This is a genomic window from Flavobacterium sp. MMS24-S5, from assembly GCF_050320125.1.
Lineage (GTDB): Bacteria > Bacteroidota > Bacteroidia > Flavobacteriales > Flavobacteriaceae > Flavobacterium > Flavobacterium tyrosinilyticum.
This window is the reverse complement of sequence record NZ_CP190016.1, coordinates 2,482,411-2,540,081: the sequence shown is the minus strand read 5'-3', so window position 1 is coordinate 2,540,081 and position 57,671 is coordinate 2,482,411. Positions and strand designations below refer to the sequence as shown.

Genomic DNA, 57,671 nt, shown 5'->3' with positions numbered 1-57,671 from the left:
GAACAAATGGATTATGCTCTTGAAAGAGGAGTTAATTTCTTTGATACTGCCGAAATGTACTCGGTTCCTGCGAGTGAAGCGACTTACGGAAGCACAGAAAAAATTATTGGAACTTGGTTTAAAAAATCAGGAAATAGAGACAAAGTGGTTTTAGCATCTAAAATTGCAGGTGCCGAATCCGAATTTTGGATATATGCGTGAGAAATTGGATTTTTCTCCGGCAAGTATTAAGTATGCAGTTGAAAACAGTTTGAAAAGACTCCAAACTGATTATATCGATTTGTACCAAATGCACTGGCCAGAAAGAAAAACGAATAATTTCGGACAGCGCGCTTTTCACGGACATGATGATGTTTGGGAAGATAACTTTAGAGAAATCTTAGAAACTTTCGATGGATTAATCAAAGAAGGTAAAATTAAACATATTGGAGTTTCTAATGAAAATGCTTGGGGAATGATGCGCCTTTTGGAAGAAAGCAAATACAATAATCTGCCAAGAATCAAAACAGTTCAGAATCCGTATTCTTTATTGAACCGTTTGTTTGAAGTGAATTCTGCAGAAGTTTCAAAATATGAAAATGTTGGCTTATTAGGATATTCACCTTTAGCATTTGGAGTTTTGACTGGAAAATTCTTAACTGGAGAAAGTCACCCGAAAGCGAGAATTAATCTTTTTCCGCAGTACAAACGCTACAATAGTGACCAATGTACTGAAGCGACTAAATTGTATCTGGAAATCGCTAAAAAACATGGTTTAACGTTAACGCAATTGGCAATGGGATTTGTATTGCAACAGCCGTTTTTGACAAGCGCTATTATCGGAGCGACAACTATGGAACAATTAAAAGAAAACATTGATACTATTGATGTAGTTCTTTCTAAACAAATCTTAGCAGAAATTGATGCAGTTCAGGCTATAATTCCAGATCCTGCGCCTTAAAGTATATTTAACCGCGAAGGCGATTTTTTGCCACGAAGGCGCTAAGGCACGAAGTTTTTTAATCTCGCAAAGACGCGGAGTCGCAAAGTTATTTTTTTAAGCTCAATAGCGTCCAGCTTTAGCTGGATGAGAAGATAAATGCAAATCAAAGGGCTTTAGCCAAACTTTACTAGTTTTGTTAAAGCCCTTTTTCTATTTCGATTTTTTCCCCCTAGCTTAAGCCTAGGGGCTATTGAAAAACTTTTGCGACTCTGCGTCTTTGCGAGATTAAAAACAAAAAAACCTAGTGTCTTACCGCCTTCGTGGCAGAAAAAAAACTATAAATCAAATTCATCATCAACAGCCAAAGAATCAGTTTTCACTGCTGTAGAGTCTGGAACTTTAATTCTTATTAAAGAACGCGCATTTCCTGAAATGTAAACAGGCAATAATCCGATTGTGTCTTCCGGAACTAAAAGCCCTCTTCTAAACATTAAGTTCTTAAGGAATTTTTGGTTTTTAATAGCGTAATCTTTCAAGTTACCTTCATCGTTAAACTGATACATGAATTTTCTTGGTTTCGGAATAATAGTTGCCAAATACAAACATTCGTCAACATTTAAAGCCGAAGGACTTTTTTGAAAATAGAAATGACTCGCTTCTCCAATTCCGTACACATTTGGTCCCCATTCAATAATATTGAAATACACTTCTAGCATTCTTTCTTTGCTTACAATTCGGTTGTTTTCTAAAATGTAAACTAGAAGAATTTCTTCCAGCTTTCGCGAAAGCGTCTTTTCACGAGTTAAAAAGACATTCTTAATTAACTGCATGCTGATTGTGCTGGCACCGCGAGAGAATTTCTTAGTTCGAATGTTTTTAAGAATCGATTGTTTAAACGCCTCGTTTATGAATCCGCGATGCGAGAAGAAAGAAGGATCTTCTGTCGTTAGAACAGATTTTCTTAGATAAGGAGAAATTTGGTCCAAAGGCGTATAATTCGGATTTGCATTTCCGACCAAAATAGGTCTTTGCAACACATTCTGAATAATGGCACGATACACAAACTCGCCGTTTAGTTTATTTAAATCGGCTTCGCCATATTTAGTGATTCGTAAATCTTCTTTGTTAAGCTTACTATCAAAAACAAGCGTATTGGGTTTGTTTTTATTGAATTTGAAATCTAATTTGTAATCGAAATTTCCAGTGGCCTGCATTCCTTGGAAATGCGTGAATAAACCGTCAGGAAGCGAAACGATAAAATCTTGCGCTTTCATTTTCGGAATATCCATTTTCAAAGTATAAATCGTGTCTTTTTCAGTATCGTATGAAATGTAAGGACGAACTTTGATTTTATTCAACTGCATGCTCGAAGTGCTGTCGATAGAAATAAAACTATCTCCTAACAAAAATCGGTAATCAAAACGCGCATTTTTTATAACGACATCTTTGCTCGCAATTTTCGGATGATTGATTTTAAGATTTGCAATAGAAGTGTAACCGTCTATATGGAGTTCGCTGCCGCTTTTGTCTATGTTTTGAACATTTAGACGTATAGAATCAAAACTTGCTTTTAAGTTATAACGCTGATCTAAATACGGAACGCGAATAGCGCCAGTATCTAAGTTGAAAAATCGAATATCGGCCTTTTTATTTCTCGGATCAGCAAACCCTTTAATGTTCCAACGCTGATCAAAATCTTTTGCTTGAACATGAAGATTGGTTTCGAGCTGTTTGTTGTTTAAAACAAGTTTATCTACAGCAATATTGGTTTGTTTTCCGTTGTCGTCGATTTTGAAATTAAAATTTTTCAGATCCATATCAGTCGGAACCAAATTCAATACTTTCGAAATGATTCTGTAAGCAAAAGCAGCGTATTTACGTTTTTCATTAGAATCGGTTTCTTCGCGATCTCTTTTTAGAAAAGCATCAAAATTTCGTTTTTTGCCCTTTTTGACTAATTGAATATATCCATTGTCTACTTTTAGAGTTCCAACTTGAACATCTCCAATTAATAAATTACTTAAACTGATGCTGGTTTCGACATTTTTAATTTTGACAAGCGTATCAGCATTTATTGGAGCTAAAACAACATCTGTCAATTTTATAGTCGATAAACCATCAAATGAAGCTGATTGTACAGAAAAGTTGCTTTGGTACTGAACAGCCATTTTGTGGGTGACTTTTGCAATGGCTTGTTTTAAAAGGGAATCACGAAAATAGTAAAGTCCGATGCAAAGTACTATGACTACTATTCCAAGTATTTTTAATGCTTTGTATATTTTTTGTTTTGGAAAATTCATAGGAGGAGTGGTATTTGAAATCAGCCAAAAAGAATGCTAGCAACATCTTCAATTTTAGCAACCAATTCGATTTTTATTCCAGTATTTTTTAAAGCAATTTTATTGTATTTAGAAACAAATATGGTGTCGAAACCTAATTTTTCAGCTTCCTGAATGCGTTGGTCTACACGATTAACAGGACGAATTTCGCCAGAAAGTCCAACTTCGCCAGCAAAACAAAATCCTTTTCCAACCGGAATATCTTCGTTTGAAGATAAAATGGCAGCCACAACAGCCAAGTCAATTGCGGGATCATCTACAGAAATTCCGCCAGTAACATTCAGAAAAACGTCTTTTGCGCCTAAGCGAAATCCAGCTCTTTTTTCTAAAACAGCCAAAATCATGTTTAGCCTTTTTGCGTTGTAACCTGTTGTACTTCTTTGTGGTGTTCCATAAACAGCTGTACTCACTAAAGATTGTATTTCGATCATCAATGGACGCATGCCTTCTAAAGTTGTCGCAATTGCAGTTCCCGATAATTCTTCGTCTTTATGAGAAATCAGAATTTCAGAAGGATTGCTAACTTCTCGTAATCCGCTTCCCAACATTTCATAAATTCCAAGTTCTGATGTAGAGCCAAAACGGTTTTTAAGCGAACGCAAAATTCGATAAATATGATTTCTGTCGCCTTCAAATTGGAGCACAGTATCGACCATATGCTCTAGAATTTTTGGTCCAGCGATATTTCCGTCTTTTGTAATGTGCCCAATCAAGATTACGGGGATATTACTTTCTTTAGCAAATTTGATTAGTTCAGCAGTGGTTTCGCGAATTTGAGAAATACTTCCCGCAGTCGATTCGATATAATCGGTATGCAAAGTCTGAATCGAGTCGATTATGACTACTTCAGGTTGAATGGTTTCAATTTGTTTAAATATATTCTGCGTTTTGGTTTCAGTAAGAATATAACAGTTGTCGCTGTTTGGCGTAATTCTCTCTGCGCGCATTTTAATTTGTTTCTGGCTTTCTTCTCCAGAAACGTATAAAGTTTTGTATGGTAATTTTAAAGAAACTTGAAGCAAAAGTGTACTTTTTCCGATGCCGGGTTCACCGCCCAAAAGTGTCAGAGATCCAGGGACAAGTCCGCCACCTAAAACACGATTCAATTCGCTATCAGTAGTGTCCATTCGAACTTCCTGTGTAGAATCAATTTCGTTAATTTTTAAAGGTTTTGGTGCTTTGCTTGTCGGAGTAGGTTCACTTTTCCAAGCGACCTTGTCTTGTTTTTGAATGATTTCTTCGGCAATCGTATTCCATTCTTTGCACGCGTTGCATTGCCCTTGCCATTTAGCATATTGGGTTCCGCAGTTTTGGCAGAAAAAGGAAGTTTTAACTTTTGACATTATTTACTTTTTTTAGCAAGTGTATTCATTTCGTCAATTTTCTCATACATCAAGTCTTTGTTCAAATCACCAATTGGCTCCATTTGTGAAGCGTTTTGGTATTTTTTCGAAGCATGTTTAGGGTCGCCCATTTTTTCGTACATCAAACCTAATTCATATTCTCCCAACATGGCTTTAGGGTAATTTACATTTCCTATTTCAGCCATTTTCCCTAGTTCACTGTAAGCATTTCTTTTTAAAATAAGATTTTCTATTACTTTAAAATCGCTCATTCTAACAGGAATTTGAACTCCTAAAGCTTCAGACATTGTAGCATATTTTTTTTCTAAATATTCTGCATAACCTTCTTGAAGAACCGCAATTTTGTCGTTGTATTCGGCAGAATTTATAGGACGGTATACTTCAAAAATCTGATATAATGCACTTGGTATAGAATGTAATACTTCTGTATAATGCGTTGCGCCTTTAAATACATCATATTTATAATTCACTAACGGATTATTGGCGATTTTAATATTGCTGTTTAATTTTTCTATTGGCTCTTTAATTTTTTTAATATCACCTTCTCCTGCAGAAAGATAATAGAAGACAGGGCTTTTTATTTTAGCAAATTTCTCTGCAATACGCACTTCCATTTTTGGGGCTAGCTCTGGACTTAAACAGATGTAGGCATTAAAAAGCGGGATTTCTTTGTACAAATAAAAATTGGCAAAACTTGCTGTTACATCATGACCTGCAATAAGTCTGAAAGGCGAAGTGCGATATTTTTTTTCGATATAAGGAATTAATTCTGCTCCAATAAATTCAAAAAATTTTGCTCCTTTTTCAAAAGGAAGACCTTCGTTTTGATCAATTGTTGTGTCTTCATAACGTTCTTCATCTTTGTTTTGATGAATTCCGATAATGATCATTTCTGGAATATCATCCCAATAAGTTCCATAACTTATGGCTCCAGAAAAAGGATCAAATAAGTAATCTCCATCCAATAAATAAAGAACAGGATATTTTTTGTCTTTGTTGGCTTCGTAAGAAGCAGGAAGTCCAATTGTAATTCTACGCTCTTCTCCGAGTTTTTCCGATTTAATGTTATCGAACGTTTTTTGGGCAAACGACGAAAACGAAATTAATAAAAACAGTAGGTAAACTTTTTTCATGATTTGTGGCATTTCAGTAAATTAAAAAGTATTGAAAATAGTGTAGCAATATACTATTTTATTTGCTTCTTTGTTAATGAGGTTAAAATTTGAAGCACAGTATTTTAGCGTCAAAATCATTTTGGATTAAGACAAAAGAAAGTTTTTTTGTGCAAAATTGACTTTTGACAAAGTAGGGGAATTCGGTAAGAAAAAGAAAATCTTAGGTTAAAGAATTGTCGTTTTCATTCGGGAAAATAATCCATGGTTTGAAGGTTTTTGCTTCTTCAAAATCCAAAGTAGCATAAGAAATGATAATGATGATATCATCTTTTTGCACTTTTCTAGCTGCAGGACCATTTAAAGTAATTTCTCCTGAATTTTTTTCACCTTTAATAGCGTAAGTCTCAAAACGCTCGCCATTATTAATGTTAACAATAGATACTTTTTCGCCTTCAATAATGTTTGAAGCCTCTAGTAGAGTTTCATCAATAGTAATGCTGCCAATGTAATTTAAATCGGCTCCAGTTACTTTAACTCGATGAATTTTTGATTTTATAACTTGAATTTGCATGCTGCAAAGTTAGATTAATTTAATGAAATGGTGTCAATCAGTCTTATAGAATTAACAAATACCGCTATAAATGCACGATATTTTTTATCATTCTCTTTCTTATCGATAGACAAAAGTGTAGATTCGTCAGCAATAACAAAATACTCCAGTTCGAACTCTTTGTTGTCTTTGAAGGAATTTTCTACAAATTCGATTGTTTCTTGCGGAGAGTGATTTTGGAAAATCTCTTTTGCCTCGGTTAAAACTTTGTAGATAATAGAAGCATCTTTTCTTTCTTGCGGAGTTAGACGTTCGTTTCTTGAACTCATTGCAAGCTCATTTTCTTCTCTAAAAATAGGACAACCGACAATGTTTACTGGTAAGTCAGTTTTTTCAACTAATTTTTTTACAATTTGAAGCTGCTGAAAATCTTTTTCTCCAAAATACGCATTTGTTGGAGTGACGATTTCAAAAAGACGTTTTACAATTGTTCCAACACCATTAAAATGTCCAGGTCTGAATTTTCCTTCCATCTGGTTTTCTAATCCGTCAAAATCAAAAGTCTGCGAAACGGTATTTCCTTCATAAATATCTTCGACTGAAGGTGCGTATAAAATAATTTTATCGCTTAATGTACGCATTTTCTTAACATCTTCTTCTAGTGTCCTAGGATATTTTGCTAAATCTTCGGCGTTGTTAAATTGAGTTGGGTTGACAAAAATACTTACTACTGTATCGTTGTTTTCTTTTAACGAACGTTGCATTAAAGCCAAATGTCCTTGGTGTAAAGCGCCCATTGTGGGTACAAATCCGATAGTAGAATTTGCGGTTTTGATAGTTTTAAGATAAGCTATCAACGCTGCTTTACTGTAGAAAATATGCATTGAGGTATTATTAAAATTTATGCAAACATAATATATTAGTTATAAACTGCATAAATTTTTGTAATTTTGCGACGTTTTTATTACCAAAATTAAGTAAAATACTATTATGAAAGATAAGAGGATATTATATGTATCATCTGAAGTCGTGCCTTACTTGGCTGAAAATGAGGTTTCTTTAATGTCTTATGACGTTCCGAAAATGATTAATGACCAAGGCGGTCAGATAAGAATTTTCATGCCAAGATATGGAAATATCAATGAGAGAAGACACCAATTGCATGAAGTGATTAGACTTTCAGGGATGAATTTGGTAGTGAATGACTTAGATATGCCGTTGATTATTAAAGTAGCTTCCATTCCGAAAGAAAGAATCCAGGTTTATTTTATTGATAACGACGAATATTTCAAACGTAAAGCCACTTTTACAGATGAAGAGGGCGCTTTATATCCAGATAATGACGAAAGAGCAATTTTCTTTGCAAAAGGCGTTGTGGAGACTGTGAAAAAATTAAACTGGGTTCCAGATATTATACACGTTCACGGTTGGCTTGCGGCAATGCTACCCATTTATATGAAGCATTATTATAAACACGAAGCACTATTTTCTGAAACGAAAATTATTACTTCTGTTTATGGGCAGTCATTTGATGAGAACCTAGATTTAGAAATGATAAATAAAGTTAAGTTTGATGGTGTTCCTCATGAAGCAGTGTCAGATTTGGAAGTGCCAAATTATGAGAATGTTTTAAAAGCTAGTATTTTACATTCTGATGGTGTGATCATTGCATCAGAGAATGTTTCTCCAAGTTTAACAAAATTTATAGAATCTTCAGGAAAACCTTTTTTACCTTTCGCCACGAAAGATGCATTTGCTGACGCTTATACAAATTTCTATAGAACATTTGGACTTTAAATTTTAATTTTATTTTTTGACATGTATAAAACTTCTTTTATTAAGAAAGCTCTTTTGGCTGTAATGGCTGTTTTTCTATATTCTTGTGACAAAGATTTTAATGCGATTGGTGATGGTTTGATTGGAGATGATCATTTTGGACTTGAAGCTGAAAAATACGATGTTGTAGCATTTAATCAAGAAGTTACCCCTATCCAGTCCAATACCATGACACCAAATGCCCTTGGTATTTTAGACAATCCGCTTTTTGCAAGCACTACGGCAAATTTTGTAACTCAGGTAGGACTTTCTAGTTATCCTATAAAAGTTGGGGATTCTCCAGTAATTCAAAGTGTTGTGCTTGAAATTCCATATTTCAGTCATGCAACAGCTACAGATAATGAAGGAAATACCACTTATGTATTAGATTCTATTTATGGAGACAAAAATGGAAAAATTAAATTAAGTGTTTATGAGTCTGGAATCCAGATGAGAAGCAGTTATTTAAGTGGAGGTACCCAGTTGCCACAGTTTTATTATACAGATCAAAACACTGATTTTTTCAACAATAAATTGGGAAATCGCTTAAATGATGAAAAAGCGACAGATGGAACTTTTAAAGATGATCAATTCTTTTTTGATGCGAATGAAATCAGAATCGAAACAACTGATGATAAAGGAGCAAAGACAACTACAAGAAAAGCACCTCAAATGACACTGCAGCTTAACAAGCAGTTTTTTCAAGATAGGATATTAAATGCAGATGCTTCAAAGCTTGCTGCAGAAGATGTTTTTCAAGAATATTTTAGAGGTTTGTACTTTAATGTTGAGAAATCGGGATCTAATCCAAGTAGTTTGGCACTGATGGATTTTTCTAAAGGTGTTATTACAATTAAATATAAAGCAAAAACTAGCTCAACTACAGATGATCCAGAAGCTACCGAAGACAAGGAGATTCTTTTAAACTTGAAAGGTACTTCTACAACCACGGCTAATTTTCTACAAGATACTAGAAATGCAGATTACCAAAGTGCTATAACAACAAACGTAAATAAAACAGATGGAGATGAAAGGCTTTATTTAAAAGGTGGAGTAGGCTCTTTGGCGGTGATAAAACTTTTTAATCCAACAGATGTTTTAAGTTATGATTCTAATGGTGCGGTAGTAAATGGAGCGAATGGAGTTTCTGACCAATTGGATGAAATTAGAAGTAATGTCACTATTAAGAATTGGAAAGTAAACGAAGCTAATTTAGTATTCTATATTGATGCTGATAAGATGGCTGGTGCACAAGAGCCAAATAGAGTGTATTTGTACAATTTGACAGATAATACCATTTTGGCAGATTACTCTACAGATGCTGTATCTGCTTATGGTGGAGTAATTAGTAAAGGTACTGATAAAAGAGGGAAAAGCTATAAAATTAGAATCACGAGCCATATTCGTAATTTAGTAAAAGATGCTACAGTTAAAAATGTTGATTTAGGCTTGGTTGTTTCTCTAAGCCCAACTACAGTTGCGTTTAATGCGCTTAAGGAGAAAAATGCTATTACTCCGGTAGTACCAAGAACATCATTATTAAATCCTCTTGGGACAATCATATATGGAGGAAAAGTCTCTACTTCTACTCCAGAAGATAAAAGATTGAAACTTGAGGTGTACTATACGAAACCAAATTAATAAATATATATGTGTGGAATTGTTGGATATATCGGTCATCGAGATGCCTATCCTATTGTAATAAAGGGATTAAAGCGTCTAGAGTACAGAGGATATGATAGTGCCGGCGTTATGTTGTATGACAACGAGTCGGGCATTAAAGTTTGCAAAACAAAAGGTAAAGTTTCTGATCTTGAAGCTAAAGCCGATGAAGGTTTTACTATAAACGGTAATATTGGAATTGGACACACGCGTTGGGCAACTCACGGGGTTCCAAATGATGTGAATTCGCACCCTCATCTTTCTAATTCTGGAGATTTAGCAATTATTCATAACGGAATTATCGAGAATTATGCGCCTTTAAAAGAGGAACTTATCAAAAGAGGTTATACTTTTAAGTCAGATACAGATACTGAAGTTTTAGTTAATTTGATAGAAGAAGTTCAAAAGAACGAAAATCTTAAATTGGGTAAAGCTGTTCAGGTTGCGTTAAACCAAGTTGTTGGTGCGTATGCAATTGCTGTTTTTGATAAAAAAAATCCGAATGAACTTGTGGCGGCTAGATTAGGTAGTCCGTTAGCAATTGGTGTTGGAGAAGGGGAGTATTTTATTGCTTCTGATGCTTCACCATTTATTGAATATACTTCTAATGCAGTTTATTTAGAAGATGGCGAAATGGCAAATATTAGATTGCATAAGCCAATTAAAATTAGAAAAATCCAAGATGACTCTTTAGTAAATCCATATATTCAAGAACTTCAAATGAATTTGGAGCAGATTGAAAAAGGAGGGTATGATCATTTCATGCTGAAAGAAATCTACGAACAGCCAAGTGTAATTAAAGATACCTACAGAGGAAGACTTCATGCCAATGAAGGAATTGTTCAGATGGCTGGTGTTGAGGATAATCTAGAGAAATTCTTAAACGCAAAACGAATCCTGATTGTTGCTTGTGGAACTTCTTGGCACGCAGGTTTAGTAGCAGAATATATCTTCGAGGAATTTACCCGTATTCCTGTAGAAGTAGAATATGCTTCTGAGTTTAGATACAGAAACCCAATCATCAACAAAGACGATGTAGTTATCGCTATTTCGCAATCTGGTGAAACTGCAGATACTATGGCGGCTATTAAATTGGCTAAAGAAAACGGAGCATTTGTATTTGGAGTTTGTAACGTAGTGGGATCTTCTATTTCTAGAGAAAGTCATGCAGGTGCTTATACGCATGCAGGTTCCAGAAATTGGAGTAGCTTCTACCAAAGCATTCACTACTCAAATTACTGTTCTGACGATGATTGCTTTACGTTTAGGAAAAGCAAAAGGAACATTGTCAAATACAGATTTCCATACTTATCTTCAAGAATTAGAAATTATTCCTGAGAAAGTTGCTGAAGCATTAGAAACTAATGATAAAGCAAAAGAAATTGCTGCTGCTTTTAAAGATTCACCAAACTGTCTTTATTTAGGTAGAGGATATAATTTCCCTGTTGCTTTAGAAGGTGCATTAAAATTAAAAGAGATTTCATACATCCACGCAGAAGGATATCCAGCTGCAGAAATGAAGCACGGTCCGATTGCTTTAATTGACGAATTTATGCCGGTTATTGTAATTGCTCCTAAACAAGGGCACTACGACAAGATTGTAAGTAACATTCAGGAAATTAAATCAAGAAGCGGTAAAATTATTGCTGTTGTTACAAAAGGTGATACTCAAGTTCGTGAATTGGCAGATTATGTAATCGAAATTCCAGAAACTTCAGATGCATTATCACCGTTAGTTACAACAATTCCGTTGCAACTACTTTCTTATTACATTGCTGTAATGAGAGGTTGTAATGTTGACCAACCACGTAACTTAGCAAAGTCGGTTACAGTAGAATAAAAATTCTATTAAATATTTATATGTTAAAAAAAGCGAGATTTAGGTCTCGCTTTTTTTTATTGTCAATAATTTTTTTAGGCATATGTATTTTTATGAAATTTTCAGTTTTTTGATTAAAATTTATATGTATGCATAGTATATTGGTTTTTCTTGTCATTTTATTTGTTTTTATTACAATAAATTGAATTAATAAATAGTTAAAATATTGTATAATTTGATAGTAAATATTTATTTTATTTAATGTTTTTTTATGTATATTAAAATATTTTCTTATTTTGGCTATATATACTAACGAAAAACTAACCCAAAATGAGAGTCTACTTGCTAATTATGTTGTTATTCAGCGGAGTGTCCTTTGCGCAGAATACAATTACTGGTTCGGTTACAGATGCTAATAAGCAATCTATCCCTGGTGCTAATGTTGTTGTTGTCGGAGAAAATAGTGGTGCTTCTACTGATTTCGATGGATCGTTTAAATTGACTACTAATGCTAAACTGCCTTTTTCTATAAAAGTTACAGCGGTAGGATTTGAGACTAAAACGATAAACGTAACAGCTGCAAATCAAAAAGTAAATGTGATTTTAAAAGATGAAGAAACAAAATTGGATGAAATTGTAGTTTCTGCATCAAGAACGCCAGAAAGAGTTCTGGAGTCTCCTGTAACCATTGAGAGAATGGGGGTTCAGGAAATCAAAAAGACAGCTTCTCCTTCTTTTTATGATGGTTTAGAAAATATGAAAGAAGTGCAGATGAACACAAGTAGTATGTCGTTCAAGTCGATAAATACTAGGGGATTTGCTACAGTAGCGAATACTCGTTTTATGCAGCTAGTAGATGGAATGGATAATTCGTCTCCGTTATTGAATTTTGTTTTAGGAAACATGATTGGGGTTTCGGAAATTGATGTTCAAAGTGTGGAGTTGCTTCCAGGGGCATCATCTGCTCTATACGGGGCTAATGCTTTTAATGGGATTTTGTTTATGACTAGTAAAAGCCCGTTTGTAGATCAGGGAGTTTCGGCTTATTTAAAGTATGGGATAACTTCTCAAGAGGCTGCAGGCACAAATGGCTATTATGATTTTGGTGTTCGATTTGCTCGTGCTTTTAATAAATATATTGCGGCTAAAGCAAACATTACTTACATGCAGGCTACTGATTGGTATGCTACAAATTATAATGACAAGACTAGGGCAGGTGTTGATAGAACGAACCCTAGTTATGATGGAATTAACGTGTATGGAGATGAAGCGGCTACAAATATTAAAGGTGTTGGTCAGAAGTTAGAAGCAATGGGTTTGATTCCAGCTGGGGCATCTAATCTTTTGCCGAATTCTATGGTTAGTAGAACAGGGTATAATGAAATTGATTTGACAGATAATAAAGCGGCGAATATGAAAGTTGATTTCTCTTTGCATGCAAGACCTTTTGGAGATGAAAGGTTGGAAGTTATCTGGCAGAGTAAAATTGGTACTGGTAATGCTGTTTATCAAGGGGCAAACAGGTATTATTTGAATAACTTTTTTATGTATCAGAATAAATTAGAGCTTAAAGGGAAAAACTTTTTTGTAAGAGGTTATATGACTGGAGAGGATGGAGGAAATTCTTATGATATGATTTTTACCGGTATTAATGTAAATAGAAAATGGAAAGACGATAATACTTGGTTTGGTCAATATGCTGGGGCTTTTATACAAGGAACTTTGGCAGGAATGAATCCGCAGCAAGCACATGCAGCGGCTAGATCTACAGCAGATACAGGCCGTTTTTTACCAGGAACGCCTCAGTTTAACAATGCGTTCAATCAGGTTATAAATGATCCAGATGTTTTAACTGGATCAAGATTGGTTGATAATTCAAAAATGTATCACTCAGATGCAAATTATAATTTCAGAGACGTAATAAAATTTGCTGAAATTCAAGTTGGAGGTTCTTTCAGAGCGTATGAGTTAAATTCTCATGGAAGAATTTACACGGATGCTAATAGTCAGATAAATTACAATGAATATGGTGCATATGCGCAATTGATGAAAAAATTTATGGACGACAGATTGAAGTTCACAGGGTCTATTCGTTATGATAAATCTAAAAACTTTGATGGTAATTTCTCTCCACGTTTATCTCTTGTGTACTCTGCAGGCGAAAAAAGAAATCATAATTTCAGAGGATCTTTCCAAACAGGTTTTAGAAATCCTACAACTCAAGATCAGTACATAGGATTTAATATTGGAAATGCGGTATTGTTGGGTTCTGCTCCTGATAACTTAACTAGATTTAACGAAACATTCAATTTAAGTGCAGAAGGCCAGCTTTATACAGGAAGTCCAACAAAAGTTATGAATGGTAATGATGCTTATGGGAACTCTTATATAGCAAGTTCGGTAACTGCATTTTCTGCAATGGCAGGAACAGATCCAGTTGGTGCTGCTGCGCTGTTGAAAAAATCTAGAGCTAATTATGTAAAGCCAGAAGAAGTAAAAGCGTTTGAGTTAGGATACCGTTCTGTTTTTGAAGGTACTTCAATAGATATTAATGGGTACTATAATATTTACAACAATTTTATTGGAAATTTAAATGTAGTTTCTCCTTTCTACGGAACTGCTCAAGATAATCCTAACATTGCTGCAGGAACTTCTGATCCGGGTGTTCAGTCAATTAGAGCGCTTCAAAATGGAGAATATAGAACGTATCAATTGTATACAAATTCAGATGTAGAAATAAATTCATTGGGATTTGGAGTTGGACTTTCTAGAAAAATTATTTCAAACTTTGAGTTGGGAGTGAACTACAATTATGCTCAGTTTGATTTTGATCAAGCAAAAGATCCAAGTTTTGAGCCTGGATTTAATACGCCAAAACATAGAATTAAAATGTCAATTGGAAATGATAAACTGTTTAAGAATTTCGGATTTAATGTTAGCGGAAGGTGGAACAGTGAATATTTATGGCAGGCTGGTTTTGCTGATGGTATAATTAAAGAGGCAACTGTAATTGATGCTCAGATTAATTATGGAATTCCGAAATTGAAATCGGTAGTAAAATTAGGAGCTGCTAATATTGGCGGTAAAGAATACTATCAAGTAATTGGAGCTGGGTTAATCGGACAGCAGTATTTTGCTTCTTGGACTATTAATCCATAATTGATTGTTTAACTCTTAGTCAAATTCATTATTTATGTTTCTCGATGCAGATTTGGAAACAGATAATTATAAAAAATTATAAATTATGATAAAAAATTTCAAATGGCTTTTATTGGTTTCGTTAACCTTTATGGCTTGTAATAGTGATGATGATGTGACTCCTCCAGTGGAGTCGTCTGATGGTAAGCCTTTGACCTCTGGATCTGCTGATTTTGCCAAATATGTTGCTTTAGGAGATTCTTTTGCGGCAGGATTTAGTGATAATGCTTTGTTTATTAAAGGTCAAGAAGGAGCCTATCCGAATATTTTAGCGCAGCAATTTGCTCTAGTGGGCGGGGGCGAATTCAAAACGCCTTTTGCAAATGATAATATCGGCGGTTTGCTTTTAGGAGGAAATGTTGTTGCTGGACCGCGTTTGTATTTTAATGGAACGCCTGTGCCGGTTACGGGAGTGCCAACAACTGAGGTTACAGCTCATTTGTCAGGAACATTTAATAATTTAGGAGTTCCTGGAGCAAAAAGCTTCCATTTGCTTGCTTCTGGTTATGGTAATGTTGCAGGTGTTGCTACAGGAACGGCAAATCCTTATTTTGCTCGTTTTGCATCTAGCGCGACAACAACTGTTTTGGCTGATGCTTTAAGTCAAAATCCAACTTTCTTTTCTTTATGGATTGGAGGGAATGATGAGTTGGGGTATGCTACTGCAGGTGGAGATCCTACTGTAAATCCATTAACGCCCCCAGCGACTTTTGAGGCAGCTTATAAAGGCTTAGTCGCTCAGCTTGTTGCAGGCGGAAGAAAAGGAGTTATAGCTAATTTGCCAAATATTACCACTCTTCCTCATTTTCATGTGATAGCATACAATCAGCTTACTCAGGCTAATTTAACAGTTGGAGGAGCGAGTATGGTTGGTACTTTAAATGCACAATTGTATGGGCCATTGAGTAATGCATTGAAATTTTTAGGGCAAGGGGATAGAATTAAACTTTTGTCTGCAACAGGAAATAATCCGTTGCTAATAGTAGATGAAACGTTGCCAGATTTGTCAGCCAATTTAAAAGCAGTGCTAATGGGTGGCGGATTAGATGTGAATACTGCTACAGCAATGGGAATGATTTTTGGAAGAGCAAGACAAGCGCTTCCTACAGATTTAATTGTTTTAGGAGCTTCGTCAAGAATTGGAAAAGCGCCATCGGTAGCTGCTGACGGAATCGCTTCTCCTTCTGCTTCACTCTCTCAATTAGGAATTACTTTTCCGTTGCCAGACAGATATGTTTTATTGCCTTCTGAAGTGGCAGAGATTGAAGTAGCGACTACAGCATATAATTCTGTAATTAAAGCAGCGGCTGAAGCAAATGGCTTGGCAATGGTTGATGCTAAAACAATTATGGATGATCTAAACAAGCCAAGCGGAGTTACAATGAATAGCTTTACATTAAAAGCGACATTTGTTACTGGCGGTATGTTTTCTTTAGATGGTGTTCATCCATCTCCAAGAGGATATGCTTTTATTGCTAATAAGTTTATCCAAGCGATTAATGCTAAATATGGTTCTAACTTAAAAGGTGTAGATATTGGTAATTATCAAGTTCTATTTCCGGCTACATTATAATGTATAACTATTTTTAACCTTAAAACCGCTCATTTTACCAATGAAGCGGTTTTTTTCATTTAATAAAAAAATGCTGTTTTTGTTATTTTTTAGCCAAGTTTTATGAATCAAACAAAATCATGCTATTTTTTATGAAAAAAAAATTGATTTTATATTTTAAAAAATTATCTTTGCGCTCTGAAAAAAGAGGTATTTTCGATAAACCTAAATAGCTATTTAATAAATACATAAGTAATGTCAAAAGTAATAGGAAAAGTTGCTCAAATCATTGCGAACGAGTAGTTGACGTAGTTTTCAACGGTAAAGATGTTGAACTTCCAAAAATTTATGATTCACTAGAAGTCACTAAAAAAGACGGAACTATCTTAGTTCTAGAAGTACAATCTCACATTGGGGAAAACACTGTTCGTACAATCTCTATGGACTCTACAGACGGTTTGTCTAGAGGATATGAGGTAGTTGGAACTGGAAATCCAATTCAAATGCCAATCGGTCCAGATGTATATGGAAGATTATTTAATGTTGTTGGAGATGCAATTGATGGTTTAGGTGATTTGCCAAAAACTGGAGAAAACGGTTTGCCAATTCACAGACAAGCTCCAAAATTCGAAGATTTATCAACTTCATCTGAAGTTTTATTCACAGGTATTAAAGTAATCGATTTGATCGAGCCTTACGCAAAAGGGGGTAAAATTGGATTGTTCGGTGGTGCTGGTGTTGGTAAAACAGTATTGATTCAGGAGTTGATCAACAATATCGCAAAAGGTCACGGTGGACTTTCTGTATTCGCAGGAGTAGGTGAAAGAACACGTGAAGGAAATGACTTGCTTCGTGAGATGTTAGAGTCAGGAATTATTAAATATGGTGATGATTTCATGCACTCTATGGAAAATGGAGGATGGGATTTATCTAAAGTAGATATGCCAGGAATGAGAGAGTCTAAAGCTACTTTCGTTTTCGGACAAATGAATGAGCCACCTGGAGCTCGTGCACGTGTGGCACTTTCAGGATTATCTATCGCTGAGTATTTCCGTGATGGAGCAGGATCTGACCAAGGTAAAGATGTATTATTCTTCGTTGATAATATCTTCCGTTTTACACAAGCAGGTTCTGAGGTATCGGCACTTTTAGGTCGTATGCCATCTGCGGTAGGTTACCAACCAACATTGGCAACTGAAATGGGTGCAATGCAAGAGCGTATTACATCTACAAACAAAGGATCTATTACATCTGTACAAGCGGTTTACGTTCCTGCGGATGACTTAACTGACCCGGCGCCAGCTACAACTTTCGCCCACTTAGATGCAACAACGGTATTGTCACGTAAAATTGCTGAGTTAGGTATCTACCCTGCGGTTGACCCGTTAGATTCTACTTCTAGAATCTTAACTCCTCAAATTTTAGGAAACGAGCACTACGACTGTGCGCAAAGAGTTAAAGAGATTCTTCAAAAATACAAACAATTACAAGATATCATTGCTATCCTTGGTATGGAAGAGTTATCTGAAGAGGATAAACTTTCAGTAGCAAGAGCACGTCGTGTACAACGTTTCTTGTCTCAGCCATTCCACGTAGCAGAGCAATTTACAGGTATCCCAGGTGTATTAGTTGATATTAAAGATACTATCAAAGGATTTAACATGATTATCGATGGTGAGTTAGATCACCTTCCAGAAGCAGCTTTTAACTTGAAAGGTTCTATTCAAGATGCAATCGAGGCTGGAGAGAAAATGTTAGCTGAAGCATAATAATCAAGCAGAGCTTGATAAAATCAAAAAAATAAAAATTCCAAATTCCAAGATTGGGATTTGGAATTTTATAATTTGGAATTTTAAAAAACAGTTATGATTTTAGAAATAGTATCACCAGAAGCGAAATTATTTTCAGGAGAGGTAACATCGGTTACTTTGCCAGGAGTTAATGGAAGTTTTCAGATTTTAAATCATCACGCGCCAATTGTTTCTATCTTAGAAGAAGGAACAATTAAAATTGCAGCTCCAAGCTTCAATTTTTCTAAAGAGGCTGCTGATAAATTTACGAGAGTTAATGACCAAACTTATACTTTAGAGATTAAGTCAGGAACAATCGAAATGAAAAACAATAAGATAATTGTTTTAGTTGACTAAGATAATTTCAAAATAAGCAGAAAAGCCAGACAGTATTGTCTGGCTTTTTTTATTTTATTACTTTTGAGCTATTAAAATCTCTTTATAAAATATTCGACCAATAGTAAAAGCTCAGTAAGCTTTTACAGTTTTGCTTCATGATTGGATAATGAAGCAACATTTTTTATGTCAAATTTTATAAAGAATATATGAAAAATATATCAAAAGTTGCTGTTCTTGGCGGCGGCGGAAGAACTGGAAAATATCTTGTAAACCAGTTATTAGAAAACGGATTTAGCGTAAAACTTCTATTGAGAAATCTGGACGATTTTACCATTCAAAACTCAAAAATAGAAATCATTAAAGGTGATGCTATTAATGAAGAATCAATAAACTTATTGCTTAAAGATTGTCAAGCAGTGGTCAGTACTATTGGTCAACGGCCAGGTGAGCCTATGGTTGCCAGTCAGGCAACAAAGAATGTTTTGAATGCCATGAAACATAACGGTATTGAGAGATATGTTTTATTGGCGGGTTTAAATATAGACACCCCATTTGATAAGAAGAGTCCGAAGACGATCATGGCAACGGATTGGATGAAAACGAATTATCCTGAAATCCAAAAAGACCGACAGTTTACCTATGATCTTTTGGTTGATAGTAAAATAGATTGGACACAGGTTCGTGTTCCTTTCATTGTTTTTTCTAATGACAGTTCTGAAATCGCTGTAAATATTGAAGATTGTTTGGGCGAAAAAATTTCGGCTTTAGATATTTCAAAGTTTATGGTAAAAGAAATGATCGAGTCAAATTATATTATGCAATCGCCTTTTATTAGTGCCATTTAAATTTAGAAAAACAGCGGATTTCATATAATCCGCTGTTTTGTTAATTCTAAAATGAATTGCCTAACTTTGATTTTATGAAGCCGCCAGAAAATCTTAATCGTAAATTAGAAAATTTTAGACAGGGAAATCAGTTTAGAAAACTTCCTGTGTTTAATAATCTGATTGATTTTTCTTCAAATGATTATATCGGATTTTCTAAATCGGAAGCTTTATTCAAACACACTCACGCTTATTTGCTAGAAAATGAGATTTTTCAAAATGGAGCTACGGGTTCTAGATTGACTTCAGGAAACCATTCTCTTTATCCAATTGCAGAAAGTTTTATAGCTCAATTTCATGAGGCAGAAGCGGCTTTAATTTTCAATTCGGGGTACAATGCCAATCTAGGATTTTTTAGCGCTGTACCGCAAGAAAATGATGTTGTTTTGTATGATGAATTATGTCACGCTTCTATAAAGGATGGTATTGCGATGTCTCGAGCAAATTCGCATGATTATATTCACAATGATTTTGAAGATTTAGAAAAATACATTCTTAAATTTCCAGATGCCACAATTTATATTGTAACCGAAACTGTTTTTTCTATGGATGGAGATAGTCCGAATTTAGAAGAATTGATACAGCTTTCAGAAAAATACAATTGTTATTTAATTGTTGATGAAGCTCACGCTTTGGGTGTTTTTGGAGAAAAAGGGGAAGGACTGACTCAGTATCTCAAACTACACGATAAATTTTTTGCTCGAATCGTAACTTTTGGAAAAGGTTTAGGATCTCAAGGAGCGACAATTTTAGGAAGTATTGAACTTAGAGAATATTTAATCAATTTTGCACACAGTTTTATTTTTACAACTGCTTTGTCGCCTCATGCTGTAGCAACAATTTTTATGGCTTATCAGCAATTAGAAATCGAAAAAGAGAGTATTGAAAAGCTTCGCCAGAATATTGTATTTTTTAATCAGCAGAAAAATTTGTTGGGTTTAAAACCAATGTTCGTTCACAGTAAATCTCCAATTCATTCTGCAATTGTTCCAGGAAATGAAAATGTCAAAAAGTTGGCAGAAGAACTTCAGAATAAAGGATTCGATGTGCAGGCGATCGTTTCGCCAATTGTTCCAGAAAATCAGGAACGTCTTCGTTTTTGTATTCACAGTTATAATTCGCAGGAAGAAATTAATCAGGTTTTAGCGCTATTAAGAGATTTTCTTTTTTAGATTCTAATTTTCAAGACTTAAATTTGAAAAAAAGAGTAAAGTTTTTTGTAACGTTTTGTTTATTCGATTACTTACAAGCTATAATCAAATAAACGATATTAAATCATGAAAACTAGATTTCAATTTATAGCAGCTTTACTTATATTCTTCTTTTTCGTTTGTAATGACATTTCAGCTCAAAGCAAAACTTCAAAACTGGAAAATTCTCTTCTTTGGGAAGTTTCAGGAAAAGGGCTTCAGAAATCTTCTTATTTATACGGAACGATTCATATGATCTGTTCAAAAGATTATTTTTTATCTGAAAAAGCCCAAAAAGCTTTTGAGAAATCGGATAAATTGTTTTTAGAAATCAACTTTACAGATCCGAACGAAATGAGCCAGATGCAGCAATTGGCAATGGGAAAAGAACCTTTGAGTAAAAAGCTAACACCAGAACAACTTACAAAATTAGATTCTATTTTAAAGAAGAGCACTGGAATGTCGGTACAGCAAGTAGACAGTTTTAATCTTGTGACGGTTTTGAGTCTGATTTCTATGAAAAGTTTTGGTTGTACAGATTTGAAGTTTTATGAAATGGAGTTTTCAGATGCAGCCAAAAAAAGGAATGTTTCTATTTCGGGATTAGAATCTGTCAAGTCTCAATTCGAAATTCTTGAAAATGCTTATTCTACAGATGAAATGCTGGCGCTTTTGGAAGAATCAACTCCTGAAGAAACAATTGAATTAGTAGATACCTACAAGAAAGAAAACATTGAAGCGATGTATGCATTTAGTACAGATAAACGATTTACAAGTGAAAAAACTAAAAAGCAGATTCTTGATAATAGAAATTTAAACTGGGTAAAACAAATGCCGGAGTTATTAAAGCAAAATGGTGTTTTTATTGCTGTTGGTGCAGCGCATTTAGGAGGTGAGTATGGAGTTATTAATTTATTGAGAAAAGAAGGATATACTGTAAAATCTGTAATGAACTAAAGCTGTTTTGAAAGAGAAGGAACAAGAGTTTTTAAATCGAATAGAAAGCCATAAAGGAATTTTGTATAAAGTTTCTAAGATGTATATGGATAATTCTGATGATCAGCAGGATTTGTTTCAGGAGATTGTATGCCAACTCTGGAAATCATATGAATCTTTTCGGAACGAAAGCCAGTTTTCGACATGGATGTACAGAGTAGCAGTAAATACGGCAATTGTCTTTTTGAGGAAAGAAAAACGGAAGGTAGACAGGTATGAAATCGCTTCAGAAAATGTAAAAGATGATGAAGGAGATTCTCATATAAAAGAAAGTCAGTTGGATCATTTATACAAAGCAGTACAGAAACTTGAAAAAATAGATAAGGCTATCATTTTCTACCAACTGGAAGGATTCTCTCATAAAGAAATAGGAGAAAATCTAGGAATTTCTGAAGGGAATGCTAGAGTGAAATTGAATAGAGCCAAAGAAAAATTAAAAGAAATTATTAAAAAACAAGGATATGGATTTTAACGACATACAAAATGCATGGAATAACGAAAAACCTGAAAATGTTGTTCTGCCATCAAACTTAGAAAAGATTCAATCTGCTAATACGCCATTAGACAAAATCAGAAAAAATCTAAAAAATGAATTTATCTATCAAATTGTATCCATAATTTTTATGGGAACAATTCCGCTAATTTGTCATTTTAATACACAGATGATTTTTTTATACTATTTAATCTATAGCTTGTTTTTGGCTGTTTGCGTTTATTATTTAGTAAAATTATATTTCTTTTTTAAAAGATTGAATGCAACAACATTGAAAACAAAAGATAGTTTGTATGAGACGTATTTTGATATTAGACTGAATATGGAATTGTACAAAACATTTGGCTTCTCGCTAACTCCTTTTATCGTTGTTTACTTATTGGGCTTTTATTTTTATGGCCTTTCTGAAAAATCGGGTTTATTAAATCACGAATTTACTAATGGACAATTATTTGGTTTTTTTGCTATCATTGTTTTTACGGTACTTTCTATGGGGATTTCTTTAGAATGGTGGGTTCAGAAGTTTTATGGAAAATACGCTAAAGAGATTAAAAAAGTAATTGACGAGTTGAAAGAAGAATAAAAACAAGAAACCCATCAATGATGGGTTTCTTGTTTTTTAATTGAATATAATTTTCTTCGTGACTACATGACCATTTTCTAGAATTACTTTTACTAGTAAAACCTGATTGCTAGAATGTAAATTTGTAATCTCTAATTCTTTTGCATCTATTTTACTTTTGTTGTAAAGCAATTGTCCGCCTATAGTATAGATTTGTACTTCTTTAATATTTTCAGTTCCGCTAACTGCATTTATTACTTTTGATTTTATCGAAACTAAAACTCCATTTTCTAAATTTTCAAAATCATCGGTACCTAATGTTTTATTGGTATAACGTAATACAAAACGATCTGTAAAAGTTCCGATGCCAGTTTTGAAAGTATAATTTGAAGCGCGAAGATCTGTTATAGTGCCTGTTGTTTTATCTTCCAGATAAACCGCTTGTTTGTTAAAAAATCCATCTGCATGATCTATCGAGATTGTAAGCTGAGTTTCAGCGACTGATTTATAGCCAAGAGGAATTCCTTCTGTATTGTCAAAAGGCAAACTTCTCGCTTGGATTGACAGCTTTTGGGCCTCATTGATCGTATAGAAGTCTATGTAAGAGTTACCTGCTAGCGTAACAGCATCATAATTGTAATCGAAGCTGTTTGTTGCGCCTTCTGCGTATCCGATCAATATTTGTTTATAGGCATCGTCGGTATTGCTTAGATTTAACCATAAGCGGTTTACTTCAATTGCGGATTCCTTTGATGTAGTTTTAAAAAATTGTGAGTTCTGCGCTTTTATACGCTGGCCATTATTAAATTTAACTGAAGTAACTTTTGGTTTTATAAAGAAACCTTGGCCTACGCCAATATATCCCGAAGGAGTCTCGCCTCCAGTTGTAGCCCTTGTTGCTCCAAGCAATGTGAATACTGCATAATCGGGACTACTGTATTTGTAGGTATTGCTTCCTTCCGCTTTTTTTGGCAGCGATACATGCGTCCAGAAGTATAGTGCTCCAACATCTCCATTATCGGTAATGAATTTTCGGCCATCGATAGCAGATGGGTAAGGGTTTCCGATAAGAATATATTTATCTGCTGTGGTTGAAATTGGAATGTCTCCATTATTAGGTGTTCCAAAGAATTTTCCAATAAATTCAGCAGGAGTTTCAGTGCTAAAAGACTGCGGGCCTCTAATGCTATAGCCTATCCCAGGTTTCATTTCCATATTGCCGTAAAGATCTGTTGCCCACTTGAAACTAGAAGACCAATAGGAATATTTGTCAAATAAAGTTTCTGGAGATAAATCTTTCATCATAAAACCATCTTGTTTCGTTGAAGTGATAGGACTTGACCAATAAGTCAAATCAAAACGGCGAATTTTGGTTGTTCTTTCTATTTGAAAAGCAGTATTGCTTCCTGTAAACATATTTTTACTTGTAGAAGTTTGAAGAAATGATCCTCCGTCTAAAATTAAAAGTTTTCCTCCTGTACCAACGTTTACATTTTCATCAACAGTTAAAGTAACATCTTTTGGAACTGTTAATGTGATATTCGGATTTATGGTACAAGAACAAACTGTAATATCTGACTTTAGTTCTGTATTTGCACTTATCACTAAAGAGCTACCATTCGGAATAGTGCCAGTTCCATTGTATACAATATCCGTTTTGGTAAAATTAATTCCAAGATTAGCATCACCACCATCTTCTCTTAAGCGTATTTCTACTTTAGATTCGCTGTTTAAAGGGTAAAGGTCTCCTCCGTTAATTAAATAAGTAGCATTGTCCCACCCATCTTTAGAAAAGATTAATTTATCATCGATATAAAGCTGAACAGCATCATCATGATTCATATGTTTTAACTGATATAATCCACAATCGAAACTTTTACGTTTGTAAACCACAGTAAAATTGTTGTCTGGTACTTGAGAACCTTGCCAAATGGTTGCAGACGAAGGTGATTTGTCTTTTGGCCAATAATTTGTTGAATCAGGATTTAAATGAGGATCAACATAATAACCAGCATATCTAACATTTTGTAAGGTTATATCGTTGTTAACATAACCATAAACGTTCCATACTTTGTCTCCATATTCAGTAGGATTTCCTTTTTGTATGCCAATGAAAAAAGAAACTCTTGAGTCTCCGCCGTCTTCATAATACTCTAGAACAAATTTATGTTGGCCTATAGTTAGATTTTGTGTAGCGTAATCCATAGTAAAACCGTGACCATTCCATCTTGTTATAACTGGAACAGATGCATCATCGACATAAAGTCTTACTCCATCGTCGCTTCCAATATCAAAACTATATACGCCAGCTTCGGTAATATCAGCAAGCATTTTATATCGTACAAAGAATCGGTCAGAAGGAGCAGCATCACAAGCAAAATTTGAAGTTAGACCTGTAACAGAACCACCTCCAATATTTCTATCAAAGTTTTTGTTTTCAGATACAGTTCCTATGTAAGTTGCAATGCTAGTACTTGGTAAAGCTGGATATGAAACATTTGGAGGCATGGCAGCATTATTTGCCATTTTATAAACATAGCCAATCCAAGCATTAGATCCAAAAGAAGTTTGATCTCCAATTGGAGTACATGGTGGGGCGGTAACGTTTACAGTTACGGTTGTTGTCGAATAATTTGTTCCATTTGAGATAGTGTATTCAAAAGTTGTTGTTCCAACGAAACCAGCTGTTGGCGTGAAGGTAACATTTGTTGTACCATTAACTACAACAGATCCTCCCGTTGTTGGTTGTGTAGCATTAATGGACGCTAATGGAGTATAATTTTCATCGTTTGCTAAAATTGGAATGTTAATAGCGGTGGCTGAATTTGTATTTGCAGTATCTGGATTAGCAGTGATTAAGTTTGAAGGCTCGACAATACCAGTAAGAGTTGGTCCAACTTCTCCACCATAATCATGCTTTATTTTAAAATATCCGTTATATAAATTTTGAACAGCGTACGGATATATTCTGATGTAAAATGTTTGATTCGTATTGCTTGAAACTGTTGTTCCTGTTGGAAAATTTAGAGTAACTGGAGTATCGGCCCTTTTTACTGCTGTTGTTGGTCCCAAAAGGACTGTTCCTCCACTAGGGAAAGTCGGATCAGTTGAATAATGTACCTCAAACATCGAAGCACCTTCAGATCCGGATGGAGAATTATATATAAAATTGAATTGTGTAAGCGTTAATTTATAATTTGTTTTTGGTGTAATACTCATTTGAACATATCTGTTCAATGTTAATGTTGTTGAACCTCCGTTTTCTAATTTTTTAACGTTAAAATAGTCAGGGTTGCTGTTTGTAATAAATTCAAACCCAGTTCCAGTAATATCATTTCCAGTTATGTTAGGGTCGGTTACAACTGCTTTTGGTTGGGCTAAAATTCCATTCCAAATAATTAATTTTGGACTTAGATCTGTTACATATACAACGACAGTTGCCGTAGAAGTTCTGGCTCCATTTGTTAGCGTGTAAGTAAATGTAGATGTTCCCTTAAAATTTGTTGCAGGAGCAAATGTAAAGATGTTTCCGTTCCTGCTAACTGTTCCTTCGGTTGCTGATGGTTGCGTAAAAGTTATACTTGCACCAGAGGTATTAGTATCATTCGTCAACGGATTAAATGAAATAGTACGTTTTTCTTGTGTAGTCACAAGATCATCATTTGCATTTAAAACAGTTGGATCATAAGCAGAAACTGTTCCAGTAATTGTTGGGCTAGTGTTTCCTGCTTCTGTAGCAGTATTACGATTCATTAAAAATAGAGGCGAGTTATCGTCTTTACCCGATTGTAATTTGTAACCATAAATACGAAGCGTTAATTTTTCTCCAGCGTAAAGAGTTATTTTAGATAAATCTATTGACTTGTTTACTTTGCCAGCTTGAGTTGGTTCATCTAGTAATAAGGTGCTAGTAGCGAAATCATCTTTAGAATAGCGTACTTGATATCTTTTTACGTACAAATTACCATCTCCTTTATAGGTGAAATTGTAAGCTCCAAGTTTTATTTTGTATCCAGTTTTAGCTGATACTGTAACCTGAAAGTATTTATTTTCATCTATGCTGAAAGAAAATGGCCAAGAACTTCCTTTAAAACCTTCCCATTGTATAGGCTGAAATGAGATTCCATTTGCGCTTAGGTTTTCAGCAGATACTGCATTACTGTATGCTGGGGTAACATTAGCAGTTGTAGCACCAGATGGATCGTCCCATTTGACTAAATTAACTTGAGAAACTCCCAAAAAAGGCAATAAAAACAAAAGTAAAAGTAAAGTTTTTTTCATGTTAAATGTTTTCTATCAATTTGTTATGCTGGCATAAGACTTTTCGAACCGCGCAAAGATATACACATCTACGAGCTACAATTTGATAGGGTTTTGGGAACCCTCATTTAATCGATGAATTGTTAAAATAGTCGATGAACTACATTAAAAATTTTAATGTTCGGCAAATATTCTTATAAAATCATGAAAAATATTATAAGAATATTCGTAAAATAAGAAGCTTTTAAAGACTGTTTTTTGAGTTTTTTGACTAAAAAACGTCAGATTTGCTATAAATTCTTCAAAAACGGAATAATTTATAACTGAAGAGAATGTGCCTTTTGAGGTGTTTAAAAGGGGAGTAGAGAATTTTAAATAATTTAGAAAAGTTGCAAATATTCTCTTTTTTGAGTGCTGAAAAATGAACTTAGTTTTCTTCTAATTCTTTTGCTTTTTCGTAAACTAAATTACTTTCATAACCTCTTCGAAGCATGTAGTCGCAAAATTTTTTACGTTTTTTGAGAAGATTGGTTTCAGAAATAGAATTCCAAGATCTTTCTGCAAGATTTTCAAAAGTTTCAAAATACTCTTCAGAAGAAATTTCTTTCAGAGCCAAAGTAATATTGGTTGAAGAAATATTTCTTGCTTTCAATTCATTTGTAATTCTGATTTTTCCCCAATGTTTAATCCGGTGTTTGCCTCTTGCGAAGCTGCAAGCGAAGCGAGTTTCATTTAAAAAATTCCCTTCAATTAGCTGTACTAGAACAATATCAATCTCATCACGAGTCATTTTTAGGCTATATAGTTTAGCCACAACTTCATCATGACAGCGCTCTTGATAAGCACAAAAGTGCTCTAACTTTTGTAAAGCTTCTTTAATGGTGAAAGTGCTGTTCGTCGGGTTTTTCATGCGTTTTAACGTTTAAATTCAGTTATGCTCGATTTGTTATAAAATAATTCTGAAATTTGTTAATATTTTATAAAAAGAAATAAATTATAACCTTGTGTATTAGGCTAATTTAAATATTTTTGTACGGAATTTTAACATTTTAAGTTTCGGTCTAAAATGCCAGAATTTAACATTTTAAGGTTCAGCTGATTACCTAAAGAACATTGTTCTTTTTGAAAAGAATGCCTTTTTTGCTTTAAGCAACCAAAAACAAATTTACAAACAAATACCTACTGATATATGATGAGAAAATTACTTTACTCGTTTTTATTTTTATTTTTTGCTTATTCTTCTTTTGCGCAGATTGTATTCACAGATAATACTCCAGGTACACGAAGCTGGGCAGTTCCACAAGGTGCTACCCAAGTAACCGTTGAAATATGGGGTGCTGGTGGAGCTGGTGGAGGTTCGAGAAATAATAATGTTGGTGGTAGCGGCGGCGGCGGCGGCGGTTATTCTTTAAAGACATTTTCGGTAACAGCAGGTCAAAATATTAGTTATACTATTGGGAGTGGTGGAACTGGAAGTACTGGTAATGGGACTGCTGGAGGTGCGACAACGCTAACTTACACAGCTTCAAATTCGCTTTTGGCTAATGGAGGAGCACGTGGTATTCAAAATAACGGAGCAACTACAGGAGGAGCTGGTGGTACAGCATCTGGTGGTACAACAAATTTGCCAGGCTCCAATGGTAGTTCTGGTAGTAATATTGGAGGGAATGGCGGAAATAGTGGAAATACTCCAAATACAGGAGGTGCGGGAGGTGTAGGTGCTAATGGAGCAAGTGGAATTATACCCGGCGGCGGCGGCGGCGGTGGCGAAAGAGCTGGTAGTGATCGATCTGGAGGAGCTGGCGCAAACGGGCAAGTTAGAATTACATATACTCCAAGTTATCAATACCAAATTATATCTTCAAATACTGGATCTACAACATGGTGTGCAGGAGAAACCAGAAATGTTTCGGTTACTATAAAAAATACTGGTTCAAAGGCTTGGACAGATACGCCCTCGTCAGATTTTAATATCGGAATCAAATGGAATACTAATGGAACGAGTTGGACTGATTATAATGTAAGAGTCGATGCTGGAAATTTGGCTCCAGGTGATACTAAAACATACACTTTTACAATTACTGCAACCAATAGTGGAGGTGCTACAGATGGTACTCCTTTAGCGGCAGGAATAAATAATCTTACTTTTGATGTTGTTTATGAGCTAGTCGCTTGGTTTGGAGATAATCATAGCGGAGTACGACCAGGTAATGCAGTACTAAAAACGGGAGATCAAACTATAGTAGCATCACCTCTTAATAGAACTATTTCTGTAACATCGTCACCAGTTTGTTCAGGTTCAGGCACAACTATTAATGTTGCGAATTCGGAACTTGGCGTTAGTTATCAGTTAAGAAATGGAAGTACTAATATAGGAACTCCAGTTGCTGGTTCAAACGGAACGATTAGCTTACCTACAGGTAATTTAACGACAGATACTACTTTTAATGTACTCGCTACATCAGCTTGTGGAAGTTCACTACAAATGTCCAATACTTCTACAGTAAATGTGACTCCACTTCCAACACCAGCCAATGCGGGTTCAGATCAAATTGGAAATAGCGCTTCTTTCACATTGGCCGCGAATGCGCCTACAGTAGGTACTGGAGCATGGTCAGTTGCTAACGGGCCAAGTACATCGGCAAGTCAGTTTAATAGTACTACTAGTCGTACTGCTACATTTACTCCAGCGGTTTTGGGAACATATGTTCTGAATTGGACAATTACCAATGGTGGTTGTACATCTACAGATCAGGTTGTCATTTCTACTTGCGTTACCAATTTAATAAAAAATGGTGACTTTAGTAATGGAACAACTGATTGGACAAGAGCTACTACAAAAGGATCGTATGTTGAGGTTTATGATGAAAGTGTTTATTTCGGAAATAGCAACAATACTAATATTACTGCAGAATTGGATTCGCAAGCTTCATTAGGTCAAAATGTAACCGTTGTTCCAGGTGTTACCTATACTTTAAGTTTTCTTTATGCTCGAAGAACAGGATCCTCCCCTACGACTGCGGTTGATTTTAAAATAATAGATGGATCAAATACCATATCAAGAACTTTTACGACTAATGATACTACTAACACACCTGTATTTATTAGTTTTCCATTTACACCGACAAGTTCGTCAATATGGATTGAATTCTACAACTCTCTAGAAACTACTACTCTTGGGTCTATTATTGATAACATTGCTTTGATTCCAAGCTCACAAGTGGTGCCAATTGCTACAACAACGCCTAAAGGAACTTATAAAACCTTAGAGGCTTGTGAAGGAGTGCCTATTCAATTAGATGTCGAGAATGTTTCGGCATCTGGTGTAACCTATTCTTGGACAAGTACATCTTCTGGTGTGACGTTTTCATCACCTACAGCTAAAAATCCAACAATAACTTGTACGGGCACAGGAATTAAGAACGCAACAGTCGTGGTAACTACTGCCGGTGGATGTCCAAGTAGTCCTTCTACTACATATGTGAATATAAAAGCAGCTCCAACAGTTTATAATGTGACAGGCGGAGGATCTTACTGTTCGGGAGGTACTGGTGTTGCTGTTGGTCTCTCTAATTCGACTACAGGGGTAAGCTATCAATTGAAATTGAATGGAAATAATAGTGGAAGTCCTATGTCAGGAACAACAGGATCGGCAATTAACTTTGGATTAAAAACAACAGCAGGAACTTATACTGTAGTTGCTACAAACGCTTCTCCAAATAGTTGCTCTTTGAACATGAACGGAAGCGCAGTAATTACTGTAGATCCAGTTTCTGTTGGAGGAAGCATTTCAGGTAGTACAACAGTTTGTTTAGGAACTAATAGTACTACTTTGACATTAAGTGGTCATACAGGGTCAGTTACGAAATGGCAATCTTCACCATCGAATACATTTTCACCAGTTACTGATATTCCTAATTCTGCGAATACATCTTTAATAGTATCTAATTTGACAGCAACTACTTATTATAGAGCTGTGGTTAAAAGTGGTACATGCTCTTCTGCCGATAGTGGTACAGGAACAGTAACTGTAAATCCAAACAATACAGTATCGTTGACTTCAGCTGTTGGTACAAATACGCAGACTGTATGCATCAATACTCCGATTTCAAATATTACTTACTCAACAAACGGCGCAACAAGTGCAACTGTGACAGGTCTTCCAGCCGGAGTTATAGGAGGTTGGTCAGGAAATGTAGTGACGATAAGTGGTACTCCGACAGAAAGTTCTGCAACACCATATACTTATACTGTTACATTAAATGGCGGATGTGGAACAGTAACAACTACAGGAACAATAAGAGTAAATCCAATTAATACGGTATCGTTGACTTCAGCTGCGGGTACAAATGCACAGACTGCATGCATCAACACTCCGATTTCAAATATCACTTACTCTACCACTGGTGCAACAAGTGCAACTGTAACAGGTCTTCCAGATGGAGTTACAGGAAGCTGGTCAGGAAATGTAGTGACTATAAGCGGAACTCCGACAGTAAGTTCGGCAACTCCATATTCTTATACTGTTACCTTGAATGGCGGATGCGGAACAGTAACGGCTACAGGAACAATAAGAGTAAATCCGATCAATACAATTGCCTTAACTTCAGGAGCAGGTACAAATGCACAATCTATATGTTTTAACTCAGCAATCACAGACATTACTTATGCGACTACTGGAGGAAATGTAGTTATGTCTTCAGGTTTTCCAACTGGACTTAATATAGCATGGTCAGGAAGTGTTTTAAGAATTAGCGGAACCCCAAATGTAAGTTCTGCAAGTCCTTATAATTATACTGTTGCGTTGCAAGGTGCTTGTGAAACTGTTACACTTTCTGGAACAATTACAGTAAAACCAATACCTACAACCCCAACAATTACAAAAAACAACGATGCTGCATGTAATACTTTAGGAAGCATAACAATAACAGGTTTATCTGGAAACTGGACTGTTAATCAAACAGGAGTAACGGCTCTGCCAAAAAGTTATCCTGGGCCAGGTGCTTCTTTAGCTATTCAAGATTTAGCAGCAGACACCTATAGTTTTACTGTTACAAATAATGATACAGGTTGTACTTCAAGTGCAGTTACTGTTACAATAACAGATACAAGCTCTAATACAGATTGGGGACCTTCAGGATGGACAAATGGAGAACCTGATGGAAGTAAAAGTGTTACGATTTCGTCTTTAGCAAATGGTCAGCCTTTTTCACTGGCTAAGCCAAATATAACAGCATGTTCTCTAACTATTACAGTTGGATCGGATGTAATTATACCATCGGGAGTAACTTTGGAAATCACAAATAAGGTAACAAGTAATGGTAAATTGGTGTTTGAAAGTGGCTCAAGCTTAATACAAACTACCAATGTACAAAACAGTGGAGATATTGTATACAAAAGAGCAACTTCAATTCGTCGTTTTGACTTGACTTATTGGTCTAGCCCTATCACTTCAACGAAACAAGATGGTTTTATGATGAAAGATTTATCTCCAGAAACTTTATTTGACAAGTATTCCTATTGGTCTTCTAGTTTCAAGTGGGCAACAGATCTTTACGGCAATATGGAAATGAAACCTGGGATAGGCTATAGCATTAGAGGTCCGCAGTCTTTTAGCATTGAAACTCCTGCTGAATTTATTGGAAAATTCTCAGGAATACCTAATAATGGAGACATTCCGATTTCAACCACGCCAGATAAATATCTTCTTATCGGAAACCCTTACCCATCTGCTATCGATGGCCGAAAATTTATTACCGATAATGGAGATGTTGGAGCACTATACTTCTGGACGCATGTATCGCTGCCAAAAAAAGCGGAAGGAAGCAATACCTACAGATACAGCAGTCCAGATTATGCAGTATTCACATTGCTTGGAGCAACAAGAGCTACAACTGGAGGCGAGACTCCTTCGGGATATATCGGTGTAGGTCAAGGTTTCTTTATAAAACCAAAAGTTACTTCGATTAAATTTAATAATGGCCAGCGTGTAAAAGCAGAAAACTCGCAATTTTTTAAAACTACCGCAAAAGAAGCTGCAATTGAAGTAAACCGCTTATGGTTAAATCTAAGCAATACCGACGATGCCTATAAACAAATATTGATCGGATACGCAGAAGGCGCAACAAACAGCTTCGATTACAATTATGATGCTGTTACATTAGCAGGAAACACTTACGTAGACTTCTATACTATTAATGAGGCACAAAAGCTGTCTATCCAAGCGAGAAGTTTGCCTTTTGACAATACAGAAAGAATTCCTCTTGGCTATAAATCAGTCGCTGAAACTCAGCTTACCATCTCGATAGATCATGCAGATGGATTTTTTAACAAACAAGCGGTTTATCTGGAAGATAAAACAACAGGAACAATAACAGATCTTCGCGCTACAAATTATACTTTCAAAACTGGCATCGGAACTTTTACAGATCGTTTTGTATTACGTTACACCAATAAAACATTAGGAACCGACGACATAGAAAGTCTTGAAAATAGTGTTTTGATTTCTGTAAAAAACAAAACAGTTAGTATTACTTGTTCTAAAGAAACGATCAAAGATGTTACTATTTTCAACGTTGGCGGTCAGTTAGTATACAGCAAATACAAAGTGAATTCATCAGAGTTGCAAATTACAAATTTACACTCTAGTGATCAGGTTTTATTAGTTAAAGTAACTTTAGAAAATGGTTCTATAATTACTAAAAAAGTGATTTTTTCTAATTTGTAGTAAAAAATAATATTTCTTCAAATGCTCATTCTTTTATTAAAGAATGGGCATTTTTTTTATAGAAAAAATCCCTAAATCTGGGTATTGTGTTTTTAATTATGGCTTTATAATTTAGTTTAATTCTTACAATATTAAACTTTAATTACACCGTTTTGATTAAAAATATATTTTATTCGTTAATACTAATTTTGATATGCTCTCAAACGCTTTTCTCACAGCAAGGAAAAATTGACAGTTCATTTAACGCTTTAGATGATGGCCAAAATGGAGATGGATTTGATAATACTGTGCGTACACTTCTTCTTCAGAAAGATGGAACTTTACTTGTAGGAGGAGATTATCTGAGTTTGAATGGAGCAGCAACTTCATATCTTACTCGTTTAAATCCAGAAGGGTCTATCGATGAAAGTTTCAATACAGGTACGGGTTTCAATGGTAAAATTTATGCTTCTTGTTTGCAGTCAGATGGGAAAATTATAGTTGGAGGAAACTTTACAAGTTATAACGGAATTAGTGCGGGAAGAATAATCCGTCTAAACGAAGATGGTTCTTATGATGCCACTTTTAATACAACAATTGGAGCAACTACAGGAATTGTTTATGATATTGCCGTACAGCCTGATGGGGAGATAATTATTGTTGGCAGTTTTACAAAATATAATAATAGTACAGTAAATAGAGTGGCACGTTTATTACCAAACGGAACACTCGATTCTACTTTTTTAACAGGTTCTGGATCTGCATTAAACATTACACACGCAAAAGTTTTATCTGATCAGAAAATACTTCTCACAGGCAATTTTACAGTATTTAACGGTGTTTCTGCTAATCGAATCATTCGATTAAATGCCAATGGAACTTTTGATTCTACCTTCAATAGTGGTATTGGCTTTAATGATGATGTTAATGCCATAGCGTTACAGCCTGATGGGAAAATGGTTTTAGGAGGTAACTTTACCCTTTTTAATAATACTGTCGCGAATAGAATTATTCGATTGAACGAAGATGGGACTAAAGACGAAAGTTTTGTAACAGGTTCTGGCTTTAGTAAAGAAGGAGTTTCAGCAATTAGAATTAATAAGAACGGTGATATCATGGTTGGAGGATCCTTTACAGGATTTTACAATACTACTGAAGCGTTAAGATTGATTTTTCTGCAATCTGATGGAAGTATAAAACCAAATTTTGATATCGGCTCTGGACACTGCTTCTGCTTCAGTTTTAGCTTTAGAATTAGACGAAGAAGATTCTTGGTTTGCAGGAGGCTCTTTTACTGTTTTTAATGGCCAAAATCAAGGCAGGTTGGTAAAAATTAGTAGTGATGGCGAACATGATATTTCATATTTGGCTTCTGGAATTGGATTTGACAATTCTGTTCTTAGTATTCTGCCACTTCCAAATAGAAAGATAATAGTTGGAGGCAATTTTAAAAAGTTTAATGGAAATGTTGCTCCCAAAATTACTTGTCTATTAGAAAATGGAATGATTGATCCTGCTTTTAATAATTCAGGAAGTAATAACTTGGTAAAAACTGCAGCATTGCAAACTGATGGGAAGATTATTTTAGGGGGAAATTTTACAAAATACAATGATCTTACCAATAATCGGATTGTTAGAATATTTTCGGATGGAGAAATAGATGAATCATTGAAGACAGGTGATGGGTTTAATGGACAAGTATATACATTAGCAATTCAGCCTGATCAAAAAATAATTGCCGCTGGAGCATTTACAAAGTATAATGGTTCAACAGCTAATACGAGTAGAATTGTTAGAATACTGTCAGATGGAACAAAAGACCCTGATTTTAATATTGGTTTAGGTGCTGACGGAACTATAGAAAGTGTAATTATTCAATTAGACGGAAAGATTCTTGTGGGAGGACATTTTAAAAAATTTAATGATATGCCTTTTGCAGGTTTGGTAAGGTTAAATCAAGACGGAAGTATTGATGCTAGCTTTAATATAAAAGAGGGTTTTGATAAATATGTTTATGCAATTGCACTTCAATCCAATAAGATTATAGTTGGAGGTTCTTTTTTGACTTTTAATAAGGTTTCACAAAAACGCATTCTTCGATTAAATAGTGATGGAAGTCTCGATGCTACATTCCAATCAGGCGCTGGCTTTAGTAAAGGAGATGTTCGTGCTATTTTAGTGCAGCCAGACGATAGAATTTTGGTAGGAGGAAGTTTTTCGGGAACATATAATACTATTGCTTCTTCTAGATTGATTCGTTTACTGCCTTCAGGATTGTATGATAATTCTTTTGTGGCACCATCAAATAATATGCTGTTTGCAATGAAATTTGATGAAGATTATAGATTGATGATCGGAGGGAATTTTAATTCTGTTTCTGGTATTTCAAAACATAGAATTGCCCGTTTAAAACTTTGCGTTAATACCACAGCTTGGGATGGAATTTCATGGTCCAACGGTTATCCGTCTGCAGGAAAAGATGTTTATTTTAAAGAAAGTTTTCCAAATTTGACGACAACTAATATTTGTGGATGTACTATCGAAAAAGGAAAAACAGTAACATTACTTGAAAATAATACACTCAGTATTGAGTTTTCTTATACTGGTGAAGGAATACTTGTTTTAGAAAATTCTGCCAGTTTGTATCAAGATGACGATGATATTGTAAATACTGGAATTGTTCATGTAAAAAGAAAAACAAAGCCAATAATTAGATTCGATCTCACTTATTGGTCTTCTCCAGTGGCCGATATGAAATTATTCGATTTTTCGCCTGAAACACTTTTTGACAAATATTCTTGGTATGATCCTATTGCAGGTTGGAAAACAAACCTTTACGGAAGCATGACTATGGCTTCTGGTCGTGGCTACAGCATTAGAGCTCCGCAAAGTTTTTCTACTACAGAGCGAGCAATATTTAAAGGTGTTTTCAAAGGAATTCCAAACAATGGTAAAATAGAAGTTGAGTTGATTGCCGCAGATCGTTTTTATCTAGTTGGTAATCCATATCCATGTGCCATAAGTGCAGATGATTTCTTAACAGAAAATGAGCCGAAAACAAAGGGAGCATTATACTTCTGGACGCATAACACTCCGCCTAGAATTACAATTCCAGGAACTAATACCTATCGATATACTAATGATGATTATGCAGTTTACAATTTATTAGGAGGTGTTGGCACAAGCTCAGCTTTAAGTTCTGGAGTTAGTAATGATGCACCTAACGGTACAATTGCTTCGGGACAAGCCTTTTTTGTAAAAAGCAACGTAACAGGCTTCCTAGAATTTAAAAACAGCATGAAAGTTCGAGATAAAAATACTTCCTTTTTTAGACCAGCTCCAAACTCACAAGCAAAATCTGTTGCCGAAAAGCATAGGTTTTGGCTAAACATTAAAAATAACGATAGTGAATTCAAACAGATTTTACTAGGATATGCAACAGGCGCTTCAAATTCTTTAGATCTGAATTATGATGCAGAATATTTAAGTTCAGGAATGCCATTGGATTTTTATAGTGTAATCGAAAATAAAAAATTAGTAATCCAAGGCCGTGAATTGCCTTTTTTAGAAAGCGATTCAATAGCTATAGGTTATAAAACTACAGTTAGTGATAATTTAAAAATTGAAATAGATCATAAAGATGATTTTTTTAATGATAAACCTATTTTCTTAATCGATAAAAAGTTAAATAAAACGCATGATATTTCTGAACTTCCTTATCAATTTGATTCTGAAGCAGGAACCTTTAATGATCGTTTTTCTATAATTTACTGTAATACAACTTTACGAAACAATATTTCTGATAACCTCTGGAAGGATATTTTAGTATCGGTTAAAAACCACAACATATATATTGATTCTTTCGCTGAAACAATAAAAGAGGTAGTAATATTTGATGTTTTAGGAAATCAGCTGTATAGAAAAGATCAGCTTGAAACCAAAAGAACTTCTATCGAAAACTTGTTCTCTTCTCATCAGGTTTTATTAGTAAAAGTCATTTTCGAAAATGGAAAATCTGCTTCAAAAAAAGTCATTTTTTAAAGACTGAATTGAAAACTTGTCTAATTACTTTTTCTTTTCATAGAATATTGATAAACAGTTAGTTGTATTGTTTGTGTTTTTAAATTAACAGTTTTTTCTTATTTTTTATATTTTCTGAGTTTTAGTGTTAAAATTATGGGTTTAATACTACACAGTGAATTTTTATGTCAATAAAATCGTACCTTGTAGTTGGTTTTTGTCGATGAAATGCATTTTTAATCGACAAAATGATTTTTCTATAAGCCCATGATTTGATTTTTTCTTCAAAAAGCACAGTTTAAAAAACAGTGTTTTATCTGCCTTAAGTTGATTGTTGTAAAGTTGGAGCGCTTCATTAATTCTATATAAAGACTTAGTCTTGTTTATATGGGGCCATAAAGCATTTGTCTTTTTCATTTTGCAATTAATCTTGTTTTGAGTTTGAATTTATTTTTCAATTACTAAAATGCCACAAGATGAGAAAAGATTTACTTACCATGCTGAGTTTCTTCAGCCTTTTATCTTTAGTAACTTATATTGAGAAACCATTAAAATCAAGTAGGAGATTAAGAATTCTGCTAGTTTTAGTTTTATCAATTTTTTATACTACTTCAAAAGCACAAATATCTCATCCATTCACAGCTAGTGGGTCTCTTCTCCTGCCTGCAGGTATGGATGTTGTTACTGTTGAAGCTTGGGGTGCCGGAGGTGCTGGCGGTGGAGCGAAAGTGACACCTCTCGAAGGAAGAAGCGGCGGCGGCGGCGGCGGCGGAGCTTATGCAAAAGGAACAATAACCACAACAGGATTATCGAATTTGAGTTTTGTAGTTGGAGCAGCTGCGACAGGAGGAGCTGGTAATGGAATATCTGGAGGCGCATCATACATAACAGGATTTACAACTGTTTTTAATGCGCCTGGAGGTCAGGGAGGAAATGCTAATATTGCAACAACTTCTACTCCAACTGGCGGAACTGGCGGAACTGGCGCTATTGGAAATCTCGGAACAGCAATAGGGGCAAACGGTACAAATGGTAGAGTTGCTGGATTAAGCTTACTTCTTACGTCTGGTGCTGGTGGGAATGCGGGTAATTATGGTATAGTAGCTGGAGCTGGAGCTGGAGGAGCTGCACAATCTACTCTATTATTAACAGATCTAGCTGGAACTAATGGTGGAACTAATGGAGGAGGAGGAGGAGGAGCTTTAAGTGCAAATGTTGCACAAAATGGGGGGAATGGTGCAAGAGGGTATCTTAATATTACTTATACTTGTAAGACATACAGCTTTACTTCGATATCGGCTCCAAACGTTTGTACTGGAACAACCACACAAGTGCAATTATCGGGGTCAGCGGCTAGTCTGCCGGCTGGTACATATACAGTAACGTACAATAGAAGTCTACCCAATGCGGCAGGACTTACAGAAACGATGGTAGTTGGGGCTGCCGGATCTGGAAGTTTTACCGCAAGGGGCTTGACTACTTTAGGGAATAGCACTATTACAGTTACTTCTTTAACTTCAGTAGATTGTACTTCGTCTATTAGTACAAATAATGCTGTCAATATCGTAGTTAGTGCTCAGCCAACAATAACTTTAGGCTCAACTACAGCCATTTGTGCTAGCGCAAGTTTGCAAAACGTGACATTGCCTTATTCGGCAGTTACGAATGCACCAACAAATTACAGTATAACATGGAATGCAAGTCCTGCAAATAGCTTTGTGCCTGTTGCAAATGCAGTTTTACCAGCAAATTCAATAAGTATTGCGGTTCCTGCTGGAACTGCTGGTGGGACATATACTGGATCGCTAACAGTTAGTAATGCGGCTGGGTGTGTGTCTGCCGCTCCAACAAATTTTACTATAACTGTAAATCCGTTACCTACAATAACTTTGGGAGCCACTACTGCTGTATGCGCAAGTACAAGTGCACAGAGCACAACGTTGCCTTACAGTGCTGTCACAAATGCACCAACGACATACAGCATTACGTGGAATGCAAGTCCGACAAATACCTTTGCAGCAGTAACAAATGCTGCATTACCAGCAAACTCAATCAATATCCCGATACCTGCAAATACTGCGGCGGGAACGTACACGGGAACCTTAACGGTTAGAAATGCAAACGGATGTGTATCATCGGCAAATAATTTTACCGTTATTGTAAACGCGTTACCAACAATAACACTAGGAGCTACTACCGCGGTATGCACAAGTACAGGCGCACAGAGTACAGCTTTGACTTACAGTGCTGTCACAAACGCACCAACGACCTACAGCATTACGTGGAATGCCAGTCCAGCAAATACTTTCGCACCAGTTACAAATGCTACATTGCCAGCAGGTTCAATTAATATCCCTATACCTGCAAATACGGCGGGGGGAACATACACAGGAACCTTAACTGTAAGGAATGCAAACGGATGCGTGTCATCAGCAAACAATTTTACAGTTACCGTAAACCCATTGCCGACAATAACATTGGGAGCCACTACTGCGGTATGTGCAAGTACGAGCGCACAGAGTACAGCTTTGACTTACAGTGCTGTGACAAACGCACCAACGACCTACAGCATTACGTGGAATGCCAGCCCGACAAATACTTTCGCACCAGTTACAAATGCTACATTGCCAGCAGGTTCAATTAATATTCCGATACCTGCAAATACGGCGGGGGGAACATACACAGGAACCTTAACGGTAAGCAATGCAAACGGATGCGTGTCTTCAGCAAACAATTTTACCGTTACCGTAAACCCATTGCCGACCATAACATTGGGAGCCACTACTGCGGTATGTGCAAGTACGAGCGCACAGAGCACAGCTTTGACTTACAGTGCTGTCACAAATGCACCAACGACCTACAGCATTACGTGGAATGCCAGTCCGGCAAATACTTTCGCAGCAGTTACAAATGCGGCCTTGCCAGCAAACTCAATCAATATCCCTATACCTGCAAATACGGCAGCGGGAACATACACCGGAACCTTAACGGTTAGAAATGCAAACGGATGCGTGTCTTCAGCAAACAATTTTACCGTTACCGTAAACCCATTGCCGACCATAACATTGGGAGCCACTACCGCAGTATGTGCAAGTACGAGCGCACAGAGCACAACTTTACCATATAGTGCTGTCACAAATGCACCAACGACATACAGCATTACATGGAGTGCGAGTCCGACCAATACCTTTGCAGCAGTTACAAATGCGGCCTTGCCAGCAAACTCAATCAATATCCCTATACCTGCAAATACGGCAGCGGGAACATACACGGGAACCTTAACGGTAAGCAATGCAAACGGATGTGTGTCATCAGCAAACAATTTTACAGTTACCGTAAACCCATTGCCGACCATAACATTAGGTGCTACTACTGCAGTATGCGCAAGTACAAGTGCACAAAGCACTACTTTGCCTTACAGTGCGGTTACAAATGCACCGACGACATACAGCATTACATGGAATGTGAGTCCGACCAATACCTTTGCAGCGGTTACAAATGCGACCTTGCCAGCAAACTCGATTACTATCGCGGTGCCAGCAAATACGGTGGCGGGAACATACACAGGAACATTAACAGTTTCTAATGCAGCTGGCTGTATTTCGACAGGCAATAATTTTACTATAATAGTTAATTCAGTCCCAACAATTACAACATCAGGAAATTTAATTTCAATTTGTCAAAATGCATTAGAGCAAACAGCTTCTCTGCCATATTCTGCTGTAACAGGTTCTCCAGTTAGCTATTTTATAGACTGGGCATTATTGAATGATCAAGCAGCTACTGCTTTTTCTTTCGATTCGGGAGGAGGAAACATTAATAATATTACTATTCCAGCAAATACACCAGCAGGAAATTACAGCGGAGTACTGACAATTTCTACGTCAAATGGATGTTTGGCAACTCAAGCCGTTTCTTTAACGATTAATGCTGTTCCAACAATAAGTACTGCAGGGGTCTTTACTCCAGTTTGTCAAAGTTCTTCAGCGCAGACTACTACTTTAAGTTACAATTCTACTACGGGTTCTCCAGTTAGTTATGAAATCGATTGGATTGCATTGACAGATCAAGGAGCGACACCGTTTCCTTTTAGTTCTGGATCAGGAGATATTATAAATGTGAATGTTCCAGCAAATGCCACAGCAGGTACTTACAATGGTATAATGACTATTACAACATCAAATGGCTGCCCGTCTACTCAAAATGTTTCTTTAACTGTCAATGCAGTTTCAGTTGCGCCAACTGCTTCAGTAATACAACAGCCAAGCTGTATCAATAATACAGGTGTTATCACGGTTACTTCGCCTGCATCTGGAACAGGATATACATATAGTGTTGATGGAGTAGATTTTAGTAATACTTCGGGAATATTTACAGGTTTGTCTTCTGGAGGTTATAATGTGCAAGTGAGAAATAGTACAACGGGATGCGAATCAGAAGTAACACCAATTACAATAAATGCTTTTGTTACTAAAGTTTGGAATGGAAATGTTAGCGCCAATTGGGGGGATCCTGCAAATTGGACTCCAGCAGGAGTTCCTGTTGCTTCCGACTGTATAGACATTCCAGATGTAGGTGTTGATCCTATTATTTCTGGAACCAATGGAAGTTTTTTTGCCAGTAGATTAACGATTGAAAATAATGGATCATTAATTGTAGAAGAAACAAATTCTTTAACGGTGACAAATGAAGTCAGTGTGTTGGGTAATGGTGTTTTGATTTTTGAAAATAACTCAAGTTTGGTTCAGGTTGCCGATGTCAATAATACTGGAAATATAACTTACAGAAGAAAAACATCTGTAAGACGATTTGATCTTACCTATTGGTCTTCTCCAGTAGTAGGTATTACTATGAAAGATTTTTCGCCAGAAACTTTATTCGATAAATACTCTTACTGGTCTTCTGATTTTAAGTGGGCAACCAATTTGTACGGTACAATGGAAATGGAACCAGGAGTAGGTTATAGCATTAGAGGTTCACAATCTTTTGCGACTGGAACTCCAAGTGTTTTTTCAGGGGAATTTATCGGAGTGCCAAATAATGGAACAATCCAAGCTGCCTACGGCTGCTGCTGAAAAGTTTTGCTTTTTTGGTAATCCATATCCTTCAGCAATTTATGCAGATCTATTTATTCGTGATAATGCCGCTAATTTTTATGGGACACTATTTTTTTGGACTCATAACACCTCTCCTAGAATAACTGTTCCAGGAACTAATACCTATCGTTATACTAGTGATGATTATGCAATATATAATTTGTCAGGCGATACTTCAGTTGGTAATTTAATTGGTACTGGTGCTCCATCACCAGGAAATCAAACTCCGCCAAAAGGGTATATTGCTGCTGGACAAGCATTTTTTGCTAAAGCCAGAACAGGGCAAAGAGGTGTTTTTACAAATTCAATGCGAGTACCTAGCAATAATAGCCAATTTTATAAATCTACGTTAGTTGTAGAAAAACATCGTGTGTGGTTAAATCTTACGAATAAAGAAGGGGCTTTTAAGCAATTACTAATTGGATATATAACAGGGGCGACAAATTCTTTTGATTTTAATTATGATGCGGTTACATTAAATGGAAATCCTTATGTAGATTTTTATAGCATCAATGAAGCCAATAAACTAGTTATTCAAGGAAGAGCAGTTCCTTTTGTTGTAACAGATACCATTCCGTTAGGATATAAGTCTACTATTGAAAAAGGTGATTTCACAATCGCTATCGATCATACAGATGGAGATTTGGCGAGTAAGGATATATTTTTGCACGATAAGGTAACAAATACGGTACATAACCTTAAATCTGGAGGATATACATTTACCTCTGCGCCAGGAACTTTTCTGGATCGATTTGTATTGCGTTATACAGATGGCAAGTCTTTAGGAAACGAAGATTTTGAGAATCAAGATAAGAGGGTTTTTGTTTCGGTTAAAGATAAAAACATCAGATTGCAATCTATGCCTGAGCAGGAAAATCTGGACGAAGTCGCTATTTATGATGTGGGAGGCAAATTGTTATATCGTAAAAAACAAATAGAAAGTAAAGAATGGCTAATACCAAATTTTCAATCTGGCCCTCAAGTTTTATTGGTTAAAATCACTTTAGATAATGGAAATACAGTGACAAGAAAAATAGTATTTAGATAAATAAAAAAGCGGTTGAGTTTTAAGTTCTCAACCGCTTTTTACATTTATTAAGCACTACGCTGTAAATTTTGATGCGTATTGGTAATCGCCCTTTCGTTTTTATAGTCAATCCATTTTTGGCCTTGAATTTTCCGCATCATAATATCAAAATGACGCATAATAAAAACATTGTATGCTGCTTTGGATAAATTGACAATGTTTTTTGGAAACGATCTCAAACTCATAGAAAATCCTGGCGTTAGATATTTCATATAATGCCAATATCCTTCAGGCATATAAAGCATTTCTCCATGTTTTAGATTGGTAATATAGCCTTCGGCATTTTTGAGTGCTGGAAATTTTTCATAATCTGGATGGTCAAAATCTATATCTTCTCTCGAAATTAATGCGTGAGGAACTTTATACATAAATTTTGATTGGCTAGGAGGGAAAATCATACATTGTTTTTCTCCGTGAAAATGAAAATGAAGAATATTCGAATAGTCAATATCATAATGCATAAACACTTTCGAATTTTCACCGCCAAAAAACAACATTGGCATTTGCTTGACTAATTTTAAACCAATTTCAGGCCATAAAAAGTCATTTTTTAACGAAGGAACCTGTTTCATTAAGTTGTAAAGAAAAATACGATAATTGGTAGGCTTTTCTTGTAGTAACTCAATGTAATCGCTCATTTTCATTGTGGTATGCGCCTCGTTGAACCCATCCTCGTGATTTACAGGTCTGTCGTCGTATAAAGGAACGACCAAATCTCCTGCGATTTCTTTCATATAAGATAATTTCCATTTGTTATAAGCTGGCCAATCTTCGGTCAATTCTTCGATAACAACAGGAATTTGTTTTTTTACATATTGGGAAACAAACTCTTCTTTTGAGATTTTTTTTACCCTTTCAATTTGTTTTAATTTCATTTTTATAAATAAAAAAATTGCTTATAACTGTCTGCTACAAGCAATTTAAAAATATTTATTGAGAATTAAGATCTCTATTGACTAAAATTTTTAATCTAATCGATGCTCAAAAGAGGCATTTATAAAAAGTGATTTCCGTAAAAATTTTGCAGCAGTTTCAGATTAATCGGCTGCATATTTGTTATTCCAATACAGCATCATCATTAAAGTAACAATTACAGAAGAAGCAATTCCTTCAAATAATAAACAAATACAATAAGTTGGCACTGATGGATTTCCTCCAAACATGAAAGTTTCAGACAAAGTTCTTACGTAAGCATCTCCACCTCGAGCGTAACTATAAACTAATAAGCCAAATACACTCATAGATACACCAACCACAGAAGTGGTCATTGCAGAAATAGCATTCGATAGAAAATTGGTTTCTCCTTCCTGTAGGTTCATCTGCATTGTCCTGTTAACACCGTAGAATATAAAGAAAACGTTTAGTGTTCTCAGGTAAAACAAATCTGCTAAACCTAGTACATTCATTAATAAAAAATAAATGCCAATTCCGAGGAAAATCAAAAACCCGTTGGTAATTTCTTTAGGTAATTTCATAGTGGTTATTTTTTAGAAGTTAATAGTAAATATTTGAAAAACAGTGTTCTATCAAATTTACTAAAAAAATAACTACGATGATTTAAAAACGGTAAAAACTATACAGTCTGATTTTTTAGAGAAGAATCTATAAAAGCCAAAGAATCCATTTTATCCTGATGAAGCTGTGCTTTTAATGCATCTATCGAACTGAATTTCTGCTCATCGCGAATGTAATGAAGCAAAGAAACTTCGATGCTTTGATCGTAAATATCTTTATCAAAATTAAACAAGTGAACTTCGATGGTTTGCTTTTCGCCATTAACCGTTGGATTAAATCCAATGTTCATCATACCAAAAAGAGTTTCTTCATTTATGGTAGCTTTTACAACATAGACACCGATTTTTGGTATTAGTTTGTAATCTTCTTCAATATTAATGTTAGCTGTAGGAAATCCAATTGTTCGTCCCAATTGTTTTCCTTTCACAATAGTTCCATTCAAGAAATAGTTATAACCTAAATACTCGTTGGCCAAAGCCATGTTTCCTTCATTTAAAGCATTTCTAATTTTGGTTGAACTCACCGAAACATCTTGGATTTCTTCTGCAGAAATTTGTTCTACTTCAAATCCGTATTCAATTCCAAAAGCAATTAAATCATCAATATTGGCAGTTCTATTACGACCAAAACGGTGATCATGCCCAATAATAATTTTTTGAATCTGAAATTTCTCCACCAAAATAGTACGAACAAATTCTTCTGCTGTAAGTCTTGAAAAACTTTCGTTAAAAGGATGAACAATTAAGTTCTCAATACCTGTCGCTTCCAAAAGTTTTATTTTTTCGCCAATCGTATTCAGTAATCTGATTTCAGATTTTTCTTGAAGAACCATTCGTGGGTGCGGAAAAAGGTAAGAACCAGGCTTTCATATTTCCCATTTTCAGTATTCTCAGTAATTCGTTTTAGAATTTTTTTATGACCAATATGCACACCATCAAAGGTACCAAGAGTTAAGATAGTTTTCTTGGTTGACTGAAAATCGTTTATAGAATGAAAGAGCTTCAAAACAAATTATTTAAGATGCTGCAAATTTATACTATTCTGTTTTAAATTTAATACTATGCCAAATCGAATTTTAACGCATAATCTATCTTTTTGTAAAAATTTGCCAACTCGTCGACGAAAAAGCAATAATTGTCGGATAGATAATATGATTTCAAATTAATTAAAGTAATTTTGATATTATATTTTGAGGGTATGAAAAAACAACTACTTTATATATTTTTAATTTTTTGTTTTGCCAATGCTAATGCACAAGATGCTTTATGGCAAAAAGTAACTTCTTCATCGCTTTCAAGAAAGGCAGATGGGGCGAGTTCTAATAAATTATATTATAAGCTAAATGCCAATCTTCTTAGTTCTAAGTTAGTTTCGGCATCGAGTAAAACAGCAAAAAATACAACATCAGAAATTACAATTCCAAATACTGATGGAAATCTAGAACGTTTTGCAGTTTGGGAATCATCTAATTTTGATCCAGAATTACAGGCAAAATATCCACAAATTAGATCTTATGAAGGTCGCGGATTAGACGATAAAAGTGCAAAAGTATATTTTAGTGTTGCTCCAATCGGCATACAGACAATGGTTTTTAGAACTGAAAAACCAACTGAATATATGGAACAAAATCCTGATAACAAATCAGAATATGTTTTGTTTAAGTCGGCAGATAATGCAGATTCAAGAGCGCTTTTGAATTGTAAAACAATCCATTCGATTTCTGAAAATAAATCTACGACTACTGCAAAAACAACTTCTAGCGCCAAACAATTTAAAACACTTCGATTGGCATTATCTTGTACAGGTGAGTACGCAGCCTATTTTGGCGGTACAAAGGAGGGAGCTTTAGCAGGAATGAATGCGACTTTAACTCGCGTAAATGGCGTTTTTAATAGAGACCTTGCTGTAGAACTAATTTTAATTGCCAATAATGATGCTGTTGTTTATACAGATGCTGCTGCAGATCCTTATTCTATTCCGAGAATAGGTGCTGATCTCAATAATCCTACTTGGCCGAAAGAAGTTCAGACCACATTGACTAACGTTATTGGTGAGGCTAATTACGATATTGGTCATTTGTTTGGAGGTTCTGGAGGCGGCGGACTTGCCAGTTGTATTGGCTGTGTATGCGATAGTCCAACTCCTAGCAATTCTGTTGGAAAGGGTAGTGCTTATACCTCTCCAGCAGATGGAAAACCAGAAGGAGATAATTTTGATATTGATTTTGTTGCTCACGAAATGGGGCACCAACTTGGGGCAACGCATACTTTTTCATATGCAAATGAAGGACTGGGGGCATGCTACGAACCGGGAAGTGGCTCTACGATTATGGGATACGCTGGTGTAACAGATGGCTATAATGTTCAGGATCATTCTGACTCTTATTTTTCTTATGCAAGCATCAATCAGATACAGAATAATTTGGCTGGAAAAACGTGTCCAGTTTCAACACCTATAGTCGATAATAATCCGCCTGTTATAAATGCAGGTTCAGATTATACCATTCCAATTAGTACGCCATTTATTTTAACCGGAACGGGTTCTGATCCTGAAGGTAATACGATAACCTATACTTGGGAACAATATGATAGTGCAACAACGGCTTTTGGAAATAATAGTTTTCCTTCTCCAACAAAACGAGATGGGCCAATGTTTAGATCTTTTACGCCCACAACATCACCAGTCCGTTATATGCCTGCTCTTAATTCAGTACTCAATAATCAGCTGACTACAACTTGGGAATCTGTTTCTTCTATTGGAAAAACCATGAATTTTACCCTTACGGGAAGAGACAATGCGGTACAAGGAAAAGGACAAACCTATACAGATGCGATGGTTGTAACGGTAACTGCTGCAGCTGGGCCATTTGCCGTAACTTCACAAAAAGAAGGCGATATCGCATGGGCAAAAGAATCTGCACAAACCATAACTTGGAACGTAAACAACACAAATACACTTCCAGGATCGTCAAACGTGAATATAAAATTATCTCTAGATGGCGGATCAACATTCCCAATTGTTTTAGCAGGCAATACACCAAATGATGGAACAGAAACTATCTTAGTTCCGTCAGAAATTGAGGCTTCTACAACTTGCCGACTTTTAATAGAGCCAGTTGGTAATATTTATTATGCCGTCAACAGTACTCCTTTTGCTGTAGGATACACAGTTTCTACATCTTGCGCATCTTATAATTTTGGAGGCGGATATTCGACAGGAGATAATGTTTATGTGAATAGAACGGTTTCTGTGCCCGCTTCTTCTGGATCTATTTCAGATGTCAACGTTTCGGTAAATGTAACACATGATAGATTTTCAGATTTGACTATGGAAATCGTAAGCCCAAAAGGAACAGTTGTAACTTTATTCAATAAAAATTGCGCTAATACAAAATCAACTTTTGCTTTACAATTTGATGATAGCGGATCTGCATTAAACTGCGGTACAACGACAAGTCAAATCGTGATTCCATCAAGTTTATTAAGTGCTTTTAACGGAGAAAATTCGCAAGGTACATGGACTTTTAGAGTTATTGACGATAAGGTGGGAATGACAGGAACGATTAATTCTGCTTCGGTAAATATTTGTAATAGAACCTATACTTTAGGAAACGATGATTTTGAAAATGTTGACTTTGTTGCCTATCCAAACCCAAATAAAGGAAGTTTCACAGTACAATTTAGTAGAGATTCAGTAAGTGAGATTAAAGTCTATGTTAATGATATTGTAGGGAAATATGTTTACGAAAGAACTTTTCAAGGTTCAGGATATTTCATCCAAGACATTCAATTGCCAAATGTGCCTTCAGGACTTTATTTCTTGACGGTTACAGATGGGGAGAGAAAAGTAGTGAAGAAGATATTAGTAAACTAAATTTTTGGAAATGGCTTAATGGGCCATCGCCATACAAATCATACTGATTTTTACGCCAGGAATTTTTGATAAAGCTAGCGAGCAAGCTTCAATTGTTGCTCCAGTTGTGAGTACATCATCAACAATTAAGAAATGTTTGTTGTAATCGGCTTCAGTAAATTCAACATCAAAAATGTTTTCGATATTTTCCGATCTTCCCAAAAGATTCTTTTTGGATTGTGTTTTAGAATATATCTTTCGAATTAAAATATTTTCCTCAAACGGAATTCCAAAACCAGATGCTATTGCTTTTCCAAAAGTAGTAACTTGATTGTAGCCGCGTTCCTTAAATTTTCTTTTATGAAGTGGAACCGGAATTACAGCATCAAAAGGATTTTCAAATTGAAGTTCTTTTAAATCTTCAACATACCAGCTTCCCAATACAGTGCCAATTTCTTGATGGCCTTTGTATTTTAAATTATGAATTAATTCTTGAACCATCCCCTTTTTATTGAAATACAAAAAGGTAGAGGCAAATTGAATATCGATCTTGCCATAAAACTTTTTCATGGCCTCATTTTTTGGATTTAAATGATATTGAGTGAGAGGCATTTCATGTCGGCAAATTGTACAGAAAACCGTTTCGTTTTGAAGTAAAAGAGCGCGGCATCCGCTACAGACTTTAGGGAAAAAAAGGTTAATAAGATAATGAAACACAGTTGGATGGTTTAGTTTTAAAAGAGAAATAATTTTTAGTGTAGTGAGGGTTTTGTTAAAGCGATAAAATACTACCGACTTTTGAATAAATATAATTGAAATAATAATTTTAATCAAAATATTTTTACAATAAAAAGTTTTTTTAGTTTTTAAAAACTTAAGTAATTTAATTTTAAAGACACTGAATCAATACTTTATATGAAAAATAGCTGCCAAACTTGCTGTGTGATTTTAACTATAATCATTTTTTTAGTTTTTGAAACTCACACCATTGCTCAAAAAAAAGGAACCGTAAACAAAACTTATTTTAAAAATGGACTAGTTGCGAGAGAGTTTTATTTGGGAGCAGATCAAATGCTAGATAGTATTAAAACCTATCATATTGTTGGAGGAATGGATGAAAGATTTTATTTTGATGAAAACAGTCAGATGAATGGTCTTTGTCAAAAGTTTTCAAGCGATGGAAAGTTAAAAACTACATGGCTTTTTAAAAAAGGAATTTTGATTAAAAGAACTGATTTCTTTAAAGAGGATAATCTCAAAAATAAAGTAAAAGTCGAAGAAAACTATGCGATTATTGTCAAAAATAATGAGTTATTAAAATCAGATCCTAATAATTACGGACTACTTTATGGCAGAGCAGCAAGCCGTACTTATCTTGAGGACAATGTATTGGCAGAGTTTGATTTTTTAGGATTTAAAGCGCATCTAGAAAATCTTAAAGCAAGTCCAAATGCTGCACAATTTCCCAGATTAAATCAGGATTTGGCTGAAATTTACAGTAGGCTTTCTACCATTTATTCCAGATTTGAAAACGATAATCTTAGTGTTGATTACAGGCTAAAGGCAATTCAGATTGATCCGGAAGAAACAAGACATTATTTTAATCTAGGAGCTTATCTAGCAACAGAAGTTCATGATTATCGATTGGCAATTTATTATTTGGACGAAGTGGAGCGCAGATTTCCAAATCATAATTTTGCGCACTGGGTTTTAGGCTATACATATTTGGAATTGGAGCAGTATGATAAAGCAGTAGAAAATATAAATATTGCTTTTAAAAATGAAACGAATCTATATGAAAATGGATACGGAACAGAAGAGAGTGATTTAAGAACAATAAGAGGGCTGGCCTATCATAAATTAGGAAAGACCGATTTGGGAATTGCAGATTTGAATGAAGCTTTACGAATTAATGAAAAAAACTCTGTAGCAAATAAATATCTTGGAATAGTGTATGATGATCTAGGGAAGTCGCAAAAAGCTTGCGATTATTTTCAGAAAGCACGTGATTTGGGCTATGAAAAAAAATACTTTAACAAAGAACTAGAAAGCCTTATTAAGAAAGCATGCAACGAGGATCAAAATAGAATTACCACTATTGCACCAAAAGACTTGCCCTACATAGCACCTAATCCTGCAGAAAGTAAGATTGAGGTATTTAATTATTCCTATCCTAATTTTACTTATGAAATATATAATGTACAATCTCAAAAATTACGCCAGGGAATTTCAAACAATAGAACCATAGAAGTTTCAGGATTATCAGCGGGTTTGTATATTCTTACTATTAGCAACCAAGATAAATCAGAAACTTTTAAACTGATTAAAAAATAGGGTTTTAGAAAGAAAAGTGAAGTAATTATCGTTCTAGTCTATAGAATAAAACATGATTTTCTATTTTCAGATAGAAAATCGGGCAATCTTCGGCTATTTTTCTTTTTTTTAAATTCACTTTTCATATTTTTGCATCACTATGGCAAAACAAGAAGATATATTTAAGAATGTGGTTTCGCACGCAAAAGAGTACGGATTTATTTTTCCGTCAAGCGAAGTTTACGATGGTTTAAGTGCTGTATATGATTACGCACAAAACGGTGTCGAATTGAAAAAGAATATCCGTGAATATTGGTGGAAATCAATGGTTCAGATGAATGAAAATATTGTCGGCCTTGATGCTGCAATATTGATGCATCCAACAACTTGGAAAGCTTCTGGCCACGTTGATGCATTCAATGATCCGTTAATTGATAATAAAGATTCTAAAAAGAGATATAGAGCTGACGTTTTGGTTGAAGACCATGCTGAAAAAATTCACCAAAAAGCGCAAAAAGAAATTGACAAAGCAAAAGCTCGTTTTGGCGATGCATTCAACGAACAAGAGTTTGTAACTACAAACGCTCGTGTAATTGAATATTTGGCTAAAGAAAAAGAAATTAGAGAGCGTTTAGGTCGTTCTTTAGGAAACGGAGATTTGGCTGATGTTAAAGCTTTGATCGAAGAACTAGAAATTGCTGATCCTGAAACGGGTTCTAAAAACTGGACAGAGGTAAAACAATTTAACTTAATGTTTGGAACAAAATTGGGTGCATCTGCAGAAAATGCAATGGACTTGTATTTGCGTCCGGAAACGGCTCAAGGTATTTTTGTGAACTTCTTAAATGTTCAGAAATCGGGTCGTATGAAAGTTCCTTTTGGAATTGCTCAAACGGGTAAAGCGTTTAGAAATGAAATTGTAGCAAGACAATTTATTTTTCGTATGCGTGAGTTCGAACAAATGGAAATGCAATTTTTTGTACGTCCGGGAGAAGAAATGAAATCATACGAGTACTGGAAAGAAACGCGTTTGAAGTGGCATTTATCTTTAGGATTAGGAAAAGAAAATTACCGTTTTCACGATCACGAGAAATTAGCGCACTATGCAAATGCGGCTGCCGATATCGAATTTAATTTCCCATTTGGATTTAAAGAATTGGAAGGAATTCACTCTCGTACCGATTTCGACTTAAAAGCGCACGAAGAATATTCTGGAAGAAAATTACAATATTTCGATCCTGAATTAAACGAAAACTATGTTCCTTACGTAGTAGAAACTTCTGTTGGTTTAGATCGTATGTTCTTGGCTGTTTTTGCAACTTCATTAAAAGAAGAAACATTAGAAGACGGTTCTACAAGAACAGTTTTAAAATTGCCAGCAGTTTTAGCGCCAACTAAAGCAGCGGTATTGCCATTGGTTAAAAAAGATGGCTTACCAGAAATTTCAAGAAAGATCATCGAAGATTTGAAATGGGATTTCAATGTGGCTTATGATGAAAAAGATGCTGTAGGACGTCGTTATAGAAGACAAGATGCTTTAGGAACGCCTTTCTGTATTACAGTAGATCACCAAACACTTGAAGACGAAACAGTAACAATTCGTCATAGAGATACAATGAAACAAGATCGTGTAAAAATTACTGAATTAAGAGGTATTATCGAAAACGAAGTTTCGATGAAAAACTGGTTAATGAAAATGTAATCTTTACAGTTTAGTATAGAAATCCCAAATTCCGTAAAGGAGTTTGGGATTTTTGATTTTAGAAAGAAGGTATTTTATCGGCTTTTTTTGCATTTCATCTTTATGTATTAACATTTGAGTTTAATGTGTTAACAATGAGGTTTTTAAAATGTTTAAATCCGTAATTTTAAATTTGTAATACCGTCAAGAGCAATTTTTTTCTTCATTACATCAAATAAAAGCTATTTTTTGATTATGATTGCGTAGTGAGAAAACCAACAAAACCCGAAATTGAAAAAGTATTCGTATATTATAATTGATGATGACGCTGAGAGTATTTTGAAAACTCAAACAACCGCTTCAGGTTTTTCAGAATTATCTTTTATGGCATCGGCATCAACTTTTCAGGACGGTTTAAATTTGGTTTTAGAGCACCAACCGGCTTTGATTTTTCTCGAAATCGAACCCCAAAATGCTGCGAGTCTTTTGTCTTTGACTTTTATTAGCGAGCTTCATCGGTTTTTTCAGCAGATTCCCAAAATTATTGTCACCACAAAGCAAAAAGACAAAGCTTTTGATGCTATTCAATATGGCGTTTTTGATTATCTCTTAAAACCAATTCTATCAAACGATCTTTTAAAAACAATTTTAAAACTCAATAAAGCCAATTTAGAGACGCAAATTGCTCCGTTTAGGGAAGAGCCTTCTTCTGTTGTTATAGATCAAATAACGATTCCGCAAAACATTCAAAAACCCTTAACGATTTGTATAAAATCATATGGCGATTATCGATATTTAAATGCAGAAGATATTTGTTATTTCCAAGCCGATAATAACTCGACAGATATTTATTTAAATACTGGCGAAATGATTACGGCGTTTAAAACTTTAAAGCATTTTGAAAGTGTTTTGACATACCCTTTTATTCGTATTCATAACAGTTATGTAATTAATCGAAATTACATTTCAAGGATTCATAGCGGAAACTCAATCTGTTACATAAAAAACTCCACTAAAAAGATTCCTTTTTCTAAAACCTATCGAGGAAATGTAGAGCAGATTATTGCCGATTTTGCAGCAGGAAATTATCTAGAAGTCTAAAAATTAGGCGATTACATTAATTTGCTATCCATTGACTATCAATTGGGTACGATCTACCACAAACTCATTTTTTCGTATAAACTTTTTTCGACCTCAGTATTAGTTTTACACTCTGATTCGCAACAAACAACGAATCATCTCCAAAAAAAATAATACAAAACATTAAACCTCAGGTCATGAAAAAAACAGCTTTAACATTCGGATTATTCTCATTAGTAATAGTTGCAACTTCTTTTGCAAACCCAACAACTTCTGCTCGTCCAAGTGAAACATTAAGTATTATTACTCCAATTGATGGAGGACAAAAAACGGTTCCAGACAGAAAACGTGATAGCTTTCTACCTATAGATGGAGGACAAAAAACAGTTCCAGATAGAAAATCAGATTTTGCAAATATTGGTGGAGTTAATTCTGACTCTCAATTATCTACTTTAAATAGAAAACTTGACTAAAAGTTAAAAAATAAAAATATAAGAAAAGGCTATCAACAATTGATAGCCTTTTTTTGTATCTATACTTTTGTTATTTTTGATGAAAATCAAAATCTTTTGAAAAAATATAGCCAAATAGTATTGCTTCTATTCTTAATTTTATTTGGTTGTACCAAGAAAGATAACCTTTATAAAAATTTAAATCCTTCTAAAGATAGCCTATCTATTTATCTCTCATTGGCAAACGATATTGATTTATCTCGTAAGCTTAAAGAGGATTATAATGAAAAAGCATTGGCAATTATCTTAAGTGAAAAAGATGATTCTTTAAATAAAGTAAATTTATTTAAAGTGGCCAATAGATACTATAATATGAACGATTTACAGTCGTATGGTCGTATTTCTAAATTAATTGTAACAAGATCCCTAAACAGTCGCGATTCGATAAATTTAGCAAAAGCATATACTTATCTTGGAGATTATTATAGTCGAAAGTCAGTTTCAGATAGCGCTTTTTTAGTTTACTTCAAGGCAGAAAAAATATACAAGCAAATTGATGATAAAATTAATTTAGCTAAAACCTATTTTAGTAAAGCCGATCTTCAGTTTAAAGGAAGTGATTTGTTTGAAAGTGAAATTACCATTTTTAAAGCGCTGAAAATACTTAAGGACCAGAAAAATGTAAGCGATCTGCTCTATCAATGTTATAATCTGTTAGGAATATTGTATAATGAGCGTGAAGAATATAATAAAGCTTTAGAGTTTCATAATAAAGCATTGGCGATTTTAAAAGATCCCTCGATTCCGTCAGATTTTCAGCTTAAGGCAACTTCACTTAATAATATTGGTTTTGTGTATTTAAGTATGAAAAATTATAAAAATGCAAAACAAAATTTTTCTGAAGGTCTCAAACAAAAGAATTTATTTCAAGAAAGTACATCGTTGTATGCCATGCTGTTAGATAATCTAGCATACTCAAAAATTAAAATGAATGAATTTGAAGATATTCCAAAACAATTTTATGTATCGCTGAAAATTAGAGACAGTTTAAATTTGACATCGGGAATAATTTTAAACAAAATACATCTGTCTGAATTTTATGCCATTAAAAAAGATACTTTTCAGGCAATTAAACTCTCTCAGGAAGCTTTAAGCCTCTCTAAAAAATCCAATAAACTAAGAAACACACTTGAAGCCTTAAAACAGTTAGCTGTCGTTGATCCTAAAAATGCATCGGAATATTCGAAAGAATATATTCAGTTAAATGACAAATTGTTAAAAGCAGAACGAAGAATGGGAGAGAAGTTCTCTCGCATTGAATACGAAACCAACGAAATTAAAGACCAAAATTCCAATCTTCAGGAAAAAAATAAAACTTTGGTTTATGTATTTAGTATTTGTACATTGCTCGGACTGTTTTTTTATGTTTACAAAACACAGCAAGCCCGAAATCGAGAATTGCTTTTTAAACAGCAGCAACAGATTGCAAATGAAGATATTTACAATTTGATGATTTCGCAGCAAAATGAAATTGAGCTTACAAGAATAAAAGAAAAGAAAAGAGTTGCACAAGAGCTGCACGATGGCGTTTTAGGACGAATGTTTGGTATTCGAATAAGTTTGGATAGTTTGGATAAACTAGACGAAGAAGAAGCTGTTTTTAAAAGAAAAAAGTATCTTACAGAACTAAAAAATGTAGAGCAGGATATTAGAGAAATTTCGCATGACTTAAATAGAGAAAAGTCAGAATTAATTAATAATTTTGTCTCTATTTTAGGAAAACTGTTTGAAGATCAAAGAAATACGTATAGTTCGAAGCTGATTACTACTTTTGATCCTGATATTAAATGGGATTCGATAAGTAATATTGAAAAAATCAATTTGTATCGAATTGTTCAGGAAGGACTCCAAAATTGTAATAAATATGCCAATGCTGATATTATAAAAGTGGAGTTTAAAAACGAAAACAATAATTTGGTTTTAACCATTGAAGATGACGGAATTGGATTTAATACCAATAAGACCAAAAACGGAATTGGTCTGCATAATATAGAATATCGAGCGAAAGAGTGTAAGGGTACAGTTACGATAAAGTCTGCCAAAGGAGAAGGAACAATTCTCACTATAAAAGTCCCAATAGAGCCAAATAATAACCTGCATAATGACATTTGATTTAACAGCCTCAGTTCCACAATTAGTTAGAAAGAATATTTTAATAGTAGATGACCATCCATTTATTATTGAAGGCTATAAAAATGCTATAACTCGTTATAATCCAAAACAATATGAGTTCTTAATTTCACAGGCGCATGACTGCAAATCTGGTTATGATATAATTGAAAGCAATAGCACGCCTGAGTTTGATATCGCTTTTTTGGATATCAGTATGCCTCCTTACGAAGAAAAAGAGATATTTTCGGGTGAAGATCTGGCAAAATTACTTTTGAAAAAAATGCCTTCGTGCAAGATTATTCTTTTGACGATGTATACCGAATTGCTGAAAATTAAAACCATTATCAGAACAATTCAGCCAAACGGATTGATCATTAAAAATGACCTTACTTTTGACGAATTACTTCTGGCTTTTGATAAAGTAATGAAAAATGAAAAATATTATAGCCAGTCGGTGGTAAAAATGCTGAATCAATCTACGCATAATGCAATAGAGATTGATCAATACGATAAACAGATCTTAATTCATTTAGAAAAAGGAACTTCAATTCAAGCAATGCTTCAAGTTATTCCGATTTCATTAAATGCGGTAGAAAAAAGAAAAAAGCATTTAATGGATTTGCTAAAAATAAAAAGTGGTTCTGATCAAGATTTGGTTAAAGAGGCAAAAAGCAAAGGACTTTTTTAAAAGCCAAATTCAAATAATGAAATTCCAAATTCCAAAAAAAGCGAAATAGAAAATCCAAATTCCAATGTTCAAGTCATTATTGGAATTTGGATTTTTAATATTGGAATTTTCTAAAAATTATTCACTCAAAGCATCCCATCCGCGTGCTTTTAAAGCGAT

The 57,671-nt window shown here is 34.9% G+C and carries 33 protein-coding genes and 4 pseudogenes (2 of these 37 only partly in view); 25 read left to right on the top strand and 12 right to left on the bottom strand.

Features of this window, described 5'->3' with window-relative positions; all coding sequences use genetic code 11:
* Nucleotides 1-940: pseudogene (locus ACPWTF_RS11730) on the top strand (aldo/keto reductase) (it extends 99 nt beyond the left edge of the window).
* Nucleotides 941-1,257: 317 nt separating this feature from the next.
* Here ACPWTF_RS11730 and ACPWTF_RS11725 read toward each other — a convergent pair.
* The 5 genes from ACPWTF_RS11725 to panC form a co-directional block, all read right to left on the bottom strand.
* Nucleotides 1,258-3,222, bottom strand: coding sequence for a transglycosylase domain-containing protein (locus ACPWTF_RS11725; RefSeq protein ID WP_427875555.1), 1,965 nt, complete (start codon nt 3,220-3,222; stop codon nt 1,258-1,260).
* A gap of 20 nt (nt 3,223-3,242) precedes the next feature.
* Nucleotides 3,243-4,604, bottom strand: coding sequence for a DNA repair protein RadA (radA, locus tag ACPWTF_RS11720; RefSeq protein ID WP_095930311.1), 1,362 nt, complete (start codon nt 4,602-4,604; stop codon nt 3,243-3,245).
* On the bottom strand, nt 4,604-5,758 hold the full coding sequence (locus ACPWTF_RS11715; protein ID WP_427875554.1) for an alpha/beta hydrolase: 1,155 nt from the start codon (nt 5,756-5,758) through the stop codon (nt 4,604-4,606). Before ACPWTF_RS11715 ends, radA begins: the two co-directional genes overlap by 1 nt.
* A gap of 202 nt (nt 5,759-5,960) precedes the next feature.
* Nucleotides 5,961-6,311 carry an aspartate 1-decarboxylase gene (panD, locus tag ACPWTF_RS11710; RefSeq protein WP_008465481.1) on the bottom strand — a complete coding sequence of 117 codons (351 nt, stop codon included), beginning with the start codon at nt 6,309-6,311 and terminating at the stop codon, nt 5,961-5,963.
* A 14-nt stretch (nt 6,312-6,325) separates the two neighbouring features.
* A complete protein-coding gene (gene panC / locus ACPWTF_RS11705) occupies nt 6,326-7,174 on the bottom strand; it encodes a pantoate--beta-alanine ligase (RefSeq protein ID WP_095930312.1) in 849 nt (282 codons plus the stop codon).
* Between the two features lie 106 nt (nt 7,175-7,280).
* On the opposite strand from panC, the gene ACPWTF_RS11700 reads away from it, so the two are divergent.
* The 12 genes and pseudogenes from ACPWTF_RS11700 (at nt 7,281) to ACPWTF_RS11645 (ending at nt 22,611) form a co-directional block, all read left to right on the top strand.
* Nucleotides 7,281-8,087, top strand: coding sequence for a glycogen/starch synthase (locus ACPWTF_RS11700; RefSeq protein WP_095930313.1), 807 nt, complete (start codon nt 7,281-7,283; stop codon nt 8,085-8,087).
* 21 nt (nt 8,088-8,108) lie between these two features.
* Nucleotides 8,109-9,746 carry a DUF4270 domain-containing protein gene (locus ACPWTF_RS11695; protein ID WP_427875553.1) on the top strand — a complete coding sequence of 546 codons (1,638 nt, stop codon included), beginning with the start codon at nt 8,109-8,111 and terminating at the stop codon, nt 9,744-9,746.
* Between the two features lie 9 nt (nt 9,747-9,755).
* A pseudogene (glmS, locus tag ACPWTF_RS11690) lies at nt 9,756-11,607 on the top strand (glutamine--fructose-6-phosphate transaminase (isomerizing)).
* 309 nt (nt 11,608-11,916) lie between these two features.
* A complete protein-coding gene (locus ACPWTF_RS11685; protein WP_427875552.1) occupies nt 11,917-14,745 on the top strand; it encodes a TonB-dependent receptor in 2,829 nt (942 codons plus the stop codon).
* Between the two features lie 85 nt (nt 14,746-14,830).
* Entirely contained in the window at nt 14,831-16,357 is a 1,527-nt protein-coding gene (locus tag ACPWTF_RS11680; RefSeq protein WP_427875551.1) for a G-D-S-L family lipolytic protein, read from the top strand.
* A gap of 234 nt (nt 16,358-16,591) precedes the next feature.
* A pseudogene (atpD, locus tag ACPWTF_RS11675) lies at nt 16,592-18,105 on the top strand (F0F1 ATP synthase subunit beta).
* A 96-nt stretch (nt 18,106-18,201) separates the two neighbouring features.
* On the top strand, nt 18,202-18,483 hold the full coding sequence (locus ACPWTF_RS11670; protein WP_095928500.1) for a FoF1 ATP synthase subunit delta/epsilon: 282 nt from the start codon (nt 18,202-18,204) through the stop codon (nt 18,481-18,483).
* A gap of 188 nt (nt 18,484-18,671) precedes the next feature.
* Nucleotides 18,672-19,310, top strand: coding sequence for an NAD(P)-dependent oxidoreductase (locus ACPWTF_RS11665; RefSeq protein WP_427875550.1), 639 nt, complete (start codon nt 18,672-18,674; stop codon nt 19,308-19,310).
* Between the two features lie 74 nt (nt 19,311-19,384).
* Nucleotides 19,385-20,521 (top strand): aminotransferase class I/II-fold pyridoxal phosphate-dependent enzyme, encoded by a 1,137-nt coding sequence (locus ACPWTF_RS11660; protein WP_427875549.1) that lies wholly within the window; start codon nt 19,385-19,387, stop codon nt 20,519-20,521.
* Between the two features lie 105 nt (nt 20,522-20,626).
* Nucleotides 20,627-21,496: a TraB/GumN family protein gene (locus ACPWTF_RS11655; protein WP_427875547.1), complete on the top strand. Its 870-nt coding sequence runs from the start codon at nt 20,627-20,629 to the stop codon at nt 21,494-21,496.
* A gap of 7 nt (nt 21,497-21,503) precedes the next feature.
* Complete coding sequence (locus tag ACPWTF_RS11650) at nt 21,504-22,007, top strand: RNA polymerase sigma factor (RefSeq protein WP_427875546.1); 504 nt, start codon at nt 21,504-21,506, stop codon at nt 22,005-22,007.
* A complete protein-coding gene (locus ACPWTF_RS11645; RefSeq protein WP_427875545.1) occupies nt 21,997-22,611 on the top strand; it encodes a hypothetical protein in 615 nt (204 codons plus the stop codon). Before ACPWTF_RS11650 ends, ACPWTF_RS11645 begins: the two co-directional genes overlap by 11 nt.
* Nucleotides 22,612-22,647: 36 nt before the next feature.
* On the opposite strand, the gene ACPWTF_RS11640 is transcribed toward ACPWTF_RS11645, so the two are convergent.
* Both ACPWTF_RS11640 and ACPWTF_RS11635 read right to left on the bottom strand, forming a co-directional pair.
* The gene (locus tag ACPWTF_RS11640; protein WP_427875544.1) at nt 22,648-26,871 is read right to left on the bottom strand and encodes an Ig-like domain-containing protein; all 4,224 of its coding nucleotides are present in this window, start codon (nt 26,869-26,871) and stop codon (nt 22,648-22,650) included.
* A 406-nt stretch (nt 26,872-27,277) separates the two neighbouring features.
* The gene (locus tag ACPWTF_RS11635) at nt 27,278-27,760 is read right to left on the bottom strand and encodes a regulatory protein RecX (RefSeq protein ID WP_427875543.1); all 483 of its coding nucleotides are present in this window, start codon (nt 27,758-27,760) and stop codon (nt 27,278-27,280) included.
* 279 nt (nt 27,761-28,039) lie between these two features.
* Here ACPWTF_RS11635 and ACPWTF_RS11630 point away from each other — a divergent pair, with 279 nt between their 5' ends.
* The 5 genes from ACPWTF_RS11630 to ACPWTF_RS11610 all read left to right on the top strand — a co-directional run bounded on the left by ACPWTF_RS11630 (nt 28,040) and on the right by ACPWTF_RS11610 (nt 43,720).
* Entirely contained in the window at nt 28,040-33,577 is a 5,538-nt protein-coding gene (locus tag ACPWTF_RS11630; RefSeq protein ID WP_427875542.1) for a T9SS sorting signal type C domain-containing protein, read from the top strand.
* A gap of 152 nt (nt 33,578-33,729) precedes the next feature.
* Nucleotides 33,730-34,860: a delta-60 repeat domain-containing protein gene (locus tag ACPWTF_RS11625; RefSeq protein ID WP_427875541.1), complete on the top strand. Its 1,131-nt coding sequence runs from the start codon at nt 33,730-33,732 to the stop codon at nt 34,858-34,860.
* Nucleotides 34,763-37,597 (top strand): T9SS sorting signal type C domain-containing protein, encoded by a 2,835-nt coding sequence (locus ACPWTF_RS11620; RefSeq protein ID WP_427875540.1) that lies wholly within the window; start codon nt 34,763-34,765, stop codon nt 37,595-37,597. The genes ACPWTF_RS11625 and ACPWTF_RS11620 overlap by 98 nt, the downstream gene beginning before the upstream one ends.
* 455 nt (nt 37,598-38,052) lie before the next feature.
* Complete coding sequence (locus ACPWTF_RS11615) at nt 38,053-42,651, top strand: beta strand repeat-containing protein (protein ID WP_427875539.1); 4,599 nt, start codon at nt 38,053-38,055, stop codon at nt 42,649-42,651.
* Nucleotides 42,617-43,720, top strand: a complete 1,104-nt coding sequence (locus ACPWTF_RS11610) for a T9SS sorting signal type C domain-containing protein (protein ID WP_427875538.1) — start codon at nt 42,617-42,619, stop codon at nt 43,718-43,720. Before ACPWTF_RS11615 ends, ACPWTF_RS11610 begins: the two co-directional genes overlap by 35 nt.
* 47 nt (nt 43,721-43,767) lie before the next feature.
* Here ACPWTF_RS11610 and ACPWTF_RS11605 read toward each other — a convergent pair whose 3' ends face one another.
* The 3 genes and pseudogenes from ACPWTF_RS11605 to ACPWTF_RS11595 form a co-directional block, all read right to left on the bottom strand.
* Entirely contained in the window at nt 43,768-44,634 is an 867-nt protein-coding gene (locus ACPWTF_RS11605) for a cupin-like domain-containing protein (protein WP_427875537.1), read from the bottom strand.
* A 162-nt stretch (nt 44,635-44,796) separates the two neighbouring features.
* Nucleotides 44,797-45,234 carry a hypothetical protein gene (locus tag ACPWTF_RS11600; protein ID WP_250834827.1) on the bottom strand — a complete coding sequence of 146 codons (438 nt, stop codon included), beginning with the start codon at nt 45,232-45,234 and terminating at the stop codon, nt 44,797-44,799.
* A gap of 98 nt (nt 45,235-45,332) precedes the next feature.
* Nucleotides 45,333-46,279, bottom strand: a pseudogene (locus ACPWTF_RS11595) (bifunctional riboflavin kinase/FAD synthetase).
* 192 nt (nt 46,280-46,471) lie between these two features.
* Here ACPWTF_RS11595 and ACPWTF_RS11590 point away from each other — a divergent pair.
* On the top strand, nt 46,472-49,147 hold the full coding sequence (locus tag ACPWTF_RS11590) for a reprolysin-like metallopeptidase (protein ID WP_427875536.1): 2,676 nt from the start codon (nt 46,472-46,474) through the stop codon (nt 49,145-49,147).
* 15 nt (nt 49,148-49,162) lie between these two features.
* Here the strand turns inward: ACPWTF_RS11590 and ACPWTF_RS11585 are convergent, their stop codons facing one another.
* A complete protein-coding gene (locus tag ACPWTF_RS11585) occupies nt 49,163-49,696 on the bottom strand; it encodes a ComF family protein (protein ID WP_427875535.1) in 534 nt (177 codons plus the stop codon).
* Nucleotides 49,697-50,041: 345 nt separating this feature from the next.
* Here ACPWTF_RS11585 and ACPWTF_RS11580 point away from each other — a divergent pair, with 345 nt between their 5' ends.
* The 6 genes from ACPWTF_RS11580 to ACPWTF_RS11555 all read left to right on the top strand — a co-directional run bounded on the left by ACPWTF_RS11580 (nt 50,042) and on the right by ACPWTF_RS11555 (nt 57,512).
* The gene (locus ACPWTF_RS11580) at nt 50,042-51,460 is read left to right on the top strand and encodes a T9SS type A sorting domain-containing protein (protein ID WP_427875534.1); all 1,419 of its coding nucleotides are present in this window, start codon (nt 50,042-50,044) and stop codon (nt 51,458-51,460) included.
* 139 nt (nt 51,461-51,599) lie between these two features.
* Complete coding sequence (locus tag ACPWTF_RS11575) at nt 51,600-53,141, top strand: glycine--tRNA ligase (RefSeq protein WP_095928483.1); 1,542 nt, start codon at nt 51,600-51,602, stop codon at nt 53,139-53,141.
* A 270-nt stretch (nt 53,142-53,411) separates the two neighbouring features.
* A complete protein-coding gene (locus tag ACPWTF_RS11570) occupies nt 53,412-54,221 on the top strand; it encodes a LytR/AlgR family response regulator transcription factor (protein ID WP_427875533.1) in 810 nt (269 codons plus the stop codon).
* 176 nt (nt 54,222-54,397) lie between these two features.
* A complete protein-coding gene (locus tag ACPWTF_RS11565; protein ID WP_427875532.1) occupies nt 54,398-54,673 on the top strand; it encodes a hypothetical protein in 276 nt (91 codons plus the stop codon).
* Nucleotides 54,674-54,769: 96 nt separating this feature from the next.
* Nucleotides 54,770-56,824 carry a tetratricopeptide repeat-containing sensor histidine kinase gene (locus tag ACPWTF_RS11560; RefSeq protein ID WP_427875531.1) on the top strand — a complete coding sequence of 685 codons (2,055 nt, stop codon included), beginning with the start codon at nt 54,770-54,772 and terminating at the stop codon, nt 56,822-56,824.
* Nucleotides 56,814-57,512: a response regulator gene (locus tag ACPWTF_RS11555; protein WP_427875530.1), complete on the top strand. Its 699-nt coding sequence runs from the start codon at nt 56,814-56,816 to the stop codon at nt 57,510-57,512. Before ACPWTF_RS11560 ends, ACPWTF_RS11555 begins: the two co-directional genes overlap by 11 nt.
* Before the next feature lie 117 nt (nt 57,513-57,629).
* On the opposite strand, the gene thiL is transcribed toward ACPWTF_RS11555, so the two are convergent.
* Nucleotides 57,630-57,671, bottom strand: the 3' end of a protein-coding gene (thiL, locus tag ACPWTF_RS11550; RefSeq protein WP_427875529.1) for a thiamine-phosphate kinase. Its footprint extends 1,005 nt past the window's final position; only the last 42 of its 1,047 coding nucleotides appear in the window; its start codon lies beyond the right edge, outside the window; the stop codon is at nt 57,630-57,632.

Bases quoted from the DNA above. Each gene is read 5' to 3' on its own strand.
- ACPWTF_RS11725 (WP_427875555.1), bottom strand. From the start codon at position 3,222: ATGAATTTTCCAAAACAAAAAATATACAAAGCATTAAAAATACTTGGA.
- radA (WP_095930311.1), bottom strand. From the start codon at position 4,604: ATGTCAAAAGTTAAAACTTCCTTTTTCTGCCAAAACTGCGGAACCCAA.
- ACPWTF_RS11715 (WP_427875554.1), bottom strand. From the start codon at position 5,758: ATGAAAAAAGTTTACCTACTGTTTTTATTAATTTCGTTTTCGTCGTTT.
- panD (WP_008465481.1), bottom strand. From the start codon at position 6,311: ATGCAAATTCAAGTTATAAAATCAAAAATTCATCGAGTTAAAGTAACT.
- panC (WP_095930312.1), bottom strand. From the start codon at position 7,174: ATGCATATTTTCTACAGTAAAGCAGCGTTGATAGCTTATCTTAAAACT.
- ACPWTF_RS11700 (WP_095930313.1), top strand. From the start codon at position 7,281: ATGAAAGATAAGAGGATATTATATGTATCATCTGAAGTCGTGCCTTAC.
- ACPWTF_RS11695 (WP_427875553.1), top strand. From the start codon at position 8,109: ATGTATAAAACTTCTTTTATTAAGAAAGCTCTTTTGGCTGTAATGGCT.
- ACPWTF_RS11685 (WP_427875552.1), top strand. From the start codon at position 11,917: ATGAGAGTCTACTTGCTAATTATGTTGTTATTCAGCGGAGTGTCCTTT.
- ACPWTF_RS11680 (WP_427875551.1), top strand. From the start codon at position 14,831: ATGATAAAAAATTTCAAATGGCTTTTATTGGTTTCGTTAACCTTTATG.
- ACPWTF_RS11670 (WP_095928500.1), top strand. From the start codon at position 18,202: ATGATTTTAGAAATAGTATCACCAGAAGCGAAATTATTTTCAGGAGAG.
- ACPWTF_RS11665 (WP_427875550.1), top strand. From the start codon at position 18,672: ATGAAAAATATATCAAAAGTTGCTGTTCTTGGCGGCGGCGGAAGAACT.
- ACPWTF_RS11660 (WP_427875549.1), top strand. From the start codon at position 19,385: ATGAAGCCGCCAGAAAATCTTAATCGTAAATTAGAAAATTTTAGACAG.
- ACPWTF_RS11655 (WP_427875547.1), top strand. From the start codon at position 20,627: ATGAAAACTAGATTTCAATTTATAGCAGCTTTACTTATATTCTTCTTT.
- ACPWTF_RS11645 (WP_427875545.1), top strand. From the start codon at position 21,997: ATGGATTTTAACGACATACAAAATGCATGGAATAACGAAAAACCTGAA.
- ACPWTF_RS11640 (WP_427875544.1), bottom strand. From the start codon at position 26,871: ATGAAAAAAACTTTACTTTTACTTTTGTTTTTATTGCCTTTTTTGGGA.
- ACPWTF_RS11635 (WP_427875543.1), bottom strand. From the start codon at position 27,760: ATGAAAAACCCGACGAACAGCACTTTCACCATTAAAGAAGCTTTACAA.
- ACPWTF_RS11630 (WP_427875542.1), top strand. From the start codon at position 28,040: ATGATGAGAAAATTACTTTACTCGTTTTTATTTTTATTTTTTGCTTAT.
- ACPWTF_RS11615 (WP_427875539.1), top strand. From the start codon at position 38,053: ATGAGAAAAGATTTACTTACCATGCTGAGTTTCTTCAGCCTTTTATCT.
- ACPWTF_RS11610 (WP_427875538.1), top strand. From the start codon at position 42,617: ATGGAACAATCCAAGCTGCCTACGGCTGCTGCTGAAAAGTTTTGCTTT.
- ACPWTF_RS11605 (WP_427875537.1), bottom strand. From the start codon at position 44,634: ATGAAATTAAAACAAATTGAAAGGGTAAAAAAAATCTCAAAAGAAGAG.
- ACPWTF_RS11600 (WP_250834827.1), bottom strand. From the start codon at position 45,234: ATGAAATTACCTAAAGAAATTACCAACGGGTTTTTGATTTTCCTCGGA.
- ACPWTF_RS11590 (WP_427875536.1), top strand. From the start codon at position 46,472: ATGAAAAAACAACTACTTTATATATTTTTAATTTTTTGTTTTGCCAAT.
- ACPWTF_RS11585 (WP_427875535.1), bottom strand. From the start codon at position 49,696: ATGAAAAAGTTTTATGGCAAGATCGATATTCAATTTGCCTCTACCTTT.
- ACPWTF_RS11580 (WP_427875534.1), top strand. From the start codon at position 50,042: ATGAAAAATAGCTGCCAAACTTGCTGTGTGATTTTAACTATAATCATT.
- ACPWTF_RS11575 (WP_095928483.1), top strand. From the start codon at position 51,600: ATGGCAAAACAAGAAGATATATTTAAGAATGTGGTTTCGCACGCAAAA.
- ACPWTF_RS11565 (WP_427875532.1), top strand. From the start codon at position 54,398: ATGAAAAAAACAGCTTTAACATTCGGATTATTCTCATTAGTAATAGTT.
- ACPWTF_RS11555 (WP_427875530.1), top strand. From the start codon at position 56,814: ATGACATTTGATTTAACAGCCTCAGTTCCACAATTAGTTAGAAAGAAT.